Here is a 55,725-nt window from a genome sequence, read left to right as displayed (position 1 = left end):
GCTCGGCTTCGACTTCCTGCACGCCTCGGCCAGCGCCAAGCTGCTGAACACCGCCACCAACGGCGCGGCGCTGCTGCTGCTGGCGCTCAAGGGGCATGTGTGGTGGCATGTCGCGGCGGTCCTGGCGGTGGCCAACGTGGCCGGCAGCCTGGTCGGCACGCGGCTGGCCCTGCGCCACGGCGCGGGCTTCGTGCGCGGCGCGTTCATCCTGGTCGTCGCGGCGCTGATCGCCAAGACCGGCTGGGACGCGCTGCGGCTGTGAACTGCACCGCGAACGCGCTGTTTCTCCTCGGTTCGCCGCAACGCCGCCGGCCTACGATGCCCCGGCGACCCCACGACTGCCGAAAGGCGTGCACCATGCCCGTCGACAAGGAACTGCGTTCACTCAACATCGACATCCCCGCCCAGCCCGATTCGCTGGTCAAGCTCTCGCTGCTGCTGGCCGAGGAGGAGGTCAACCTGCAGTCGGTCAGCGCCCTGGTCAGCGGCGACATGGCGCTCGCCTCGGCGGTGCTGAAGGCGGTCAACTCCTCGCTGTACGGCCTGTCCGGCCGCGTGCAGAGCGTGCAGCAGGCCATCACCTACCTCGGCACGCGCGAGGTCGCGGCGGTGACCTTCGAGATGGGCCTGCGTGCCGTCTTCCCGCCCGCGCCCGAGCTCGACCCGCTGTGGGAGCGCGCCGCGGTGCGCGGCCTGCTGATGGGCCGCATCGGCCAGGCGCTGGGCGTCGACCCCTGGGCGGCACATTCCGCCGGCCTGTTCGAGGAATGCGGCAAGGCGGTGCTGTTCCGCCACGCGCCGGAGCGCTACAAGCCGCTGCTGAAGGCGGCCGCGAACGACGAGGACCTGCTGCTGCTCGAGCACGACGAGTTCGGCGTCAGCCACGATGCGCTCGGCGCCGCGCTGTGCGAGACCTGGGGCCTGTCGGGGCCGGCCGTGTCGAGCGTGCGCTTCCACGTGATCGTCAATGCCACGCTGCAGCTGCCGATGCAGCTGCCGCGGCGCGCCATCTGCGCCCTGTCGGCGCTGGCGCATGCGCTGATGACCAACCCGGACACGCTCGACGTGGTGGCCGGGAAGGTTGCGCCGCAGGCCGACCTGGACCCGCAGCTCGTGCTGCGCGGCGCGCGCAAGGTGCAGGAGCAGATCGAGAACGCGGTGGAGCGTCAGCGGGCAGCGTAGTCACTCGCCGGCGTCCACCATGCCCTGGTGGTGGCTGAGGTAGACCCGGCCGCGGAACCAGTCCTCGAAGCCGCCGGCGCGCAGCCGGTCCATCACCGGGCCCTTCACCTCCGACAGGTCGAGCCGGATGCCGCGCTCGGCCAGCATCGCGTGCAGCGTGCGCAGCGCCTCGTAGGCGCTGAAGTCGATCGAGTTCACCGGCGACATCTGCAGCAGCACGCGCCGGGTGTCCGGCAGCGCGGCCAGGTGGTGGTCCACCACGCCGGTCAGGCGCCGCGCGTTGGTGAACAGCAGGCTCTCGTCGATGCGCAGCGCCAGCACGCCGGGGGTGCACTGCACCGCATGGCGGTCGACGTTGCGATAGTGCTCGGTGTCGCCGACCCGGCCGATGCGCGCCACGTGCGGGTTGGCGCTGCGCTGCAGCAGCAGCCCGATCGACAGCGCCACGCCGGCGCCCAGCGCCCACTGTGCGCCGCCGAGCAGGGTCAGCAGCGCGACGACCAGCATCACCCCGAACTCGGCCGGGGCGTAGCGCCAGGCCTCGGCGAAGGCGCGCCACTCGACCACGCCCAGCACCGCGACGACGATGGTCGCCGCCAGCACCGCTTCGGGCAGCCAGGCCAGCGGTGCCGCCAGCAGCAGCACCGCCAGCGCCATGAACAGGGCCGACCAGGCACCGGCGGCGCGGGTGCGCGCGCCCGCCTCGGCATTGACCGCGCCGCGCGAGAAGCTGCCGCCCACCGGCATCGCCTGCGCGCAGGCGGCCGCCAGGTTGGCCGCGGCCAGCCCGGCGAGTTCGCGGCGGGCATCGACCTGCTCGCGCCGGCGCAGCGCCAGGCCTTCCGAGACCGCCAGGCTGCTGACGAAGGTGACCAGCGCGAGCGGCAGCGCGGCCGGCAGCAGGGCGGCCCACAGCGCGGCGTCCAGGGGCGGCCAGCCCAGCGGCAGGTGGAAGTCCGGCAGGCGACCGACCAGCGCGACGCCGCGCGCGTCGGCGCCGACCGCCGCGGCCAGCGCGATCGCCAGTGCGATCACCAGCAGCGGCGCGCAGCGCGCCGCCAATGCCGCCGTCGGCGCGGCGAGCAGGCGGCGCAGCAGCGCCTGCGCATGGCGCCGCGCGAGCAGCAGCAGCAGCAGTGCGGCCACGCCGAAGGCGGCGGTGGCGAGGTGGCCGTGGCGCGGCGCCTGCCACCACGACTGCAGCAGCTGCGGCACGGTGGAGCCCTGTGCCGCACCGCCCAGCAGCGCGGGCAGCTGCGAGCAGGTGATGGCCAGCGCGGCGCCCGTGGAAAAGCCATGCAGCACCGGGGTCGACAGCAGGGCTGCCAGCGCGTCGAGCTTGAACAGGGCCGCGGCGGCCAGCAACAGCCCGGATTCGGCCGCCAGCACCAGGGCGGCGTGCTGCACCGGCACCCCCTGCGCGGCCAGCGGCTGCACGGCCTGGATCGTCATCAGCGCCACCACCGCCACCGGCCCGACCGAATTGACCGGAGAGGATCCGAGCGCGGCGTAGGCGAGCATCGGCAGCAGGCTGGCATACACGCCCACCTCGGGCGGCAGGCCGGCGAGCAGGGCGTAGGCCAGGCTCTGGGGGATCAGCAGGATCGCGACGATGAAACCGGCGACGAGGTCGTCGCGCAGCGCGCTGCGGCAGTAGTCGCGGAGGCGTTCGGCGGGCATGCGCGCCGAGTATTCACCGAGTCACCGTCGGGAGCCGACACCGGAAAAAAGAAAGGGAAGCGGGACAGTGGCCCGGGGCTCGCTCTCAACCTCCCCGGATTGCCCGCTTCCCTGGTGGACAGGTGTCAGTCCGCAAAAACCTTTCAGCGTGCGCCGCTCGGGCGCAGGAACAAGGACAGCTGCTCGGGCGCACGGCCGGTCTGCAGCACCTTCGACGGCCGCGAGGCGTCGGTCGGCTTCAGCACGGGCGCCTTGGGCGCGATCCGCGTAACCACACGCGGCGTGTTCGGCAGGGTGCGTGGCGGCATGGTGGCCTCGCTGCGTTCGGTGGTCGTCTCAGCTGCTCAGTTCGCTGGCAGCAAAGGCCGGGAAGCGCGGCTCGCCCACGCCCAGCATGCCGGCCGCCTTGCTGATCCAGCCCGACAGGTCCGGCGCCTTGGGCAGGCGCGGCGTGGCGGGCTGCGCAAGGCGCAGCAGCGACGACGCGCCGCCGCGGCAATGCGGGCCGGCGGGGCGGAGGCGGCGGACGGGCGCGGGGGTGGAGCGGCTCAGCGGCATGGTTTCAACGACGTCCTGGTCAGTTGGCCATGCCAGCGCAATCGGCGTGCCATGCCGTTGGCGACCGCTCACGGCCGTGCGAGTGTGGCAAACCGCACATGGCCGGACGCATTTCGGCCGGCCCGCCGGGCCGCAGCGGCCGAATCGTGACCGAAATGTAAGTGCTTCGATACAAGCCCGACACGAATCGTCGCGTCGGCGTGGCCGCGCGGGTCAGGCGCGGGCGCGGTAGCCGCGCGGCACGGCGCCGAGCAGCCGCCGGGTGTAGTCCTGCTGCGGCGCTTCGAGGATCTGCGCCACCGGCGCCTGCTCGACCACCGCGCCGTCCTTCATGACCAGCACCTCGTCGGCCATGAAGCGCACCACCGCCAGGTCGTGGCTGATGAAGATGTAGGTCAGGCCGAGCGCGTCCTGCAGGTCCTTCAGCAGGTTGAGCACCTGCGCCTGCACCGACACGTCCAGCGCGCTGACCGCCTCGTCGAGCACCAGCAGCTCGGGCTCGAGCGTCAGGCAGCGGGCGATCGCGATGCGCTGCCGCTGGCCGCCGGAGAACTCGTGCGGGTACTTGTTGAGCGCGGTGTCGTCGAGCCCGACCTGCGCCAGCAGCCGGCTCGCGCGCTCGCGCCGCTCGGCCTCGTCGGCGCCGATGCCGTGGATCGTCAGCGGCTCGAGCAGCGTCTGCGCCACCGTGAAGCGCGGGTTCAGCGAGGCATACGGGTTCTGGAACACCACCTGGATGCGCCGGCGCATCGGCAGCATCTGCTCGCGCGAGAGCGACAGCAAGTCCTGGCCGTGGAACAGCGCCTGGCCGCCCACCGGGCCGCCGGCCGGCTCGTGCAGGCGCAGCAGCGCCAGGCCCATCGTGGTCTTGCCCGAGCCGGATTCGCCCACCACGCCGAGCGTGTGGCCGCGCCGCAGCCGGAAGCTGGCACCCTTGACGGCCTGGAACTCGCGCCGGCCGAACACGCCGCGGCGGATCCAGAAGCCCTTGGTCAGCGCCTTCACCTCGAGGATGACGGGGGCCTGCGGGTCCTTGGGCCGGGCCTCGTGCCGGGCGGTGCGGCCGTCGAGGTGGTCGTCGATCACCATCAGCCGCGCGTCGTGCTGCTGCAGCGTCGGCCGGCAGGCCAGCAGCGCCTTCGTGTAGGCGTCGCGCGGGTGCTCGAAGATCTCGGCCACCGGCCCCTGCTCGCGCACCGTGCCCTGGCGCATCACCACCACGCGGTCGGCGATCTCGCCCACCAGCGCCAGATCATGGCTGATGAACAGCATGCTCATGCGGTGCTTGTCCTTCAGCCGCGCGAGCAGCTCCAGGATCTGGCGCTGGATGGTCACGTCCAGCGCGGTGGTCGGCTCGTCGGCGATCAGCAGCTTGGGCTCGCAGGCCAGCGCCATCGCGATCATCACGCGCTGCTGCTGGCCGCCGGAGAGCTCGTGCGGGTGCGCCGCCAGGCGCCGGCGCGGCTCCGGCAGGCCCACCTCGGCGAGCAGCTCCTCGGCGCGCGCCATCGCCTGGCGGCGCGTCAGCCCGAGGTGGCGCAGCAGCGGTTCGCACAGCTGGTGGGCGATGCTGAACACCGGGTTCAGCGAGCTCATCGGGTCCTGGAACACGCAGGCGATCTCGCGCCCGCGCAGCGCCTGCAGCTCGGCCAGCGAGGCCTGCAGCAGGTCGCGCCCCTGGAAGCGGATGCGGCCCTCGCGCTGCGCGTTCTCCGGCAGCAGGTTGAGGATGGACATCGCCGTGACGCTCTTGCCCGAGCCCGACTCGCCCACCAGCGCGACGGTGCCGTTGTCCGGGATGTCGAAGCTCACGCCGGTGTCGCCGCGCCCCACCGCCTCGCTCCAGGTGGCGCGCGCGCCGCGCCCGAGGCGAAAGCGCACGCGCAGGTCGTCGATCGCGAGCAGCGGATTCGCGGCGTTCATTCGGCCCCCCGCAGCTTCGGATCGAGCGCATCGCGCAGCGCATCGGTCATCAGCGAGAACGCGGTGACGAACACCGCCATGAAGAGCGTGGCCGCGGCGAGCTGCCACCAGTGGCCGAGGATCAGTTCGGTCTGCGCCTCGGCGAGCATGGTGCCCCAGGAGACCTGGTCGACCCGCACGCCGAGCCCGAGGTAGGACAGGATCACCTCCGCCTTGATGAAGCCGACCACCAGGATCGACAGCTGCACCAGCACCACGTGGCTCACGTTGGGCAGGATGTGGCGGAAGATGCGCGCCCCCGGGCCCGCGCCGATCGCCTCGGCGGCGCGCACGTAGTCGCGCACCGAGTGCTTCAGGAACTCGGCGCGCACCAGGCGGTAGATGCCGGTCCAGCCGGTCAGGCCGAGGATCAGCACGACCGACTCGACGCCGCGCCCGACCACCGCGGCGAAGGCGAAGATCAGCAGGATGTCGGGCACCGAGGTGAACACGTTGTAGAGCCACTCGAGGAAATCGCCCACCTTGCCGCCGAAGAAGCCGGCCAGCGCGCCCAGCACGGTGCCGATCAGGGTGGCCAGCAGCGCCGCGGCGACGCCGACGAACAGCGAGATCTCGGTGCCCTTGATGGCCTTGGCCAGCACGTCGCGGCCGAGCCGGTCGCCGCCGAAGGGCAGGGTCTCCTGGCGCTCGAGCTCGGCGGTGCGCAGCTTGGCGGCGCGCTCGGCCCATTCGGCGTAACGCGGGGCGAGCGGGTCGACGTCGGAGATGTCCACGTTCGGCCCGCTGGGCACCGGGATGGCCTCGACCGCCTGCTTGTCGGCCGGGCCGATGAACGTGGGCGGTGCGTTCGGGACGCCGCGTTCGGCCTGCCAGTCGCCGGCCACCAGGCCGAGCGCGGTGGACAGCATCAGCAGCGCGAACGCGGCCACGATGGCCAGCGACACCATGCCGACGCGGTCGCCGCGGAAGCGCCGCCAGGCGGCGGCCCAGACGCCTTCCGAGCGGGACGCCGGCGTCGTGCCGGCGGAGGAGGACAGGACGGCACTCATTTCAGCACGACGCGCGGGTCGACCAGCTTGTACAGCACGTCGGTGGCCAGGTTCACCACCATCGTGATCACCGCGAGGTAGATCGTCACCGCCTGGATCACCGGGTAGTCGCCCCGGTTGACGGCCAGCAGCACCTCGCGGCCCAGGCCCGGGATCGAGAAGAACACCTCGATCAGGAACGAGCCGACGAAGATGCCCGGCAGCGACACCGCGACGTTGGTCAGGATCGGGATCATCGCGTTGCGCATCACGTGGGTGAGCAGGATGCGCGGCTCGGTCAGCCCCTTGGCGCGCGCCGTGCGCACGTAGTCCTGCCCGATCTCGTCGAGGAAGAAGGTGCGGTACAGCCGGGTGCGCGGCGCCAGGCCCACCATCACCGCCAGCAGCACCGGCAGCGGCGTGTACACCGCCAGGTTGGTGGCCAGGCTGTCGGTCCAGCCCTGCACCGGGAACCAGCCGAGCCGGAACGCGAACAGGTACTGGCCGACGATCACGTAGACCAGGAAGGAGATCGACAGCGCGACGGTGGTCGCCACCATGATCGCGCGGTCGGTCAGCGAGCCGCGCACGTAGGCCACCAGCAGCGCGATCGGCACCGCCAGCAGGGTGTCCAGCACCAGGATCGGCAGCATCACCGTCAGCGTGGCCTGCACGCGCGAGGCGAACAGGCTGGAGATCGCCTCGTTGGTGGCCCAGCTGCGGCCCCAGTCGAAGGTGACGATCTGCTTCAGGAAGATGCCCAGCTGCACCCACCAGGGCTCGTTCAGGCCGAGCTGGGTGCGGATGGCCTGGATCTGCTCGGGCGAGGCGCCCAGGCCGCCGATCACTTCGGCCGGGTCGCTGCCGAACCACTTGAACAGGAAGAACACCAGCAGCACGACGCCGAACAGCGTCGGCACCATCTGCCACAGGCGCCGTATCAGGTATGCGGCCATGCGCTCCGGGTCGTTCGTGAGACTGCGCGAGTCTAGGGGCAGCGCGGGAAGCCCCTGCCCCGCGTTTGCCCTCGGCGCCCGGATGCAATCCGCGTGCCGCGAACGAATAGACTTTGCGGCCTCTGCCCAGGAGTTGCCGTGAGGATCATCCGTGCGCTGGTTCTGATGCTCGGCTGCGGCGCCGCGCTCGCGCAGGCGCCGGCCGACCCGCCGCCCGACGGGCCGCGGGTGCTGCGCTACGCCTTCCCGATCGCCGAGACCGGTTTCGACCCGGTGCAGCTGTCCGACCTGTACTCGCGCACCGTCACCGCCGGCATCTTCGAGGCGCCGCTGCGCTTCGACTTCCTGGCCCGGCCGTTCCGCATCGAGCCGCTGACGGCCGAGGCCCTGCCGGTGATCGAAGACGACTACCGCAGCTTCACCTTCCGCATCCGGCCGGGCATCCACTTCGCCGACGACCCGGCGTTCCAGGGCAGGAAGCGCGAGCTGGTCGCGGCCGACTACGTGTACTCGATCAAGCGCCACTACGACCCGCGCTGGAACAGCCCCAACCTGTACCTGCTGGAGAACGCCAAGCTGCTCGGCCTGTCGGAGCTGCGCAAGCAGGTGCTGGCGAGCAAGCAGCCCTTCCCCTACGACACCGAGGTCGAGGGTGCCAAGGTGCTGGACCGCTACACCTTCCGCGTCCGCCTGGCCGAGCCCTCGCCGCGCTTCCACCGCGCACTGATGACCGACAGCTCGGTGTTCGGCGCGATGGCGCGCGAGGTGGTCGAGTTCTACGGCGACAAGATCATGGAGCACCCGGTGGGCACCGGGCCGTTCCGCCTGGCCGAGTGGCGGCGCAGCTCGAAGATCGTGCTGGAGCGCAACCCCGGCTTCCGCGAGCTGCGCTACGACGAGCAGGCACCCGACGACGATCCGCGCGCGCAGGCCATCGCCAAGCGCCTGGCGGGGCGCCGCCTGCCGCTGCTGGACCGGGTGGAGATCGCGATCATCGAGGAGGTGCAGCCGCGCTGGCTGTCGTTCCTGAACGGCCAGGCAGACCTGATCGAGCGCCTGCCCAACGAGTTCGCGCCGCAGGCGATCCCGAACAACCAGCTCGCCCCCAACCTGGCCAAGCGCGGCATCGGCATGGACCAGTCGCCGCTGGTCGACATCACGCTGGCGGCGCTGTTCAACCAGGACAACCCGGTGGTGGGCGGCTACACGCCGGAGAAGGTGGCGTTGCGGCGCGCCATCGCGCTGGCCTACGACAGCGACGAGGAGATCCGCCTGGTGCGCATGAACCAGGCCATTCCTGCGCAGACCGCGATCGCGCCGCTGGCCTACGGCTACAACCCGGCGCTCAAGACCTCGATGAGCGACCACGACCCGGCGCGCGCGAAGGCGCTGCTGGACCTCTACGGCTACGTCGACCGCGACGGCGACGGCTGGCGCGAGCAGCCCGACGGCACGCCGCTGACGCTCGAGTACGCCACCCAGCCCGACCAGGTCAGCCGCAAGCTGGCCGAGCTGTGGCAGAAGAACATGAAGGCGGTCGGCCTGCGCATCGTCTTCAAGATGGCCAAGTGGCCGGAGAACCTGAAGGCCTCGCGTGCCGGCAAGCTGATGATGTGGGGCGTGGGCTGGTCGGCCGCCAGCCCGGACGGCGACACCTTCCTCGCGCTCGCCTACGGGCCGAACAAGGGCGGCGCGAACCACGCGCGCTTCGACCTGCCGGCCTTCAACGACTTGTACCTCAAGCAGAACCGCATGCCCGACGGGCCGGAGCGCCAGAAGGTGATGGAGGAGGCGAGCAAGCTGATGGTGGCCTACGTGCCCTACAAGCTGAGCGCGCACCGCATCGCCACCGACCTGACGCAGCCCTGGGTGGTCGGCTTCAAGCGCAACCCCTTCGTGCGCGAGTTCTACAAGTTCGTCGACGTCGACCCGGCGTTGCAGCGCCAGCTTCAGCGATGAGCTGGTGGCGTGTCGCGCTGCTCGCGCTGGCGCTGGCCCTGGCGCTGCCGGCGCGCGCCGAGCCGCCCAAGGTGCTGCGCTACAGCTTCCCGGCCGCCGAGACCGGGTTCGACCCGGCCCAGGTCAGCGATCTGTACTCGCGCACCGTCACCGCGCATGTGTTCGACGGGCTGTACCAGTACGACTACCTGAACCGCCCGTTCCTCGTGCGGCCCAACGTGGCGGCGGGCATGCCCGAGGTCTCGGCCGACTTCCGGACCTGGACCGTGCGCATCCGGCCGGGCCTCTACTTCGCCGACGACCCGGCCTTCAAGGGCGTGCGGCGCGAACTGGTGGCGCAGGACTTCGTCTACGCGATGAAGCGCTACTTCGACCCGGTGAACAAGAGCCCGAACTACGCCGGCCTGGCCGAGGAGGGCATGCTCGGCCTGGAGGAGCTGCGCGAGCAGGCGCTGAAGAACAAGACCGCCTTCGACTACGACCGCGAGGTCGAGGGCCTGCGCGCGCTGGACCGCTACACGATCCAGTTCAAGCTCGCCAAGCCGCGCCCGCGCCTGCTCTACACGCTGGCGCAGGGCGACCTGTTCGGCGCGGTGGCGCGCGAGGTCGTCGAGGCCTACGGCGCGGCCATCATGGAACACCCGGTGGGCACCGGCCCGTACCGGCTGGTCCAGTGGCGACGCAGCTCGCTGATCGTGCTGGAGCGCAACCCGAACTACCGGCGCGAGCGCTACGAGGAGGTCACGCGCCCCGCCGACGACGATGCCGAGGGGCGTGCGCTGGCGGAGCGTTTCCGCGGCCGCCTGCTGCCGATGGTCGACCGGGTCGAGATCAGCATCGTCAATGAGAGCCAGCCGCGCTGGCTGTCCTTCCTGACCGAGCGCTTCGACCTGCTCTCGGTGCCGCTGGAGTACGCCCAGCTCGCCGCGCCGAACGGCAAGCTCGCGCCCAACCTGGCGCGCAAGGGCATCGGGCTGCAGCGCATCGTCAACCCGGACCGCACGCTGTACTACTTCAACATGGAGGACCCGGTGGTCGGCGGCTACGCGCCGGAGAAGGTGGCGCTGCGCCGCGCGATCTCGCTGGGCTCGGACGTCTGGCGCGAGATCCGGCTGATCCGGCGCGGCCAGGCGATCCCGGCGCAGACCATCGTCGCACCGGGCACCTGGGGCTACGACGCCCAGCTCAAGACGGAGAACAGCGACTACGACCCGGCGCGCGCCCGCGCGCTGCTGGACATGTACGGCTACCTCGACCGCGACGGCGACGGCTGGCGCGAGATGCCCGACGGGGCGCCGCTGCTGCTCGAATACGGCTCGCAGTCCGACCCGATCTCGCGCCAGTTCGACGAGCTGTGGCAGAAGAACATGAAGGACCTCGGGCTGAAGCTGAAGATCGACGTCGGCCAGTGGCCCGAGCAGCTGAAGAAGGCGCGCGCCGGCCAGATGATGATCTGGCAGCTCGGTTATTCGGCCGCCGACCCCGACCTGCAGACCGCGCTGCAGGTGCTGTACGGCCCGGCGTCCGGCGGGCAGAACCTGGCGCGCTTCCGCAACGAGCGCTTCGACACCCTGTACCGCGAGATCCAGGCCCTGCCGGACGGCCCCGAGCGCCTGGCCAAGGTGCGCGAGGCGCAGCGCATCGTCGCCGCGCTGGCGCCGCACCGCTACAACGTGCACCGCGTGCTGACCGACCTCACCCAGCCCTGGCTCGCCGGCTTCCGGCGCCCGCTGTTCGGCAACCGCTTCTGGCACTACGTCGACATCGACGTGGCGCGCCAGCCGCAGCAGCCCTGAGGCCTGCATGCTGCGGCGGCGCACCCTGCTTGCCGGGCCGCTGGCGCTGGCGGGGGGCGCTGCGGCAGAGGCGGCGCCGCGGCGCGCGCCCGGCACCCTGCGCGTCGCGCTGCGCGTGCCCGAGACCGGCTTCGACCCGCTGGCCATCGGCGACCTCGGCTCCTCGCGCATCGCCTCGTGCATCTTCGAGGCGCCGCTGACCTACGACTACCTGGCGCGGCCGGTGCGGCTGATCCCGCAGACCGCCGCGGCGCTGCCGGACATCTCGGCCGACGCAAGCACCTTCACCTTCCGCATCCGCCCCGGCATCTTCTTCGCCGACGACCCGGCCTTCGGCGGCCGGCCGCGCGAGCTGGTGGCGCAGGACTACGTCTACAGCGTCAAGCGCTACTACGACCCGCGCAACAACAGCGAGAACCTCTACATCTTCGCCAACGCCGGGCTGCTCGGGCTCGACGCGCTGCGCCACCGGGCGCTGAACGAGCGCCGTCCGTTCGAATACGACCGCGAGGTCGAGGGCATCCGCGCGCTCGACCGCTACACCTTCCGCGTGCGCCTGGCGCGGCCCGACCCGCGCTTCCACCTGCAGTTCGCGCGCCAGGACGTGCTCGGCGCCATGGCGCGCGAGGTGGTCGAGCGTTACGGCGCCGACATCGCCGCGCATCCGGTGGGCACCGGGCCATTCCGGCTGGCCGCCTGGCGGCGCGCCTCGCGCATCGAGCTGGAGCGCAACCCGCGCTACCGCGGCCGCACGATCGCCGCGCCGCCGGACCTGCCCGACGATGCGGCCGGCCGCGCCGCGGTCGAGCAGCTCGTCGGGGCGCGCCTGCCGCGGGCCGAGCGCATCGAGCTCGACGTGATCGAGGAGGCGCAGCCGCGCTGGCTGGCCTTCCTCGAAGGCGCGCACGACCTGCTCGAGGTGCCGTCCGAGTACGGCGCGCTCGCGGTGCCCGACGGCCGGCTCGCGCCGCACCTGGCGCGGCGCGGCATCCGGCTGCAGCGCACGCCGCAGGCCGACCTGGCGATGACCTACTTCAACATGCGCGACCCGATGGTCGGCGGCTACGCGCCCGAGCAGGTGGCGCTGCGCCGCGCCGTCGCGCTGGCCTACGACAGCGCCGCCGAGCTGCGCCTGGTGCGCCATGGCCACGGCGTGCCGGCACAGTCGGTGGTGGCGCCCTTCACCTCGGGCTACGACGCTGGCTACCGCAGCGAGATGAGCCAGCACGACCCGGCGCGGGCCGCCGCGCTGCTCGACCTGTTCGGCTTCGTCGACCGCGACGGCGACGGCTGGCGCGAGCGGCCCGACGGCACGCCGCTCGTGCTGCGCCTGGCCGGCACCGCCGATCAGACCCAGCGCCGCCTCAACGAGCTGTGGCGCAAGCACCTCGCGGCGGTGGGCGTGCGCATCGAGTTCGAGACCTCGACCTGGGGCGAGCTGCTCAAGCGCAGCCGCACCGCGAGCCTGATGATGTGGGGCTTCAGCTGGGTCTCGCAGACACCCGACGGCGGCTTCTTCCTCGGCATCGGCTACGGCCCGAACGACAACGAATCGAACGACGCGCATTTCGCGCTGCCGGCGTTCGACCGCCTGTACGAGCGCCAGAAGGTGCTGCCCGACGGCCCCGAGCGCGATGCGCTGATGCGCGAGGCCAAGAACCTGCTGGTGGCCTACATGCCGTACAAGGCGCGCTTCCACACGGTGATGAACGAACTCGCGCAGCCCTGGGTGCGCGGCTTCTGGCGCCACCCGTTCATGGGCGATGTGTGGTGCTACGTCGGCACCGATGGGGAGACGTCAACATGACCCTGCCCGAGCCGCGCATCCAGCGCTATCTGCGTTTCCTCGCAGACACCCGCAGGCTGCGCTTCGACGCCACCACGCCCGCAGGCTACGACGCGCTGTGGCGCTGGTCCACGAGCGAGCTGCCCGCCTTCTGGGCCTCGCTGTGGGCGTTCTTCGAGATCGCCTCGCCGACGCCGTACACGACCGTGCTCGAGCGCGAGACGATACCCGGCGCACGCTGGTTCCCCGGCGCGCGGCTGAACTACGCACAGCAGGTGTTCCGCCACGCCGACGCGGCGCACGCCTCGGGCCAGCCGGCGATCGTGTTCCGCAACGAGGTGATGGGCGCGGCGCTGCAGCAGCTCGCCTGGCCCGAGCTGCGCCGCCAGGTCGGCGCGCTTGCCGCCGCGCTGCGCGGCCTGGGCGTGCGGCCGGGCGACCGGGTCTGCGCCATCCTGCCCAACACGCCGCAGGCGGTGGTCGCCTTCCTCGCCGCGGCCAGCCTGGGTGCGATCTGGTCGGTCTGCTCGCCGGACATGGGGCCGCTGGCCATCCTCGACCGCTTCCGCCAGATCGAGCCGGCGGTGCTGATCGGCTGCGACGGCTGCACCTGGGGCGGCGTCGCGCAGGACCGGCGCGCCGTGCTGCGCGAGGTGGCCGACGCGCTGCCCGGCCTGCGCCACCTGGTGCTGCTGCGCTACCTCGACGCGGCCGCCGACCCGGCCGACTTCGCCGCCCCCGGCCGCGCCGCGCACGACTTCGACGCGCTGACACGCGGCGACGCCCCGCTCGTGCCCGAGGCGCTGCCGTTCGACCACCCGCTCTGGGTGGTCTACTCCAGCGGCACCACCGGGCTGCCCAAGCCGATCGTGCACGGCCACGGCGGCATCGTGCTCGAGGCGCTGAAGATGGGCGTGCTGCACAACGACATCGCGCCCAGCGCCGAGTGCGGCGAGCGCTACCACTGGTTCAGCACCACCGGCTGGATCATGTGGAACGCGCAGGTGGCCGGGCTGCTCGGCGGCACCACGATCTGCCTGTACGACGGAAACCCCGGCGGAGCGCAGGGCGCGCCGGACTGGTCCACCCTGTGGCGCTTCGCGGCCGACGCCGGCGTCACCTGGTTCGGTGCCGGCGCGGCGTTCTACGCCAGCTGCCTGAAGGCGGGTGTCGAGCCGCAGGGCGCGGGCACGTTGCTGCTGCGCGCCGTGGGCTCCACCGGCTCGCCGCTGGCGCCCGAGTGCTACCGCTGGATCTGGGAGCGCTTGCCGCAGGTCGAGGGCCGGCCGATCTGGCTCACGCCGATCAGCGGCGGCACCGACTTCGCCGGCGCCTTCGTCGCCGGCCTGCGCACGCTGCCGGTGGTCGCGGGCGAGATGCAGTGCCGCTGCCTGGGCGCGGCGATCGAAGCCTGGAGCGAGGACGGCCGGCCGCTCGTCGACGAGGTCGGCGAACTGGTCTGCACGAAGCCGCTGCCGTCGATGCCGCTGCGCTTCTGGAACGACCCGGGCGACGCGCGCTACCGGGAGTCGTACTTCGAGATGTTCCCGAAGGTCTGGCGCCACGGGGACTGGATCCGCATCACGCCGCGCGGCGGCGCGGTCATCTACGGCCGCAGCGACGCCACCATCAACCGCCACGGCGTGCGCATGGGCACGGCCGAGCTGTACCGCGCGGTGGAGGCGCTGCCCGAGGTGCTGGACAGCCTGGTGGTGGACCTGGAGTACCTCGGCCGCGAGAGCTGGATGCCGCTGTTCGTCGTGCTGCGCGAGGGCCTGGTGCTGGACGCGGCCCTCGTGCAGCGGCTGAAGGACACGATCCGCCAGGCGCTGTCGCCGCGCCACGTGCCCAGCGAGGTGTTCCAGGTCGCGGCCATCCCGCGCACGCTGTCGGGCAAGAAGATGGAGCTGCCGGTCAAGAAGCTGCTGCTGGGCATGCCGGCCGAGCAGCTGTTCCGGCGCGACGCGATGGCCAACGCCGGCTGCGTGGACTGGTTCGTGGACCTGGCGGCGCGCCGCGCGGCCGCTCAGGCGCGCGCCTGAGCCTGCGCGATCCAGGCTGCGATCTGCGGCGCCTGCAGCGCGCCGGCGGTGCGCTGCACCTCGCGCCCGCCCTGCAGCAGCACCATCGTCGGGATGCTGCGGATGGCGAAGCGCTGCGCCACCTGCGGGTTGGCATCGGTGTCGACCTTGGCGAACAGCACGCGGCCCTTGAGCTGCCGGGCGGCCTGCGCGAACTGCGGCGCCATCATCTGGCACGGGCCGCACCAGGCGGCCCAGAAGTCCACCACCACCGGCAGCTCGGTGCGCGCGGTGACCGCGTCGAAGTTGGCGTCGGTCAGCTCGACCGGCTGGCCGGGGAGCAGCGCCTGGCCGCAGCGGCCGCAGACCGGGTCGTCGGCCAGGCGTTCGTCGGGCACGCGGTTGGTGCTGCCGCAGTGGGCGCAGGCGATGTGCATGGGGCTTCTCCTGAATACCCGGGGGAGTTTGCGGCCACCCGGCCGGATATCAAGCCGGGCCGAGCGGCAGCTCCGTGTAGTAGCGCCCGCCGTGGTAGAGCAGCGGGGCTGCGCCGGCCACGTGGCTGCAGCGCTCGACCTCGCCGACGAAGATCACGTGGTCGCCCTCGTCGTAGCGGCTGCGGTTGAAGCACTCGAACACCGCGACGCAGCCGTCCAGCACCGGCGCGCCGGCGGTGCCCGGGTGCCAGGCCACGCCGCTGAAGCGATGTGCGGCCGGGCCGGCGAAGCGCTCGGCCAGCGCGCGCTGGTCGGCGCCGAGGATGTTGATCGCGTAATGCGAGCCGGCACGGAAGGCCGGGAGCGTGCCGGCGCGCCGGGCCAGGCTCCACAGCACCAGCGGCGGTTCGAGCGAGACCGAATTGAACGAGTTGGCGGTCAGCCCGACCAGGCGGCCGTCGCCGGCGCGCGCCGTGACCACCGTCACGCCGGTGGCGAACATGCCCAGCGCGGCGCGGAACTCGGCCGGCGAAAAACTCGGTGCGCGGGCGGCCGCGGGGGCGGGCGGGGTCGACATGCGCGACATTGTCCGGCAAGGCCCGCGCCCGGCCGGGAGGTGCGGGGAATAATCGCGCGACACCGGCCGTAAGCGGGAACATGCCGCACCTGGACGCCCCCGACGCCTTCCGCCAGCAGCTGCTGGGCACCATCCCGCGCCTGCGGCGGTACGCGCGTTCGCTCGCCTTCGACGCCGGCACGGCCGACGACCTGGTGCAGACCGCGCTGGAACGCGCGCTGGCGCACTGGCACCAGTTCGACCAGCGGCGCGACATCCTGGTGTGGACGCTCTCGATCGCGCACAACGCCTTCATGGACGAACGCCGGCGCGAGCGCCGCATGAGCGTGGTCGACCCGCAGGAGGCGCATGGCGCGCTCGACGCCCTGGCCGCGCCCGGCCACGACGTCGGCCTGCGGCTGGACCTGCTGGCCGCGCTGGCGCAGCTCTCGCCCGAGCAGCGCGAGCCGCTGCTGCTGGTGACGCTCGAGCAGTTCAGCTACGCCGAGTGCGCCGAGGTGCTGCAGATCCCGGTGGGCACGGTGATGTCGCGCATCTCGCGCGCCCGTGCCGCGTTGCGCGAACTGCTGGATGGCCGGGCCGCGCCGGGCGCGCGTGGGCTGCGGCGGGTGATCTGACCATGAACCAGAAACCCATCGACGACGACCTGCTGAGCGCCTGGCTGGACGGCGAGCTGGACGAGGCGCAGCGTGCCCAGGTGGAGGCCTGGCTGCGCGAGCACCCCGAGGACGCGGCGCGCGTGCGCCTGTGGGCGGCGGATGCGCAGGCGCTGCGCGCCCGGCTCGAGCCCGTGCTGGCCGAGCCGGTGCCGGCGCGGCTGGAGCAGCGTGTCTGGCGGCGCACGCCGGCCGGTGCGCCGTGGCTGCGCTGGGCGGCCGCGGTGGCGCTGCTGGTGGGCGGCGGGCTGGTCGGCTCGGCGCTCACCTGGCAGCTGCAGCGCCAGCAGGCCGGGCGCCTGGCCGCCGTGCCGGCCGCACAGGGCTGGGTGCAGCGCGCCGCCGTGGCGCACAGCGTCTACGTGCCGGAGGTGCGCCACCCGGTCGAGGTCAAGGCGCAGGAGGAGCACCTGGCGCGCTGGCTGACGCGCCGGCTCGACCGCCCGGTCAAGCTGTTCGACCTGCGCGCGCAGGGCTTCGAGCTGGTCGGCGGTCGCCTGCTGCCCGACGCCGCCGGCCCCAGCGCGCAGCTGATGTACCAGGCCGTCGGCCCGGTGGCCGAGGGCCTGCAGCCGCAGCGCGTGACCGTCTACCTGCGCAAGCCCGAGGACGACACGCCGGCCGCCTTCCGCTACGAACAGCGCGGCGAGCTGGGCATGTTCTACTGGGTCGAAGGCGCACGCGGCGCGCGGCCGGCCTGCGGCTACGCGATCGTCGGCGCGCTGCCGCGCGAGCGCCTGCTCGCGCTGGCCGAGGCGATCGAGCGCCAGATGCCGGAGGACACAACCCCGGCCCGGTAGCCCGCGGCGGGCTTTCTAGAATGGGTCGATGCCCACGAGCCGTGCCGCCGCGCCCGCCCCGACCGTTGCGCAGCGCGCCGCCGCCGCGCACCGCCTGGCCGCCGTCACGCTGCTGGGCTTTGCCAGCGGCCTGCCGCTCGCGCTCACCGGCCAGGCCATGCAGGCCTGGCTCAGCATGGAGGGGCTGGACGTCGCGACCATCGGCTTCCTGAGCCTGGTCGGCATCCCCTACACCTTCAAGTTCCTGTGGGCGCCGCTGATGGACCGCTTCGAGCTGCCGCTGCTCGGGCGGCGGCGCGGCTGGCTGGTGCTGACCCAGCTCGCCCTGGCCGGGCTGCTGCTGCTGCTGGCCGGCACCTCGCCGACCGGCGCGACACGCGCCTTCGCGCTGCTGGCCGTGGCGGTGGCCTTCGTCTCGGCCTCGCAGGACGTGGTGATCGACGCCTACCGCACCGATCTGCTGAGCGCCGGCGAACGCGGCCTCGGCTCCTCGCTGAACGTGCTGGGCTACCGCCTGGCGATGATCCTCTCGGGCGGCGTGGCGCTGATCTGGACCGACCCGGCCAACGCGGCGCACGGCGGCGCCTGGAGCTGGCCGGCGGTGTACCGCCTGATGGCCGCACTGATGGTCGGCGCAGCGCTGGTCTCGGCCTTGCTGCTGCCGCGCCTGGCGGCCGCGGCCCGGCCGCAGACCGTGGCGCGGCACGACCTGCTCGGCTTCGCCGCGGTGCTGGCCGCGGTGGCGGCGGGTTACCTCGTCACCGACCGCGCGCTCGCGCCGCTGCTGCGTGGCCTGATCGCCGGGCCGGGGGCCGGCGCGCTGGCGGCCAAGTGGGCCGACCTGGCGGCGCTGCTGGCCGGCATCGCGGTCACGCTGCCGCTGGCCGCCTGGGCGGCGCGCCGGGCGCGCTTCGAGACCCTGCTGTCGGGGCTGGCGAGTTACTTCGCGCAGCCGGGCGCGGCGGCCTTCCTGGCCTTCATCGTGTTCTACAAGCTCGGCGACGCCTTCGCCGGCTCGCTGATGACGCCCTTCCTGCTCAAGAGCATGGCCTTCGGGCCGGCCGAGGTGGGCGTGGTCAACAAGGTGCTCGGGCTGTGGCTGACGATCGCCGGCGCCCTGGTCGGCGGGCTGCTGATGCTGCGCCTGGGCCTGTGGCTCGCGCTGCTGCTGTTCGGCGTGCTGCAGATGGCCAGCAACCTCGGCTTCTGGTGGCTTGCCGTGGCCGGCAAGGGCCAGCTGGCGGGGCTGACGATCCCGGCCTTCGACTGGGGCTTCGTGCAGCTCGCGCAGCCCACGCCGGTGGATGGCGGGCTGCTGCTGGTGATCGCGGCCGAGAACCTCTCCGGCGGCATGGGCACGGCGGCCTTCGTCGCCTTCCTGATGAGCCTGTGCAACCAGCGCTTCACGGCCACGCAGTTCGCGCTGCTGTCGGCCTTCGCGTCGGTCGGGCGGGTGTGGGTCGGTCCGCTGGCCGGCGTGCTGGCCGAGGCGATCGGCTGGCCGGCGTTCTTCGTCGTGTCCACCGTGGCGGCGCTGCCGGCGTTGGCGATGCTGTGGTGGCTGCGCCGGCCGGTGCGCGCGCTGGAGGTCGACCCGAAGACCGCGGGCGCGACCGACGATTGAACGCTGCCTAGAATGGACCTGCCATGACGCCGACCTTCCGCACCGATGCCGACGTGCCCCTGCCCGCACTGGTGCACGCGCGCGGCTGCCGCTGCGCGCTGCACGGGCGGCGCCTGTTCACCGGCGGGCTGCTGGCCGTGGCTGCCTTGCCCGCGCTGGCGCGCGAGGGCGTCGACGTGGGCCCGCGCTCGAGCTTCTCGAAGCTGGTCTCGGCCGACCAGATCGAGCAGGCCGCCGCGGCGCAGTACCAGCAGATGCGCCAGCAGGCCTCGTCCAAGCGCGCGCTGGCCGGCGACGACCATCCGCAGCTGGTGCGCCTGCGCGCGATCGCGCAGCGCATCATCCCGCACACCTACGAGTGGAACGAGCGGGCGCGCAGCTGGAAGTGGGAGGTCAACCTGATCGGCAGCAAGGAGTTGAACGCCTTCTGCATGCCGGGCGGCAAGATCGCCTTCTACCACGGCATCCTGCAGCAGCTGCAGCTCGACGACGACGAGGTGGCGATGATCATGGGCCACGAGGCGGCCCACGCGCTGCGCGAGCATGCACGCGAGCGCATGGGCAAGACCGCCGCCACCCGCATCGGCGTGGGCCTGGTCTCCTCGCTGCTCGGCCTGGGCAACACCGGCGACGCGCTGCTGAACATGGGCGGCCAGCTGCTGACGCTGAAGTTCAGCCGCGAGGACGAGTCCGAGGCCGACCTGATCGGCATCGAGCTCGCCGCGCGCGCCGGCTACAACCCGCACGCCGGCGTCACGCTGTGGCAGAAGATGGCCGAGGCCAGCAAGGGCGCCCCGCCGCAGTTCATGAGCACCCACCCCTCGGGCCCGACGCGCATCCGCGACATCGAGGACAACCTGCCCAAGGTGGAGCCGCTGTATGCGCGGGCGGAGAAGCCGGCGCGGCGGTATTCGCCGCCGGCGGTGAACGCGATCTCGGGCCGGGGCTGATCACCATCGGCTGGGCAGCGGCCGCAGCAGCACCAGGCCGTCCTTGCCGGCGCTCAGGTAGCCGCCCAACTCGAGGTCCTTCATCAGCCGGGTAACCATGCTCGGCGAGGCGCCGACCAGGTTGCCGAGGCTGCGGTGCGTCAGCCGCTGCGCGATGCGGCCGTCCGGCGCGGCCATCGACTCGAGCTGGCCCTTCAGTCGGCCGTAGGCGTCGTTCAGCGCGAGCTGCTTGGCGCTCAGCGTGGCGGCACGTGCGCGGCCGATCACCTTGGCCAGCAGTTCGAAGGCGAACTCCGGATCCGCGGCGATGTGCCGCTTGAGCGTCACGCGCGTGACCATCGCGCACAGCGTGGGCTCGAGCGCCTCGACGCTGGCCGAACGCGGGCCGCCGTCTAGGCTCATCTCGCCGACGTACTCGCCGGGCCCGTAGGTGCCCAGCGTGATCTCGCGACCGCGCTCGCTGCCGCAGAACGCGCGCACCCGGCCGCTGACGACGATGTAGAGGGTGTCCCCGCGGGTGCCCTCCTCGATCAGGTGCTCGCCGCGCCGGAAATGCGTCAGTGCGCCATGCCGGGCCAGCTGGCGCAGGCTCGCGGGCAGGGCCGAACAAGGGTCCTCGCCGGCGGAGGCTGAGCGATCGACGACCACGAACAGACCTCCCCCTGTCCCTCACCTGGCCCTTGTGGAGCCCCATCGGCATCCACCAGAATCAGGATGTAACCAGATTCTAGGCAGTCCACCATGCATCCGGCCGGAGCGAGGGAGGAAGGTGCACCGGGAATCCATCGGCTGCGCCGCGCCGTGGTCGTGGTCGACCTGGTGGATTCGGTCCGGCTGATCGACGGGGACGAAGCGGGTGTCATCGACCGGTGGCGCCGCTTCGTCAACGAGGTGCGCACCGAGGTCCTGACGGGCGACGGCGCGCGGATGGTCAAGAGCCTGGGAGACGGGATGCTGCTGGAGTTTCGCCATGCGCCACCGGCGGTCGCAGCGGCCCTGGACATGCAGCGCCGCATCGGCCGCTACAACGAAGGCCGTGGCAGCGATGCCCAGATGTGGCTGCGCATCGGGGCCCACACCTGCGAGGTCGTGGCCGACGAACTCGACATCTACGGCAGCGGCGTCAACCTGGCCGCGCGGCTGTCGCGCATCGCCGGGCCGGGCGAGATCGTCATCTCGCCGGACCTGCGTGACGAGCTGATCCCCGGCATCGACGTGCACACCGAGGACCTGGGCGAATGCGAGGTGCGCGGCCTGCACGGCACCGTGCGGGCGCACCGCGTCGTGCCCGTCGACGGGCTGCCCGCCGTGCACTGGCCGGACAGCCTGGTGGACGCCCGCGCCAGCATTGCGGTGCTGCCGCTGCGCATGCTGGCAGCGGGCGACGAGGCGCAGGCGGTGGCCGAGCTGATCGTCGACGACATCATCCAGGGTCTGTCCGTCACGCCGCACTGGCGGGTCGTCTCGCGCCTGAGCACCGTGGTCTTCCGCGGCCGCGATGTCACGCTCGCCGAGTTGCACGAGCGGGTCGGCGCGACCTACGTGCTCTCCGGGTCGGCCGTCGTGAACGGCGGCCGCGTGACGCTCCGGGTCGAACTCGCCGACGCGCAGCACGCGGACGTGGTCTGGGCCGACTCGCTCGGTTTCGAGTTCGCCGCGCTGCTGCTGCCCGACCACGTGGCGACCCGGCCGGTGATCGACGGTGTGGCCTCGGCGATCTTCCGCTATGAAATGCGGCGCAGCCGCTCGCAGCCGCTTCCCACCTTGCGCAGCTACACGGTGCTGTTCGCCGCCGTCGGGCTGATGCACCGGCTGTCGCTGCACGATTTCGAGCGTGCCTGGGAACTGCTGGAGCAACTGGCCGAGCGGCACCCGCATGCGCCGGAGCCGCTGGCCTGGATGGCCAAGTGGCACGTGATGAAGGTGGCGCAGGGCTGGAGCCACGAGCCGCTGGCGCAGGCCGGGAAGGCGAGCACGATGACCGAGCGGGCGCTGGAGCGGCAATCCGACCACGCCCTGGCGCTGGCCATCGACGGGCTGTCGGCGGCCTTCCTGCGCGGCGATCTCGACACCGCCGAGCGGCGCTATGGCGCGGCCATCGAGGCCAACCCGAACGAGGCCCTGGCCTGGCTGTTCCTGTCGGCGCTGCATGTCTACCGCGATCGGGGCGCGCAAGCCGCCGAGGCGGCGGGCCGGGCCTTGAGCCTGTCTCCGCTGGACCCGATGCGCTACTTCTTCGACAGCTTCGCGGCGACGGCGATGCTGGCGGCCGGACGGTACGACGAGGCGATCGCGCTCGGCCGGCGCTCGATCCGCGCCAACTGCACGCATCTGCCGACCTACCGCTCGCTGGCGATCGCCCAGGCGCTGTCCGGCGACGAGGCCGGCGCGCGCGAGTCGGTGCGGGGACTGCTGCGCGTCGACCCGGCCTACTCGATCGCCGTGTTCCGCGAGCGCTACGCGGGGCGGGCGTCGGCCCACGTGCAGCGTTATGCCGATGCATTGCGCAGCGCCGGCCTGCCCGAAGGTTGAACGCCCCCAAGAACCCGTTCCAGAGGAGGAACTGCCATGGCTACATCGACCAGCGCCGGACTGATGTCGCTGCTTGCGCACCGCACTGCGCACGGCGACGCCCACCGCACCTCGGCTCCGGCCGGCGCGGTGGCGCTCGAAGACTACGGCTTCGCCGGCTTCCCCGGCAATCCCTTGCTGGCCAGCGCGCTGAACGAGGCCCGCGAGGCCGTCCTCCTCGAGCACCGCCCGGCCGAGCTCGGCGGTGCCGGCGACATCGGCTCACACATCGCGGACCTGCCCGTACCGGAGGACGCGACGCGCCTGGCGGAATGGGGCCCGGGGCCGAGGGCCGCGCTGGCGGAGTTCGAACTGCTGACCCGGGTGTCCTTCGTGCCGCCCGCAGATGGCGGTTCGCCTGCCATCCTGAACGATGCGGACGGTGGCGAGATCGTCCGCATCACGCGGCCGCCGATCGGACTCTTCCGCGCCCAGCTGGGCGACGTCGATGCGCAGGCCGGCGGCCGTGACGGGCGTTCCGCCGAGGTGCTGACCCAGGTCGCGCCGCCGATCGCGTTCTACGCCTCGGTCGTCAATCTGCGCGCGCACCGGCACCGGCGCACGATGGACCTGGTGAACGCGGCGATCGTATTCGCCAACACGACGGTGATGCGGTTCAAACACAGCTTCGCTTGCCCGCGCCCGAGCGACTTCTCGGCGGCCATCCAGCCGCTCGTCGAGGTGCCGCCGCACGCGAGCTTCCCGGCCGGGCATGCCTGCGAGGGACAGGTCATCGCCACGGTGCTGGCCGCGCTGATCCCGAATGCGGCCGGCAGCAACCTGGGCGACATCCTGCGCAGCGTGGCCTTCCGCATCGCCGAGAACCGCATCGTTGCGGGCCTGCACTTTCCGGTCGACAACCTCGCCGGGCGCCTGCTGGGCGATGCGCTGGCGAGCTACTTCATCTCGCGCTGCACCCCGAGGATCTGGCATGCGGGCCGCTTCAACACGGTCGCCGCGGGGGACGCGGCGCTGGCCAAGGCGGTCGATGGCGAGGCACCCTTCGGCGGCTACCGCTGCGAATCCGCGGAGCGTCCGCTGTCGAGCCCCAATCGCCTCCTCGCGCAGCTGTGGGCCGACGCCCTGACGGAGTGGTGAATCGAGCGCAGGAGCCCACCATGCCGTGGAACATCGTGAACGGGCCGGCACAGGCGGCCGAGCCCTACCTGGCCTGGAGCGAGGCCACTGGCTTCGCCGGCCATGCCGCAGCAGGCCTGCCCGGTGCCCGCGTGCCGGTGCTGCTGCGCCTGCGTCCGGGAGACACCATCGACCGGCTCGAGCAGGACGGCCTGCTGAACGCGCCCGGGCTCTACCGGCGGGCGCCGACGGACTTCTGCGTCGGCCACGCACCGATCGCCGGGCTGGGCCGGCTCGCCGAGGAGGTCGAGGCCATGGAGTTCGGCTGGCCCATCGCGGCCGGGGCCGTGGACGGCACCTTGTCCGCGGTGCCCGAGGAGCGGCGGCGGCTCGTGGTCGGTGTCGTCGACCGGGACTTCGCGTTCCTGAATCGCGTGTTCCGCAAGTCCGCCTCCGGCGTGGAGAGCGGTCAGACGCGCATCCTCAGCCTGTGGGACCAGTCGCGCCGGCCGAGCGGCCCGTGGCAGCGCCCGCGCGACGTCGGCTATGGCCGCGAACTGGACCGCGGCGCGATCGACACGTTGATCGCCAGGTTGGCGGCGGGCGAGTCCGAGCGCGAGCTCTATGCCGAGCTCGGCTACACCGGCAGCGCACCCGGCGCAAGGCCCGACGCGTGGCACGGCACCTTCGTCGCCGACGTGGCGGCGGGGCTGGTCGGCAGCGAGCCGGCCACGGCGGACTCGGCCAAGCCGGCCTTCGATGATGCCGCCACCACCGCCGAGCTGATCCTGGTCAGCCTGCCGACCCTCGAGCGCGGCGACACCACCGGCGCCACGCCAGCACCGTTCTGGCTCGACGCGGTGCGCTTCATCGTCGAGCGTGCCGGGCCGGGAGCGCAGGTCGTCGTCAACCTGAGCGTCGGCATGTTCGGCGGCCCGCACGACGGCACGTCGCTCATCTCCGGAGCGCTGCAGGAGCTTCTCGCGCTGCGCAGCAGCAACCTGGTGCTGGTCATCTCGGCAGGCAATGCGCAGGCGCAGCGCTGGAGCGCCAGCGGCACGCTGCCTGCCGCACCGGATGGCAGCGCCCGCCTCGCGTGGCGGCTGCAGCCGAACGACATCACCGACAGCTTCCTCGAGCTGTGGATGCACTCGGAGGATGGCGAGCCGGTCGACGTCGAACTGAGCGTCACCCCGCCCGGCGGCGACCGGCTCGAGGCTGGCTGCCTGGTGGGCCAGGCCTGGGAGCTGCGCCGTGGCGACGGGCGGCTCGTGGCGCGCGTGGCGCTGCGGGCGATGGCTGGTGGCCGGGCGATGGCGCTGCTGTCGCTGGCACCGGTGGCCGGCCGACGGGCCGCAGCGTCGCCGGGGCGCTGGCAGGTCGAGATGCGCAATCGCGATGCCGGGCGTGCGGTGCACCTTCACGCCTGGATCCAGCGCGACGAGCCGCCGCTCGGTTTCGACCAGCCGCTGCAGTCGGCCTTCGACGAAGTGGTTGGTGCGCGGGTGCCGGGCGACACGACAGTCAGTGACCTGGCCTGCGAGCCCGGGCCGTTGGTGGTCGGCGCGGTCGGCCTGCGGGGTGGGGACGAGCGCTCGTACTCGTCGCGCTGCAACCCCGACGCGGTGCGGCCGCGCCTGCGCGGCATCGACCTGGCAGCTCCGGCCGACGCTGGCGCCGCCGACACCGGGCTGGTGGCTGCCGGCGCCCGCAGCGGCAGCCGCGTCCGCATGAGCGGCACCAGCGTGGCCGCGCCGATCGTCACGCGGCGCGTGGCCTGCCAGATGTGGGAGCAGGGGCTCTACGACGCCGCCGGCATCAAGGCTGCATTGGAAGCGTCCACTCAGGAGCGTAGCCTCCCATCGAACGTGCCGATCATTCGCCCGCCGCGTTGAACCGGCTGCCGACCAGCACCCCCATCAACGGCGGCAGCGCCGCCACCTGGCGCAGCAGGCCACGGATGCTCGGCGCGCCGGTCTTCTGGCGGATGCTGCCGATCTGGGTGCGCACGGTGCTGATCGCCACGCCGTGCGCGCGGGCGATCTCGGCCGGCGGGTCGCCAAGGCTGAGGGCGAGCAGCACGCGCGTCTCGCCGCCGGTCAGGCCGTGGATGCGCGCGAAGCTCTCCACCGCCAGTTCGGCGCCCACGCGGCGACGGCCGAGGATCACCAGCGTCGCGCCGCGTTCGTCGCAGCCCAGCGCCGGCAGCGGCACCACCGAGACGCCCACCGGGTGGAAGTGCTTCTGGCCGAGCGTCAGCAGGCGGCGCAGGCCGCGTCGGCTGGCCTGGCGCAGGGCATCGCCGAGCGGCGCCACGTCCTCGGACTCGCGCGCCCGCAGCTCGCGCCCGAGCAGCTGCAGCGGGTGCGATTCGTCCAGCTCGTCGCGGGCCATCCGGTTGACGTGCAGCACCTGGCCGTCCTCGTCGAGCAGCAGCACGCCGTAGTCGATCTCGTTGAGCGCCGCGGCCAGCCAGCGCCAGCCGATCGAGGACGCGGTACGCCGTTCCGGCCCCCGGTAGGCCAACCAGGCGGTCGACGCGCCGTCGAGCAGGGCACGGTCCGCGGTCGAACGATTCAGCAGTTCCAGCATCTTGTCCTCCTGGGGCGGCGTCGGACGGCGCCGTTGGAGAACAGCTTAGGTAAGCGAACGTGTCGAAGGTGGTGAATATTCACCGCGCCGGCGTGGCCGCGGCGCAGGCCCTCAGGTGCCGCCGACGAACGGGTTGCTGCGCCGCTCGCGGCCGAAGCTGCTCTCCGGTCCGTGCCCGGGCGTGAAGCTGACGTCGTCGCCGAGCGGCCACAGCCGCGTGGTGATCGAGCGCACCAGGGTGTCGAAGTCGCCCTGCGGGAAGTCGGTGCGGCCGACGCTGTCGGCGAACAGCACGTCGCCGACGAAGGCGTGCCGCGTGCTCGGCTCGAAGAACACCACGTGCCCCGGCGTGTGGCCCGGGCAGTGGCGCACCTCGAGCGTGCAGCCGCCGACGCTCACCGTGTCGCCGTCGGCCAGCCAGCGTGTCGGCGCGAAGGCCTCGGCCGGCGGGAAGCCGAACATGCGGCTCTGCTGCGGCAGCGCGTCGATCCAGAACTGGTCGCCCGGGTGCGGGCCGACGATCGGCAGCCCGCGCGTGCGCGCCAGGGTGCCGGTGGCGCCGGCGTGGTCGATGTGCGCGTGGGTCAGCCAGATCTGCTCGAGCTCGAGCCCGAGTTCCTCGACGGTGGCCAGCAGCAGCGGCAGGTCGCCGCCGGGGTCGATCACGGCGGCGTGCATCGTCGCGTCGTCCCAGACGAGCGAGCAGTTCTGCTGGAAGGCGGTGACCGGCACGGTGCGGCGGCAAAAACCCAAGGCTCAGTACTCCCAGAAGATGCGCTGCAGGTCGGCCGACGACACGCCGCGCGCCAGCGCCACCATCGCCAGGATGCGCGCCTTCTGCGGGTTCAGGTCGTGCGCGGCGACCCAGTCGTACTTGTCGTCCGGCTGCTCGGCATTGCGCAGCACGAAGCCGCCGCCGACCACGCGTGCCGAGCGGATGATCTGCACGCCCTGGCTGCGCAGTTCGCGCAGCGCCGGCACCACCTGCGCGGCCACCGAGCCGTTGCCGGTGCCCGCGTGCACCAGCGCCTTGAGGCCCTTGGCGGCGAAGGCGCGCGGCGCGGTGTCCGAGGCGTTGCCGTAGCCGTAGGCGATCTCCACCGCCGGCAGCGCCTCGAGGCGCTCGATGTCGAACTCGGAGGCGTTGGTGTGGCGCTTGACCGGCGCGCGGAACCAGTAGGCCTTGCCCTCGACCACCATGCCCAGCGGCCCCCACGGGCTCTTGAAGGCCTCGGTCTTGATGTTGATGCTCTTGGAGACGTCGCGCGCGGTGTGGATCTCGTCGTTCATCACCACCAGCACGCCCTTGGCGCGGCTGTCCTTCGCCGCAGCCACCGTCACCGCACCCAGCAGGTTCAGCACGCCGTCGGCCGAGAGCGCGGTGCTCGGGCGCATCGAGCCGACCACGACGATCGGCTTGTCGGTGCGCACGGTCAGGTGCAGGAAGTAGGCGGTCTCCTCGAGCGTGTCGGTGCCGTGCGTGATGACGATGCCGTCGACGTCGGGCTGCTTGACGAGCGTGGCCACGCGCTGGCCGAGCTTGAGCAGGTGCTCGTTGGTGAAGCTCTCTGAGGCGATCTGGAACACCTGCTCGCCGCGCACCGCCGCCACCTCGGCGAGCTCGGGCACGCCGGCGATCAGCTTGTCCACCGGCACCTTGGCGGCCTGGTAGGTGGCGCTGTTGGCGGCCGAGGCGCCGGCACCGGCGATCGTGCCGCCGGTGGCCAGCAGCACCACCTGCGGCTTGCCCTGGGCCCAGGCGGCGGCGGCGAGCAGCAGGCCGGCCAGCAGGGCGGCGGTCGAGCGGGGCAGGTTCTTCATGGCTTCTCCTTCGGGGATCGGGGGTGGTTCCGTGCAAGCGCCGTGCCGGTGGCGCTGCAGCTCAGGGGCCGGCCTCTCGCACCACGCAGGTGGCGCGTGGCTTCGTGGCGGCGATGCGGCGTGCGTTCGGCTCGTCGGTCGTCTCGACCCAGTCGCGCGCCTCGTCCTCGCTGCGGCCGAAGCGCATGTGGCGCGCCACCAGGCGCTGCCGGCGCAGCGCATCGTCCACCTCGACGTACCAGCATTCGTCCAGCAGGCCGGCCACGGCCGACCAGGGGGCCTCGTCGAGCAGCAGGTAGTTGCCCTCGGTGATGATCAGCGGCGTGCGCGCCAGCACGGGAATGGCGCCGGCGATCGGCTCCTCGATCTCGCGCCGGAACTCGGGCGCGTAGACGATCTCGCCCGGCCCCTGCGTGCGCAGGCGCTGCAGCAGCGCCACGTAGCCGGCGGCGTCGAAGGTGTCGGGCGCGCCCTTGCGCCCGGCGCGCCCGAGCCGCGCCAGCTCGACGTTGGCGAGGTGGTAACCGTCCATCGGCACGACCATCGCCCGTTCGCCCAGGTGCTGCGCCAGCGCCGCGGCCAGGGTCGACTTGCCGGCGCCGGGCGGGCCGACCAGGCCGAGCAGGCGCCGGCCGCCGCGGGCCAGCAGGGCATCGACGCGGTCGATCTGTTCGCGGGTGAGCTGCATGGGCGCGACTCTACCGAGGCGGAGCGACAATCCGCCCATGACGACCCCGCTCGAGACCCTGGAAGGCCAGACCGGCCCCGACCCGAGCGCCTGCATCGTCGTGCTGCACGGCCTGGGCGCGGACGGCAACGACTTCGTGCCCGTTGCCGAGGCGCTCGACCTGTCGGCCATCGGTCCGGTGCGCTTCGTCTTCCCGCACGCGCCGGTGCGGCCGGTGACGATCAACGGCGGCTACCGCATGCGCGCCTGGTACGACGTGCTGGGCACGGAGATCCAGCGCCGCGAGGACGATGCCGGGCTGCGAGAGTCGCTGGTCGCGGTCACCGCGCTGCTCGACCGCGAGGTGGCGCGTGGCATGCCGGCGTCGCGCATCGTGCTGATGGGCTTCTCGCAGGGCTGCGCGATGACCTTGCTGGCCGGCCTGCGCTACCCGCAGCGGCTGGCCGCTCTGGTGGGCCTGTCGGGTTACCTGCCGCTGGCTGCGACGACCGCCGCCGAACGCAGTTCGGCCAATGCCGGCACGCCGCTGTTCCTGGCGCACGGCACGCACGACCCGGTGGTGGTGTTCGAACGCGGCGTGCGCTCGCGCGACGAACTGCGCGCACTCGGTCAGCCGGTCGAGTGGCACGAGTACCCGATCGAGCACTCGGTGTCGCCCGAGGAGATCGCCGACCTGAACGGCTTCCTGCTGAAGGTGCTGGCGGACGACCAGCGCAGCTAGCGCAGCGCCTTGCCGGCCATCTGCAGGATGTCGTCCAGCGGGTTGCCGTCGCCGTCCAGGTCGAGCATCGACGCCAGGCCGCCGCCGCGACCCGCCGCTGCGCCGCCGCCGAGCAGGCCGCCCAGCAGGTCGCCGAGCCCGCCGCCCGGGCCGCCCGCCTGGGGCGCCGCCGCGCCGCCCTGGCGCGCCATCACGCCGGCCACCAGCATCGCCAGCATCGGCAGCATCTGTTTCAGCACGCCGGCGTCCAGGCCGGTCTGCGCGGCCGCGTTGCCGGCCACGGTGCGGCTCACGTCCTTGGAGCCGAAGATCTGGCCCAGCACGTCGTTGCCGCGGCCGAGGTCGGTGGGTTGCGGCGCGAGCACCTCGTCGGCCAGGCCGGCGCCGCCGAGCTGGCCAAGCAGGCCGCCGAGGCCCTCCAGGCCGACCGCCGGCGCCTGCGCCTGCTTCTTGAAGCCGCCGAGGATGGCCGGCAGCAGCGCCTCGGCGCCGCGCGCAGCCTGCGCCTCGTCGATGCCGAGTTCGCGCGCCACCGAGCGCAGGCCGCCCATCTGGCCCAGGATGTCCGTGATCTGCATGGCGTGCTCCTCGCGGTCGAAGTGTCAGAGGGTGAAGTCGTAGTCGATCACCAGCGGGGCATGGTCGGAGAAGCGTTGCTCGAGGTAGATGTGCTCGCGCGCCGCCTTCTTCGCGATGCCGGGCGTCGCCAGGTGGTAATCCAGCCGCCAGCCGACGTTCTTGGCCCAGGCCTGGCCGCGGTTGCTCCACCAGGTGTACTGCTCGGGGTGCGGGTTGAGCGTGCGGAACACGTCGACCAGGCCGATGTCCTCCAGCAGCCCGGTCATCCAGGCGCGTTCCTCGGGCAGGAAGCCGCTGTTCTTCTGGTTGCCCTTCCAGTTCTTCAGGTCGATCTCCTTGTGGGCGATGTTCACGTCGCCCACCAGGATGAACTCGCGCTGCGCCTTCAGCCTGGCCAGGTGCGGCGCGATCAGCGCCAGGAAGCGGTACTTGGCCGCCTGGCGCTCCTCGCCGCTGCTGCCGCTGGGGAAGTAGCAGCTGATGATGGAGAGCTTGCGGCGCGCGTTGTCGAAGCGCGCCTCGACGTAGCGGCCCTCGGCGTCGAACTCGGGGTTGCCGATGCCGCTGATCACCGCGCTCGGCTTCTTGCGCGTGTACAGGCCCACGCCCGAGTAGCCCTTCTTCTCGGCGAAGTGGAAATGCCCGGTCATGCCGGCCACGGTGTCGAAGCGCCCGGCCACGTCGGCGTGCTGGGCCTTGACTTCCTGCACCCCCATACAATCGGCCGCCGTGCCTTCGGCCCAGGCTTCGAAGCCCTTGCTGGCCGCCGAGCGGATGCCGTTCAGGTTCAGCGTGACGAGACGGAACAAGGAAGCCCCCGGATGACCACCGACGCCCTCGCCCAGGACTTCGTCCGCTTCGCCGTGCAGGCGGGCGTGCTGCGATTCGGTGAGTTCAAGACCAAGGCCGGGCGGCTGTCGCCCTATTTCTTCAACGCCGGCCTGTTCGACGACGGCGCCAAGCTGGGCCGCCTGGCGGAATTCTATGCGCGGCGCCTGGTGGCTTCCGGCCTCGCGTTCGACATGCTGTTCGGCCCGGCCTACAAGGGCATCACCCTGGCGGCCGCGGTGGCCATCGAGCTGGCACGGCTCGGCCGCAACGTGCCCTTCGCCTACAACCGCAAGGAAGCCAAGGATCACGGCGAAGGCGGCACGCTGGTCGGCGCAAAGGTGGTCGGGCGCGTTCTGGTCATCGACGACGTGATCTCGGCCGGCACGTCGGTGCGCGAGTCGATCGCGATGATCCAGGCGGCGGGGGCCACCCCCTGCGGCGTGGCCATCGCGCTGGACCGGCAGGAGAAGGCGGCCGAGAACGGTGTCGACCAACCCTGGTCGGCCGTGCAGTATGTCCAGCAACGACTGGGATTGACCGTGGTTTCGATTGCGACGCTTTCCGACTTGCTGCAATACTTGTCGTCCAATGACGACCCGGCGCTGAGCGCTCACTTCGCGAGCGTCGCGACGTACCGGGAGCGGTACGGAGTCTGAATGCGTCCAACCCAGCTCGCTGTCCCGGCCGCCTTCGCAGCGCTCGTGCTGCTGGGCGGCGGCGCGCCGGTCCGGGCCCAGGGCCCGGGCATCTATAGCTGCGAGGTCAACGGCAAGCGCATCACCTCCGACCGGCCGATCGCCGAATGCCTGACGCGCGAGCAGCGCCTGCTGAACTCCGACGGCTCGGTGCGCCGCATCGTGCCGCCGACCATGACCGCCGACGAGCGCGCCGCGGCCGAGGAGCGGGAGGCGCAGGCCGCGCTGGAGCGTGCCAACCGGCGCGAATGGGTGCGGCGCGACCGCAACCTGCTGCAGCGCTTCCCGACCCAGGCGGCGCACGACAAGGCGCGCGAGGCGGCGCTGGAAGACGTGCGCAAGGGCCTGAAGGTGTCGGAGGCGCGCCTGGAGCGACTGCAGAAGGAGCGCAAGCCGCTGAACGACGAGACCGAGTTCTACGTCGGCAAGCCGCTGCCGGTGAAGCTCAAGCAGCAGATCGAGGGCAACGAGGCGGCCACGGAGGCGCAGCGCACGCTGATTGCCAACCAGCAGACCGAGCTGGTGCGCATCAACGCGCTGTACGACGCCGAGCTCGAGCGCCTGCGCAAGCTCTGGGCCGGTGCCCTGCCCGGCACGCTCGGGCCGCTGCCGACGGCGCTGCCGGCCAGCGCGCCGGCCGCCTCCGCGCCGGCCTCGGCACCCAAGTCACCCGCCTAGCTTCTTCCGCAGCAGCTCGTTGACCTGGGCCGGGTTGGCCTTGCCCTTGGTCGCCTTCATGGCCTGGCCGACCAGCGCGTTGAAGGCCTTTTCCTTGCCGGCGCGGAACTCCTCGACGGACTTCGCGTTGGCCGCCAGCACGTCGTCGACGATGCGCTCCAGCTCGCCGCTGTCGGACATCTGCTTCAGGCCGCGCGCCTCGATCACCGCGTCGACCTCGTGGCCCGCGCCGCTCCACAGGGCATCGAACACCTGCCGGGCGCCGTTGTTGGAGATCGTGCCGTCGGCGATGCGGCCGATCAGCGCGGCCAGCTGCGCCGCCGAGACCGGGCTCGCCTCGATGGACTGGTCCTCGGCATTGAGCCGGCGCGAGACCTCGCCCATCAGCCAGTTGGCCGCCAGCTTGGGCTGGCCGCAGGCCCTGGCGGTCGCCTCGTAGAAGGCGCCGAAGGCCTTGGACTGCGTCATCATCGTCGCGTCGTAGGCCGGCAGGCCGTACTCGCGCTGGAAGCGCTCGCCCATCGCGCGCGGCAGCTCGGGCATCTGGCCCTTCACGCGCTCGACCCACTCGGGGGCGATCACCAGCGGCGGCAGGTCGGGGTCGGGGAAGTAGCGGTAGTCGTGCGCGTCTTCCTTGGTGCGCATCGCCCGTGTCTCGCCGCTGGCCGGGTCGAACAGCACGGTGGCCTGCTGGACGCTGCCGCCGTCCTCGATCAGGTCGATCTGCCACTGCACCTCGAAGTCGATCGCCTGCTGCAGGAACTTGAAGCTGTTCAGGTTCTTGATCTCGCGCCGCGTGCCGAACGGCGCGCCGGGCCGGCGCACCGAGACGTTGGCGTCGCAGCGGAACGAGCCTTCCTGCATGTTGCCGTCGCAGATGTCGAGCCAGACGACGAGCGCGTGCAGGGCCTTCGCATAGGCCGCGGCCTCGGCCGAACTGCGCATGTCGGGCTCGGTGACGATCTCCAGCAGCGGCGTGCCGGCGCGGTTCAGGTCGATGCCGGTCAGGCCGTGGTAGTCCTCGTGCAGCGACTTGCCGGCATCCTCCTCGAGGTGGGCGCGGGTCAGGTGCACCACGTGGCGCGCCTCGCCGACGTAGAACTCGACCTCGCCGCCCTGCACCACCGGCGTCTCGTACTGGCTGATCTGGTAGCCCTTGGGCAGGTCGGGGTAGAAGTAGTTCTTGCGCGCGAAGATCGACAGCGGCGCGACCGTCGCGCCGACCGCCAGGCCGAAGCGGATTGCGCGCTCGACCGCGCCGCGGTTGAGCACCGGCAGCGTGCCGGGCAGCGCGAGGTCCACCGCGCAGGCCTGGGTGTTGGGCGCCGCGCCGAAGCGCGTGCTGGCGCCGCTGAAGGCCTTGGACTGCGTCGAGAGCTGGGCATGCGTCTCGAGGCCGATGACGACCTCGTAGCCGCGGATCAACGTCGGTTGGCTCATGGTGCTGAGGCAATCAGTAGCCGGCGGGCACGCGGCGGTGCCAGTCGGTGGCCTGCTGGAAGGCGTGCGCCGCATGCAGCAGCGTCCCCTCCTGGAAATAGTTGCCGATCAGCTGCAGGCCCACCGGCATGCCCGCTTCGCCGAATCCCGCCGGCACGCTCATGCCGGGCAGGCCGGCCAGGCTGGCGGGCAGGGTGAAGATGTCGGCGAGGTACGCGGCGACCGGGTCGTTCTCCTGCGCGCCGAGCTTCCAGGCCACCGACGGCGCCACCGGGCCGGCGATCAGGTCGCACTGCGTGAAGCAGCGCTGGAAGTCGTCCGCGATCATGCGGCGTAGCTTCTGCGCCTGCAGGTAGTAGGCGTCGTAGTAGCCGTGGCTCAGCACGTAGGTGCCGATCATGATGCGGCGCTTGACCTCCGGGCCGAAGCCTTCGCTGCGGCTCTTCTTGTACATGTCCAGCAGGTCCTTGTACTGCGCCGCGCGGTGGCCGTAGCGCACCCCGTCGAAGCGCGACAGGTTCGAGCTGGCCTCGGCCGGCGCGATGATGTAGTAGACCGGGATCGAGAGCTCGGTGCGCGGCAGGCTCACGTCCACCAGCGTGGCGCCGAGCTTCTCGAGTTCGGCCAGCGCCGCGCGCACCGCGCCGTCCACGTCGGCCGCCAGCGCGGCGGGGAAGAACTCGCTCGGCAGCCCGATGCGCAGGCCTTCGAGCGGGCGCACCGCACCCGCACCCGGGCGCGGCGCGAGCATCTGCGCGTGGAAGTCCTGCGCCGGGCGCTCGGCGCTGGTGGCGTCGCGCGGGTCGAAGCCGCTCATCGCCGACAGCAGCAGCGCGCAGTCGGCCGCCGAGCGGGCCATCGGGCCGGCCTGGTCGAGGCTGGAGGCGAAGGCCACCATGCCGTAGCGCGAGCAGGTACCGTAGGTCGGCTTGATGCCGGTGATGCCGGAAAAGCTGGCCGGCTGGCGGATCGAGCCGCCGGTGTCGGTGCCGGTGGCCGCGGGCACCAGGCGCGCCGCCACTGCGGCCGCCGAGCCGCCCGAGGAGCCGCCGGGCACGCGGCTCGTGTCCCAGGGGTTGCGCACCGCGCCCCAGGCCGAGTTCTCGTTGGACGAGCCCATCGCGAACTCGTCGCAGTTCAGCTTGGCCAGCGTCACCGTGCCGGCCTCGGCCAGGCGCTGCACGACGGTGGCGTCGAACGGACTGCGGTAGCCCTCGAGCATCCTCGAGCCGGCGCTGGTGGGCAGGCCCTCGGTGACGAAGATGTCCTTGTGCGCGATCGGCACGCCCAGCAGCGCGCCGGTCTCGCCGCGGGCGCGCCGCGCGTCGGCGGCGCGGGCCTGCGCGAGCGCGGCCTCGGGGTCGCTGGCGAGCACGGCGCCGAGGCCGCGGTGTGCTTCGAGGCGGGCAAGGAAGTGCGTCGCCAGCTCGACGCCGGAGACCTCGCGCGCGGCCAGCGCGGCACCGAGTTCGGCCACGCCGCGCTCGTGCAGGGCCGCACTCATTCGATCACCTTCGGCACGAGGAACAGCCCGTCCTCGACGGCCGGGGCGCTGCGCTGGTTGGCCTCGCGCCGGTCGGCCTCGGTGACCGCATCCTCGCGCAGCCGCAGCGCGACCTGCTGCAGCGCCGACAGCGGCGTGTACAGCGGCTCGACGCCGCCGGTGTCGACCGCGCTCATCTGCTCGACGATCGAGAAGAAGCCGTTGAGTTGCGCCAGCAGCGCCGCCTGCTCGGCGGGCGTGAGCTCCAGCCGGGCGAGGTGGGCGATGCGGCTGACGTCCTGCGGTGTCAGGGCCATGGAGGGTGACTCGGGAGGGCTCGGAAACAGGGTGAAAGCGGCCCTGTTCGAGGTCAATGACCGAGGGCCGATGGGGTATTATCCCCGGTTATCCACAAGCCCCACGGCTGCGCGCTGCAACGCTTTGCAGCAGGTGCAGCCCCTCTCATGTTCGGATCCTTTCGTCGCTACTTCTCGACGGACCTGGCCATCGACCTCGGCACGGCGAACACGCTGATCTACGTGCGCGGCAAGGGCATCGTCCTGGACGAACCGTCGGTCGTCGCGATCCGCCACGAAGGCGGCCCCAACGGCAAGAAGACCATCCAGGCGGTCGGCGCCGAGGCCAAGGCGATGCTCGGCAAGGTGCCCGGCAACATCGAGGCGATCCGCCCGATGAAGGACGGCGTGATCGCCGACTTCACCGTCACCGAGCAGATGCTCAAGCAGTTCATCAAGATGGTCCACCCGCGCTCGGTGCTGCGCCCGAGCCCGCGGATCATCATCTGCGTGCCGTGCGGCTCGACCCAGGTCGAGCGGCGCGCGATCCGCGAGTCGGCGCTGGGCGCCGGCGCCAGCGAGGTCTACCTGATCGAGGAGCCGATGGCCGCGGCGATCGGCGCCGGGCTGCCGGTGTCCGAGGCCTCGGGCTCGATGGTGGTCGACATCGGCGGCGGCACCACCGAGGTCGGCGTCATCAGCCTCGGCGGCATGGTGTGGAAGGGCTCGGTGCGTGTCGGCGGCGACAAGTTCGACGAAGCCATCATCAACTACATCCGCCGCAACTACGGCATGCTGATCGGCGAGCCCACCGCCGAGGCCATCAAGAAAAGCATCGGCTCGGCCTTCCCCGGCTCCGAGGTCAAGGAGATGGAGGTCAAGGGCCGCAACCTGAGCGAAGGCGTGCCGCGCTCGTTCACGATCTCGTCCAACGAGATCCTGGAAGCGCTGACCGACCCGCTCAACCAGATCGTCTCCAGCGTCAAGAACGCGCTGGAGCAGACCCCGCCCGAACTCGGCGCCGACATCGCCGAGCGCGGCATGATGCTCACCGGCGGTGGCGCGCTGCTGCGCGACCTGGACCGCCTGCTGGCCGAGGAGACCGGCCTGCCCGTGCTGGTGGCCGAAGACCCGCTGACCTGCGTGGTGCGCGGCTGCGGCATGGCGCTCGAGCGCATGGAACGGCTGGGGTCGATCTTCACCTCCGAGTGACCGGGTCCGGGGCCTGAGGCCATGCCGCTCGGCACCCTCGACCGGACGCCGCCGCCCTTCTTCCGCCAGGGCCCCTCGGCACTGACGAAGCTGACCTTCTTCGCGGCGCTGGCGCTGTTCCTGATGGTGGCCGACACGCGCTTCAAGCTCACCGTGCCGCTGCGCGCCGGCCTCGCGACCGTGCTGCACCCGGTCGAGCGGGCGTTGCTGGTGCCGGTGGAGATGGTGCGCGGCGGCGGCACCTACCTGCTCGGCCTGCGCCAGGCGCTGGCCAGCGAGGAGCAGGCCCGGCTCGACCTGGCACGCCAGTCGGAGCGGGCGCTGCGCGTGGAACAGCTGCAGGCCGAGAACGGCCGGCTGCGTGCACTGCTGGAGCTGCGCCCGGCACTGACCGTCAAGTCACTCGCCGCCGAGGTGCTGTACGACGCACCCGACCCGTTCTCGCGCAAGGTGATCATCGACCGCGGCGCGACCCATGGCGTGGCGCAGGCCGCCCCGGTGATCAACGAGGCCGGGGTGCTTGGCCAGGTGACGCGGGTCTACCCGCTGTTCTCCGAGGTGACGCTGCTGACCGACAAGGACGCGGCCATCCCGGTGCTGAACAGCCGCAACCTGCTGCGCGGCGCGGCCTTCGGCGCACGCACCGGCATGGAGCTGCGCTTCATGGCCGGCAACGCCGACGTGCAGGTCGGCGACCTGCTCACCACCTCCGGTGTCGACGGCGTCTACCCGCCGGGGCTGCCGGTGGCCCGGGTGACGCTGGTCGACCGCAAGGTCGACTCCGGCTTCGCCCGCATCCTGCTCGAGCCGGTGGCCGCCTCCGACGCGGTGCGCCACGTGCTGGTGCTCGAGCCGATGGGCCTGCAGATGCCGCGCCCGCCCGCGCCGGTCGAGGAGACGCCGGTGCCGCCGCGGCGGGGAGGGCGCAAGTGATCCTTCCCCGTGGCGACGCCCTGCTGCTGCCGGCGAACCCGCTGTTCGTCTGGTTCACGCTGCTGCTGGCCTTCCTGCTCAACCTGGTGCCGCTGGGCCGGGTGCCGGCGATGCCGGACTTCCTGGCCGTGGTGCTGGTGTTCTGGAACGTGCACCAGGCGCGTCGGGTCGGCGTTGGCGCGGCCTTCCTGTTCGGGCTGATGATGGACGTGCACGACGGCGCCGTGCTCGGCCAGCACGCGCTCGCCTACACGCTGCTGAGCTTCTTCGCGATCACCATCCACCGCCGGCTGCTGTGGTTCACGGTGCCCTCGCAGGCCGTGCAGATCCTGCCGCTGTTCTTCGCCGCGCACCTGGTGTCGCTGGTGGTGCGCATGCTGGCCGGTGGCATGTTCCCGGGCTGGAACATGCTGGTGGCCCCGGTGATCGAGGCGCTGCTGTGGCCGATTGCCACCTGGCTGCTGCTCGCCCCGCAGCGCCGGCCGCCGGACCCGGACGAGAATAGACCTCTATGAAGGTTCGGGTCGCCACCGAGGCTCTACGGGCCGAGCGCCGGGCCGCTCCCAAGCCGGCCCGCATCCCCGCGGGGGATCGACCGACGTACCCGTCGGGCGAGGGGTCGTCATGACCGAGATCCGGAACGTCGAGCAGGAACTGTCGCGTTTCAACACGCGGCTGGTCGCTGCGGCGCTGTTCGTGCTCTTCGCCTTCGGGCTGCTCGCCGCGCGGCTCGTGCACCTGCAGATCTACAAGCACGACGAGCTCTCGACCCAGGCCGAGAACAACCGCATCGCCGTGGTGCCGATCGTGCCCAACCGCGGGCTGATCGTCGACCGCAACGGCGTCATCCTGGCCAACAACTACTCCGCCTACACGCTGGAGATCACGCCGGCCAAGGCCGGCGAGCTCGAGCCGCTGATCGACCGTCTGGCCGAGATCGTCGACATCCAGACGCGCGACCGCAAGCGCTTCAGGCGTCTGCTGGAGGAGAGCAAGAGCATCGAGTCGCTGCCGATCCGCACCAAGCTCACCGACGAGGAGGTGGCGCGGTTCACCGCGCAGCGCTTCCGCTTTCCGGGCGTGGAGATCAAGGCGCGGCTGTTCCGCAACTACCCGCTGGGCGAGACCGGCAGCCACCTGCTCGGCTACATCGGGCGCATCAACCAGGCCGAGAAGGAGAAGATCGACGAGTCGGAGGAGGCGGCCAACTACCGCGGCACCGAGTACATCGGCAAGCTCGGCATCGAGCAGAGCTACGAGGCCGAGCTGCACGGCACCACCGGCTTCGAGGAGGTCGAGACCAGCGCCGGCGGGCGCCCGGTGCGGCGCCTGAAGAGCAACCCGGCCACGCCCGGCAACATGGTGATCCTGTCGGTGGACATCCGGCTGCAGGCGCTGGTCGAGCAGATGTTCGGCGACCGGCGCGGGGCGCTGGTGGCGCTGGACCCGCGCAACGGCGAGGTGCTGGCCTTCGTCAGCAAGCCGACCTTCGACCCGAACCTGTTCGTCGACGGCATCGACTCGGACTCCTGGAAGGAACTCAACGAGTCGATCGACAAGCCGCTGCTGAACCGCGCGCTGCGCGGCACCTACCCGCCGGGCTCGACCTTCAAGCCCTTCATGGCGATGGCCGCGCTGAACACCGGCAAGCGCGGCCCGAGCGTCGTCATCCAGGACAACGGCAGCTTCGTGTTCGGCAACCACACCTTCCGCAGCCACGGCGACCACGGGCTCGGGCCGGTCGACATGGTGCGCAGCATCGTCAAGTCGAGCAACGTCTACTACTACTCGCTGGCCAACGAGATGGGCGTGGACCTGATGCACGAGCAGCTCGAGCCCTTCGGCTTCGGCCGCAAGACCGGCATCGACGTGGAGGGCGAGGTCACCGGGCTGCTGCCCTCCACCGAGTGGAAGCGCCGCGCCTACAAGAAGCCGGAGCTGCAGAAGTGGTACGCCGGCGAGACCATCTCGCTGGGCATCGGCCAGGGCTACAACAACTTCACGATGCTGCAGATGGCCGCCGCGACGGCCACGCTGGTGTCCGGCGGGCAGCGCTACAAGCCGCGCCTGGTGCGCGAGATCGAGGACGTGGTGACGCGCGAGCGCCGGCGCATGGCCAGCGACGCGCTGGAGCCGCTGCCGTTCAAGCCCGAACACGTGGAGCTGATCAACCGCGCGCTGCACGGCGTCACGCAGGAGGGCACCTCGGTGCGCTCGTACCTCGGCGCGAACTACAAGACCGGCGGCAAGACCGGCACCGCGCAGGCGGTCGGCATCCGGCAGAACGAGAAGTACAACGCCGCCAAGCTCGAGGAGCACCAGCGCGACCACTCGCTCTACATGGCCTTCGGACCGGTGGAGGCGCCGACGGTGGCGCTGGCCATCATCGTCGAGAACGCGGGCTTCGGCTCCGAGGCGGCCGCGCCGATCAGCCGGCGCGTGTTCGACTACCTGTTCAACGGCAGCGTGCCCAGCGAGGAGGACCTGGCGCTGACACGCGAGGGCAAGTCCACCACGCCGGTGGGCAAGCCGCGTCCGGCTGCCGAGGTGCTGCTGCCCGGCGCGGCGACCATCGACCTGTCGACCGGCGCCCGTCTGGCCCAGCAGGAGGGCGCGAAGTGAACACCCGGCCGGCCGGCATCGGCGTCGCGTTCGAGAAGCCCTCGCTGCTGCAGCGCATCCTGCCGGTGTTCAGCGGCTTCGACGCGCCGCTGCTGCTGCTGATCCTGCTGCTGGCCGGGGTCGGGCTGGTGACGATGTACTCGGCCGGCTTCGATCACGGCGCGCGCTTCGTCGACCACGGCCGCAACATGCTGATCGCGCTGGCCATCCTGTTCCTCGTCGCGCAGGTGCCGCCTCAGAAGCTGATGGCGCTGGCCCTGCCGCTCTACACGATCGGCGTGGCGCTGCTGATCGCCACCGCCGTGTTCGGCATCACGAAGAAGGGCGCGACGCGCTGGCTCAACGTCGGCATCGTCATCCAGCCCAGCGAGATGCTGAAGATCGCCACGCCGCTGATGCTGGCCTGGTGGTTCCAGCGCCGCGAGGGGCAGCTGCGTGTGCCCGACTTCCTGATCGCCACCGTCATCCTCGCGATCCCGGTCGGCCTGATCGCCAAGCAGCCCGACCTGGGCACCGCGATCCTGGTGTTTGCCGCGGGGTTGTTCGTGATCTTCTTCGCCGGGCTGTCGTGGAAGCTGATCATCCCGGTGATGCTGGCCGGCGCGCTGTCCATCACCGCGCTGGTGCTGTCGGGCGATCGCATCTGCGAGCCCGATGTCAAGTGGCCGGTGCTGCGCGAGTACCAGAAGCACCGCGTCTGCACGCTGCTCGACCCGACCAAGGACCCGCTGGGCAAGGGCTTCCACACCATCCAGGGCATGATCGCGATCGGCTCGGGCGGCGTGGAGGGCAAGGGTTTCATGAAGGGCACTCAGACGCACCTGGAGTTCATCCCCGAGCGCACCACCGACTTCGTGTTCGCGGCCTTCGCCGAGGAGTTCGGCCTGGTCGGCGGCGGCGTGCTGCTGCTGCTGTTCACCTTCCTGCTGTTCCGCGGGCTGATGATCGCGGCCGAGGCGCCGACGGTCTTCACCCGGCTGCTGGCCGGGGCGATCACGCTCAGCCTGTTCACCTACATCTTCGTCAACATGGGCATGGTCAGCGGCATCCTGCCCGTGGTGGGCGTGCCGCTGCCGTTCATCAGCTACGGCGGCACGGCGATGGTGACGCTCGGGCTCGGGCTCGGCATCCTGATGTCGATCGCGCGGCACCGGCGCCTGGTGCAGACCTGATGTGAAACCCCCAAGCTCGCCCTGGCTCGCGGCCCCCCGAGGGGTCGCTCAGTGGCTTCGGGCGGCCGGGCGCCACTGAGATGCGGCGCATCGGCATCGCCGGCATCGGCAACATGGGCTGGGGCATGGCCCGGCGGCTGCAGGCCTGCGGCTTCGAGGTGGCGGTGCGCGACATCGACCCGGCGCGCGAGGCGCTGGCACGCGACGCCGGCCTGGCGGTGCTGCCGAGTGCCGCCGCGCTCGCGGCATGCAGCCAGGCGCTGATCGTCGCCGTGGTCGATGCGGCGCAGACCGAGGCGGTGCTGTTCGACGACGAGGGTGCTGCTGTCGCGTTGCCGGCCGGCGCGCCGGTGCTGCTGTGCCCGACGATCGCGCCCGACGACGTCGAGCGCTGCGCCGCGCGCCTGGCCGCACGCGGGCTGGCGCCGATCGATGCGCCGATGTCCGGCGGACCGCAGCGCGCGCTGGACGGCACCATGAGCCTGATGGTGGCGTGTGCGCCGTCGGCCTTCGAGCGCGCCCGCGGCGTGATCGAGGCACTCTCGAACCAGGTGTTCCGGCTCGGTGATCGGCCGGGCGACGGCGCCCGCGCCAAGCTCGTCAACAACCTGCTGGCGGCCATCAACCTGGCCGGCGCCGCCGAGGCGCTGGCGCTGGCCGACCGCGTCGGGCTCGACCCGGCGGCCGCGCTGGCAGTGATCGAGCGCTCCTCGGGCCAGAGCTGGATCGGCTCGGACCGCATGCGCCGCGCCCTGGCCGGCGACCTGGCACCGCGCGCCCACACCACGCTGCTGGCCAAGGACAGCCGGTTGGCGCTGGCGATGGCGCGCGCCGCCGGCGTCGAGCCGGCGCTCGGGGCCGTGGCCGCTGGGTTGTTCGCACGGGCCTGCCGCGAGGGCTGCGCTGCGCTGGACGACGCCAGCCTGTACGACTGGCTACGGCGCCACGGGTAGCGGGCCAGTCGCCGCCGGCGGCAGCGCCGGGAAGCGCAGCGTGAAGCGCGCGCCCGGGCCGAACGGCGCGCCGGCGTGGTCCGACAGGCCGTGGCGCGGGCGCAGGTTGGCGTCCTCGAGCTGGATCTGCGCACCGTGCTGGGTGGCGATCTCGCTGACGATCGCCAGGCCCAGCCCGCTGCCGTCCACGTTCGTGCCCAGCGTGCGGTAGAACGGCCGGAACACCGCGTCGCGCTCGGCCGGCGGGATGCCGGGGCCGGAGTCCTCGACCTGCAGCACCACCACCTGCCCGAACGGATCCTCGATCAGTCGCACCGTCACCGTACCGCCCTCGGGCGTGTACTGCAGCGCGTTGTCGACCAGGTTGCGGATCAGCTCGCGCAGCAGCAGCGGGTTGCCGTTGACCAGCGCGCGCGGCCCGTGGCTGGCCTGTCGGCCCGTCTCGGGCCCCTCGTAGCCGAGGTCGATGCGCTTCTCCATCGCGCGCGGCACGAAGTCGCGCACCGTCTCGGTGGCCAGCCGGGCCAGGTTGACCGGCTGGCGCTGCGCCTGCTGCTCCTGGTTCTCGGCACGTGCCATCGCCAGCAGCTGGTTGACCATGTGCGCCGCGCTCTGGCTCGAGTGAGCGATCTGCTGCAGCGACTTCTTCAGCGCCAGCGGTTCGCGCTGGCCGGCGTCGATCTCGCGCTGCGCCAGCTCGGCCTGCGTGCGCAGGCCGGCCAGCGGCGTCTTCAGCTGGTGCGCCGCGTCGGCGAGGAAGTGCTTCTGCGTGGCGATCGACTGGTCCAGCCGCGCCAGCAGGTCGTTGATCGCGCGAACCAGCGGCGAGACCTCCTCGGGCGCCTCGCGCTCGTCGATCGGCGACAGGTCGTTGCTGTCGCGCCGGCGGATGCGCTGCTGCAGCTCGTTGAGCGGCGCGATGCCGCGCGCCAGCGCGAACCACACCAGCAGCACCGCCACCGGCAGGATGACGAACTGCGGCAGGATCACGCCCTTGATGATCTCGGTGGCCAGGCGCGAGCGCTTGCCCAGCGTCTCGGCCACCTGCACCAGCGCCACCCCGTCGGCGGCGCCGGCGGGCTGCACCCAGACGTAGGCGACGCGCACGTCGTCGCGGTCCATCGTCGCGTCTCGGAAGCGCAGGTCGCCGACCGGCGGGCGCTCCTCGTCCAGCGGCAGCGGCAGCTGGCGGTCGCCGCTGAGCAGTTCGCCGCGCAGGCCCAGCACCTGGTAGTAGACGTCGTCCTCGTCGGTGTGCAGCACTTCGGCGGCCCGGGCCGGCAGGGTGAATTCGGCCACCGCCGCGCCGGTGTCGGTGCGCCGCACCGCCACCTGCTTGGCCAGCACGCGCGCCATCGACGCGAGTTCGCGGTCGTAGGGCTTGTGGGCGATGTTCTGCGCCACCAGCCAGGTCAGCGCGACGCTCATCGGCCACAGCAGCAGCAGCGGCGCGAGCATCCAGTCGAGGATCTCGCCGAAGAGCGAGCGCTGCTCCTTCGGGCTGGTCGGCACGAATCGTTCAGGCCGCGATCTTCTCGAGGCAGTAGCCGAGGCCGCGCACCGTGGCGATCCGCACCGGCCCCTGCTCGATCTTCTTGCGCAGGCGGTGGATGTAGACCTCGATGGCGTTGTTGCTCACCTCTTCGCCCCACTCGCACAGGCGCTCGACCAGCTGGTCCTTGCTGACCAGGCGCCCGGCACGCTGCAGCAGCACCTCGAGCAGCGAGAGTTCGCGCGCCGAGAGCTCGATCATCTGGTCGTTGATGTAGGCCACGCGGCCGGTGGCGTCGAAGGTCAGCGGCCCGTGCTTGATCACCGTCGAGGCGGTGCCCAGGCCGCGGCGCGTGAGCGCACGCACGCGCGCCTCCAGCTCCTGGAGCGAGAACGGCTTGGCCATGTAGTCGTCGGCGCCCAGGTCCAGGCCCTTGACGCGCTGCTCGACGCTGTCGGCCGCGGTGAGGATCAGCACCGGCACCGACGAGCCGCGGGCGCGCAGCTTGCGCAGGACCTCCAGCCCGTGCATCTTGGGCAGGCCGAGGTCGAGGATCAGCAGGTCGAACTCGTGCGAGGCGAGCGCTGCATCGGCCTCGCTGCCGCTGGCGACGCGGTCGACGGCGTAACCGGCGTTGCGCAACGAGCGCAGCAGGCCGTCGGCCAGGACTTGATCGTCTTCGGCTACCAGGATGCGCATGCTCGTCTCCATCGGGCCGCCGGTCTGTACGCCTGCCAGCGGTGTGGCGCCATTTTAGGCAGCGAGGCACCGGCGGCACGCTTGCGCGATGTCAAGCGCCGGAGCGCTCCCACGAGCGAAGGTGCAGGCTACTGTACAAACATCCAGCTTTTGCCATAATCGCGCCGAACACCGGAGAACCGCATGGACGCACCCGTCAAAGCCCTCAACACCGAAAAAGCCAAGGCCCTGCAGGCCGCGCTGGCGCAGATCGAGAAGCAGTTCGGCAAGGGCTCGATCATGCGGCTCGGCGAGGGCGAGAAGATCGAGGACGTGCAGGTCGTCTCGACCGGCTCTCTCGGCCTGGACATCGCGCTCGGTGTGGGTGGCCTGCCGCGCGGCCGGGTGGTCGAGATCTACGGCCCGGAGTCCTCCGGCAAGACCACGCTGACGCTGCAGGTCATCGCCGAGATGCAGAAGCAGGGCGGCACCTGTGCCTTCATCGACGCCGAGCACGCGCTCGACGTGCAGTACGCACAGAAGCTCGGCGTCAACCTGCAGGAGCTGCTGATCTCCCAGCCCGACACCGGCGAGCAGGCGCTCGAGATCGTCGACGCGCTGGTGCGCTCCGGCTCGGTCGACCTGGTGGTGGTCGACTCGGTCGCCGCGCTCACGCCCAAGGCGGAAATCGAAGGCGAGATGGGCGACTCCCTGCCCGGCCTGCAGGCCCGCCTGATGAGCCAGGCGCTGCGCAAGCTGACCGCCACGATCAAGAAGACCAACACCATGGTCATCTTCATCAACCAGATCCGCATGAAGATCGGCGTGATGTTCGGCAACCCCGAGACCACCACCGGCGGCAACGCGCTCAAGTTCTACGCCTCGGTGCGCCTGGACATCCGCCGCACCGGCAGCATCAAGAAGGGCGAGGAGGTCATCGGCAACGAGACCAAGGTCAAGGTCGTCAAGAACAAGGTCTCGCCGCCCTTCAAGACCGCCGAGTTCGACATCCTCTACGGCCAGGGCATCAGCCGCGAAGGCGAGGTGATCGACATGGGCGTCAACAACAAGGTGGTCGAGAAGAGCGGCGCCTGGTACGCCTACAACGGCGAGAAGATCGGCCAGGGCAAGGACAACGCGCGCGAATTCCTGCGCGAGAACCCCGACCTGGCGCGCGAGATCGAGAACAAGGTGCGCGAGGCCGTGGGCATTCCGCTGCTGCCCGCCGGCGAGGCCGCAGCGGAGTAAGGCTTCCGTGGCTGCGGACGAGCGCCCCGCGCCGCCGTTGCGCAGCGTGCGCGGCGGCCCGCTTGCCGGGCCGGCGCCGCAGCGCTCGCTGAAGGCCCGTGCGCTGCAGTGGCTCGCACAGCGCGAGCACAGCCGGTCCGAGCTGCGCCGCAAGCTGCTGCCGCATGCCCGGGCGCTGGCCGCGCTGGGCGAGGCCGCCGGCGAGGGCGACGACGACCCGGCGGCCCGTGTCGACGCCCTGCTCGACTGGCTGCAGGCCCAGCGCCACCTGAGCGAGGAGCGTTTCGTCGAGTCGCGCGTCCATGCCCGCGCGGCGCGCTACGGCAACCGCCGCATCGCCCAGGAGCTGGCGCAGCACGGGCTGGCGCTGGATGCGCCGTCGGCCGAGCAGCTGCGCCAGAACGAGCGCGAGCGCGCGCGCGAGGTGTGGGCCCGGAAGTTCGGCCGGCCGGCGGCCGATGCCGCCGAGCGGGCCCGTCAGGCCCGCTTCCTGACCGGCCGCGGTTTCACCGCCGAGGTCGTCCGCCAGGTGCTGCGCGAAGCCGGCTCCGGCAACGACGACGAGCTGCCTGACTGAGCGCGTCGCGCCGGCGCGGCGCCAGTTTCCCGTCAGGCTTGATGCAGCGCAGCATGCTACATTGCGCGCCGATTGCGCGGGTTCCAGCGAGGTTACGGCCGGCCGGATGACGCGTCTGCCCCAGCCTCCACTGCCTCGCCATGGCCCTGCCGCCCGCCGCGCCCGAGCGCCAGCTCAAGCACCGTCGCCGCATCGACGTGCAGGTGCATTCCCGCGGCAATGGGCTGTGGGAGGTCGACGCCGAGATAACCGACGTCAAGACTCGCGACGTGATGCTCGCGGGCGGCACGCGCCGCGCCGGCGATCCGATCCACGACATGCTGCTGCGTGTCGTCGTGGACGAATCCTTCAACATCGTCGCAGCGGGTTCCGAGACCCGCGCCATGCCGTATCCCGGCCAGTGCGACGACCATGAGGACGCGTACGCCCGGCTGGTCGGCCTGAACCTGATGCGCGGGTTCCGCCGCGCCGTGCGCGAGCGGCTCGGCGGCGTCGCCGGCTGCACCCACCTGACCGAGCTGACGCAGGTGCTGCCCACGGCGGTCGTGCAGGCCTTCGCCGGCGAGGTGCTGAACACCCGCGAAGGCGGCGAGTCCGACGACCAGCCGTTCCAGATCGACCGCTGCCATGCGCTGCGCAGCGACGGGCCGGTCGTCCAGCAGTTCTACCCGCGCTGGTACCGGGGCATGCCAGACCCCGCGGCCGCGCCTTCCCTCTCGAAACCTGAGCAAGCGAGACAGCCATGAAGATTCATGAGTACCAGGGCAAGGAAATCCTGCGCCAGTTCGGCGTGCCCGTGCCGCGCGGCTACCCGGCCTTCAGCGTGCGCGAGGCGACCGAGGCCGCGCAGAAGCTCGGCGGCCCGGTCTGGGTCGTCAAGGCGCAGATCCACGCCGGCGGCCGCGGCAAGGGCGGCGGGGTCAAGTTGGCCAAGACGCTCGAGGACGTCGGCACCCTGTCCGGGCAGATCCTCGGGATGCAGCTGAAGACGCACCAGACCGGCCCCGAAGGCCAGAAGGTGCGGCGCCTCTACATCGAGGAAGGCGCGGACATCAAGAAGGAGTACTACGTTTCGCTGGTGACCGACCGCGCCTCGCAGAAGGTGGCGTTCATCGCCTCCAGCGAAGGCGGCATGGACATCGAGGAGGTTGCGCACAAGACCCCCGAGAAGATCATCACCGAGCTGATCGACCCGCTCGCCGGCCTGGGCGAGGCGCAGGCGAAGAAGATTGCCGCCGCCGTGGGCCTGCCGGAGGCCTCGCACGCGCAGGCCGCGACGCTGTTCCAGAACCTGTACCGCTGCTACATGGAGACGGACGCCTCGCTGGTCGAGATCAACCCGCTGAACTGCGACTCCAAGGGCAACCTGATCGCGCTGGACGCGAAGTTCAACTTCGACTCGAACGCGCTGTTCCGCCACCCCGAGATCGTCGCCTACCGCGATCTCGACGAGGAGGACCCGGCCGAGATCGAGGCGAGCAAGTTCGACCTCGCCTACATCCAGCTCGACGGCAACATCGGCTGCCTGGTCAACGGCGCCGGTCTCGCGATGGCGACCATGGACACCATCAAGCTGTTCGGCGGCGAGCCGGCCAACTTCCTCGACGTCGGCGGCGGCGCCACGGCCGAGAAGGTGACCGAGGCCTTCAAGATCATGCTGTCATCGCCCAAGGTGAAGGCCATCCTCGTCAACATCTTCGGCGGCATCATGCGTTGCGACACCATCGCCGAGGGCGTGATCGCCGCGTGCAAGGCGGTCAACCTGAAGGTGCCGCTCGTGGTGCGCATGAAGGGCACGAACGAGGAACTGGGCAAGAAGATGCTGGCCGAGTCCGGCCTGCCGATCATCAGCGCCGACACGATGGCCGAAGCCGCGACGAAGATCGTCGCCGCCGTGAAGTAAGGGAGACGAGCATGAGCATCCTGATCAACAAGGACACCAAGGTCATCACCCAGGGCATCACGGGCAAGACCGGCCAGTTCCACACCAAGGGCTGCCAGGCCTACGCGAACGGCAAGAACTGCTTCGTCGCCGGCGTGAACCCGAAGAAGGCGGGCGAGAGCTTCGAGGGCATCCCGATCCACGCCAGCGTCAAGGACGCCAAGGCCGCCACCGGCGCCACCGTCAGCGTGATCTACGTGCCGCCGGCCGGCGCCGCCGCGGCGATCTGGGAGGCGGTCGAGGCCGACCTCGACCTCGTGGTCTGCATCACCGAAGGCATTCCGATCAAGGACATGCTGGTCGTGCGCAACAAGATGAAGCAGAAGGAGGCCGCCGGCGGCAAGAAGACCCTGCTGCTCGGGCCGAACTGCCCCGGCCTGATCACGCCCGACGAGATCAAGATCGGCATCATGCCGGGCCACATCCACAAGAAGGGCCGCATCGGTGTGGTCTCGCGCTCCGGCACGCTGACCTACGAGGCCGTGGCGCAGCTCACCGAGATCGGCCTCGGCCAGTCGAGCGCGGTCGGCATCGGCGGCGACCCGATCAACGGCCTGAAGCACATCGACGTGATGAAGGCCTTCAACGACGACCCGGACACCGACGCCGTGATCATGATCGGCGAGATCGGCGGCCCGGACGAGGCCGACGCCGCGCGCTGGTGCAAGGCGAACATGAAGAAGCCCATCGTCGGCTTCATCGCCGGCGTCACCGCGCCCCCGGGCAAGCGCATGGGCCATGCCGGCGCGCTGATCTCCGGCGGCGCCGACACGGCCGACGCCAAGCTGGCCATCATGGAGGAGTGCGGCTTCAAGGTGACACGCAACCCGTCGGAAATGGGCCGGCTGCTCAAGGGCCTGCTGTAAGCCGATCCGCCCGCGCCGAGGGCCGCCTGCGGGCGGCCCTCGGCGCTTGCGTAGTTCCACGCACGAAGCATGGCGGCGCGCCGCCTACACTGCGCACCGACACCGCCGTACCACCTTCACGAGAAGCCCATGGAACAGTTCATGACCGCCGACTTCTGGGTCGCCGTCGGCCAGATCATCATGATCGACATCCTGCTGGGCGGCGACAACGCGGTGGTCATCGCGCTGGCCTGCCGCAAGCTGCCGGACTCGCAGCGCACGCAGGGCATCCTGTGGGGCACGGCCGGGGCCATCGTGCTGCGCGTCATCCTGATCTTCTTCGCGCTGACGCTGCTGGCGATCCCCTACCTGAAGCTCGTCGGTGCGGCGCTGCTGGTCTGGATCGGCGTCAAGCTGCTGCTGCCCGAGGAGGAAGACGGGCACGGCAACATCCAGGCGAGCGACAAGCTGTGGGCGGCGGTGAAGACCGTCATCGTGGCCGACCTGGTGATGAGCGTCGACAACGTGATCGCGATCGCCGGTGCCGCCGAGGGGGCGGGCGGCGACCACAAGATGCCGCTGGTGATCTTCGGCCTGCTGGTCAGCATCCCCATCATCGTCTGGGGCAGCCAGATGGTGATCAAGCTGATGGACCGCTTCCCGATGATCATCACCGTCGGCGGCATGCTGCTGGGCTGGATCGCCGGCACGATGGCGGTCACCGACCCCGCCGCGATCAGCCACCTGCCGCACACGCTGCCGGCCAAGCCGGGCGGCCTGCCCGAAGTCGCCGACCTGATGCGCTACGGCGCCGGGGCGGCCGGGGCGTTGCTGGTGCTGGCGGTCGGCAAGTGGCTCTCGGCGCGCCGCCCGGCCGCGCAGGCCGGGGCCTGAGCGGCCTGTGCTAACGTGCCTGCCGGATGAGCAGGCACCCACTCGACGTCGGCGGGCTGCAGAGGCGGGCGGGATGAACCCGACCGCTGCGTCGCTGCCCGCCCTGCTCGGCGCGCTGGCCACCTGCCTCGGCGTGGCAGCCTATCTTGCCTGGGGTCTGCCGCGCCTGTCCCGACCGGCCGGCCGCCTGCTCAGCGCGGTGCTCGCGGCGGCCGGCCTGGTGGCCTCGCTGGCCTGGCCGGCGCTGCATGCCCTGCTCCTGCCGCCGGTCGTGGCCCTGCTGTTCGGCCACCTCGGGCGAGAACTCGGCCCCTGGGCGACGCGTCCCGCGCTGCGTGCCGACGGTCCGGTCGGCGCCAGCCACCCGAGCCGCCCCGGCCCCCCGACCCTGCCGGGCCAGCCCTCGCGGCAGCAGGCGCCGGCCACGCTCGGCCGCTACCGCGTCGACTCGGAGATCGGCCGCGGCTCGATGGGTGCGGTCTACCTGGGCCACGATCCGCAGATCGGCCGGCGCGTCGCGATCAAGACGCTGGCGCTGAGCCGCGAGTTCCACGGCGACCAGCTGGTCGAGGCGCGGGCCCGCTTCTTCCGCGAGGCCGAGACGGCCGGGCGGCTGCAGCACCCGGACATCGTCACCATCTTCGACGCCGGCGAAAGCGGTGAGCTGGCCTGGATCGCGATGGAGTACATCCAGGGCCACGACCTGCAGCGCTACACCGTGCTGCGCCGGCTGCTGCCGCTGGCCCAGCTGCTGCCGATCGTCGCCCGCGTGGCCGACGCGCTGGCCTACGCGCACCGGCAGGGCATCGTGCACCGCGACATCAAGCCGGCCAACGTGATGATCGACCCGGACACCGACCTGGTGAAGGTGATGGACTTCGGCGTCGCCCGCATGGCGGACGCGACCAGCACCCGTACCGGCCTGGTCATCGGCACGCCTTCGTTCATGTCGCCCGAGCAGATGGCCGGGCGGCCCGCCGACCGGCGCAGCGACCTGTACTCGCTGGGCGTGATGCTGTTCCAGCTGCTGACCGGCCGGCTGCCGCACGAGGGCGAGACCATGGCCCGGCTGATGCACCAGATCGCCCACGAGGCGGCGCCCGACGTGCGCACCCTGCGACCGGACGTGCCCGAGGCGCTGGCCGACATCGTCGCCCTCGCGCTGGAAAAGCGCATCGAGGTGCGCTACGCGGACGGGCAGCAGCTCGCCGCCGACCTGCGCGCGGTGCATGCGTCGCTGGCGGTCGAGCAGCCGGACCCCTTCGAGCGAACCGTGACGTTTTCACGCGACGAACCGAGGCACAATTCCGCGACATGAGACGGTAACCGTCCCGACACGACGGCCCACTGCCCGATGACCGAGCAACCACCGACGATGAGCCTGGAGTTCCACAGCGCGACCGACACCGGCCGGGCGCGCAACAACAACGAGGACTCGGTGGCGCTGGACGAGGCCTGCGGGCTGATCGTGCTGGCCGACGGCATGGGCGGGTACAACGCCGGCGAGGTGGCCAGCAGCATGGCCACCTCGTTCATCAAGACCGAGCTCGGCCGCTGGCTCACCGAGGCTTCCGACAACGCCTCGGACACCGACGTCCGGCGCGCGATGGACATCTGCGTGGACAACGCCAACCGGGCGATCTTCAACGCCGCCAACTCCAATCCGCAGTACGCAGGGATGGGCACGACGCTGGTGGTGGGCGTGTTCCGCGACGGCCGGCTGCTGATGGGCCATGTGGGCGACTCGCGCGGCTACCGCCTGCGCGGCGGGCGCCTGACGCAGATCACGCACGACCACTCGCTGCTGCAGGAGCAGATCGACTCCGGCCTGATCACCGCCGAGCAGGCCGCGTTCTCGGCCAACAAGAACCTGGTGACGCGGGCGGTCGGGGTGGAAGACACCGTGCTGCTCGAAACCCACCTGCACGACGTGCTGCCCGGCGACCTGTACCTGCTGTGCTCGGACGGCCTGTCCGACATGCTGGACGACGATTCCATCGCGCAGCTGTTGCAGGGCCACGACGCCTTGCCTGACGTGGCATCTGCCCTGGTGGACGCCGCCAACGACGCAGGCGGAAAGGATAATATCTCGGTGGTCCTTGCCAGGGTGCGTGGGCCGGCCGGGCCATCCCGTTCATGGTGGCCGTTCCGGCGCTGAGGTCGAAGAGCACAGGCGCCCCGCAGACGACAACGAGACACGAGGACGCAGAGCATGGGCAAGCTGGTCGTATCGCTGGACGGAGTGGTGATCAAGGAGGTGCAGATCACCAAGGACAAGACCACGCTCGGTCGGCGGCCCTACAACGACATCGTGATCGACAACCTCGCCGTCAGCGGCGAGCACGCGGTGCTGCAGATGGTCGGCGCGGACGTCTTCATCGAGGACCTGAACAGCACCAACGGCACCTACATCAACGGCAAGGCGATCAAGAAGCAGCTGCTGAGCCACAACGACACGGTCGAGATCGGCAAGTACAAGATCAAGTACCTGGTCGAGGACGGCACCGACTACGAGAAGACGATGATCATGAAGCCCGGCGCCTCGGCCAGCGCCGCGGCGGCGGCCTATTCGCCGACGGTCGGCTTCGGCGCCTCGGGCTTCGGCTCGCTCGGTTCGGGCAACGGCCCGGCCTCGATCAAGGTGCTCAACGGTGCCGCGGCCGGCCGCGAGGTGCAGTTGACCAAGGTCGTCACCACGGTCGGCAAGCCCGGCGTGCAGGTGGCCTCCATCACCAAGCGGCCGGGCGGCTACGTGCTGGCCCATGTCGAGGGCGCGCTGCGCCCGACCGTCAACGGCAACCCCGTGATGGGCGAGACCGTGCATCTGAAGAACGGCGACGTGGTCGAACTCGCCGGCACGCAGATGCAGTTCGTGCAGAACTGAGCGTTCGGCGCGCGCTCGCATGGGCGCCCGCGGCTGGCGGTTCGTGCGTGCCGCGCTGGTGGCGGCCCTCTTCCTGCTGCTGCTCGGCCATGCCGCCGACGTGCTGCCCTGGCGGGCACTGACCCAGCTGGACCAGGCCATCGACGACGCCCGGCTACGGGCCGCGATGCCGCTCGTGCCGCACAAACACATCGTGATCGTCGATGTCGACGAGGCCAGCCTCGCCCGGCTCGGCCGCTGGCCCTGGCCGCGTGCGCGCATGGCCACCCTGGCCGACGAGCTGTTCGAGCGCCAGCGCGCCGCGGTGGTGGGGTTCGACATCGTGTTCACCGAGCCCGACGCCGACGATGCGCGGTTCGCCGACGCGCTGTCGGGACGGCGCGTGGTGCTGGGCTTCTACCTGAGCAACGCGGCCGAGTCGGGGCGGGTCGGCCGCCTGCCCGAGCCGGCCTTCGACGCCGCGCTGCTGCGCGGTCAGCCGGGCTCGTTCACCCGTTGGCGAGCCTACGCCGGCAACGTCGCCGCCGTTGCGCAGGCAGCGCCGCAGGCCGGATTCATCAACACGCTGCCCGATGCCGACGGCAACCTGCGCCGCATGCCGCTGATCGCCGCGCTCGACGGCCGCCACTACGAGACGCTGGCGCTGGCCATGTACCGCAGCTACACGGGCGGGCCGGCGGTGGAGCCGGTGTTCCCGCCACCGCGCCCGCTGCGCTCGCCCTACCCGGGCCTGTCGGCGCTGATGCTGGTGCAGGGCGAGACGCGCGATGCGATCCCGGTGGATGCGCAGACCATGCTGCGCGTGCCGTACCGCAGCCCCGGCGGGCCGCGCGCTGGCGGCTTCGCCTACCTGTCCGCGGCCGATCTGGTCGAGGGGCGCGTCGCCCCCGGATCGCTGGCCGGCAAGCTGGTGCTGGTCGGGACGACCGCCCCGGGCCTGTACGACCTGCGCAGCACGCCGGTGTCCCAGGTTTTTCCCGGCGTCGAGGTACACGCGAACCTGCTCGCCCGCCTGCTGGACGGCCGCGGCCCGCTCGTGCCCGACTGGGCCGCCGGCTTCGAGGAGGCCCAGCTGCTCGTCGTGCTCGCGCTGCTGGTGCTGCTGCTGCCGCGCCTGTCGGCGCTGCGCGGCATCGTCGCCACGGCGCTGCTGCTCGCCGCGCTGGTGGGGCTGAACGTCTGGGCCTACCAGGCCCGCCAATGGCTGCTGCCGCTCGCCTCGGGGCTGACGCTCGCGCTGCTGCTGTCGGTGCTGCACATCGGCTGGGGCTACGTCACCGAGGCCCGCACCCGCCGCTCCCTGACCCGCCTGTTCGGCACCTACGTGCCACCCGAGCTGGTCGAGCAGATGGCGCGCGACCCGCAGCGCTACACCATGCAGGCCGAGAACCGCGTGCTGACCATCATGTTCTGCGACATGCGCAACTTCACTCGCGTGTCCGAAGCGCTGCCCCCCGAGGAGCTGCGCGCGCTGATCAACCGCTTCTTCTCGGCCATGACGATGGCCATCCGCGCGCGCCGCGGCACGCTGGACAAGTACATCGGCGACGCGATCATGGCCTTCTGGGGCGCACCGGTGGCCGACGAGCGGCATGCCGCCAACGCGGTGGCCGCGGCGCTGGCGATGGTCGAGGTCCTCGGCGAACTGAACCAGTCGCTGCACGCGCGCGGCCTGCCGGAGATCGGCGTGGGCATCGGGCTGAACACCGGCCTGGTGTGCGTCGGCGACATGGGCTCGGACATCCGGCGCAGCTACACCGTGATGGGCGACGCGGTGAACCTGGCCTCGCGCATCGAGGCGCTGACGCGCCACTACGGCGTCGACATCCTGGTCGGCGAAGCCACCGCCGCGGCGGCCGGTGCGGAACTCGGGTTCGTCGAGGTCGACCGCGTGCGCGTCAAGGGCAAGGAGGCCGCCGTGACGCTTTTCACGCCGGTGCCCGAGGCCCTGGCACGCAACGCCTCCTTTGACGAGGAAATGCGACTTTGGCGCCTTGCACTGGCCGCCTACCGAGCCCAAGATGCTCCGCAGGCGCAGGCTGCGCTGCAGGAATTGCGCACCCGCTTCGCGGCGTCGCCCTGGCGCGGCCTGCACGAGCGGCTCGGCGAGCGTGTGGTTCGCTGGGCCCACGAGCCCCCGCCGCCCGGTTGGGACGGCACCCACACCTTCGACAGCAAGTGACTGCAGGATGATCGTTCAGGTTCTCGGCTGCTCGGGCGCGATCGCTGCCGGCTGCAGGACGACGGCCTTCCTGCTCGACGACGACGTGCTGATCGACGCGGGCACGGGGGTCGGCGACCTGGCGCTCGACGCGCTGGCGCGCATCGACCACATCCTGATCAGCCATTCGCACCTCGACCACGTGCTCGCCATCGGCCTGCTGGCCGACAGCGTGATGCGGCAGCGCCGCGCCGACGGGCGTGGCCCGATCCGCGTGCACGCGCTGCCCGAGACGCTGGCCGCGCTGCGGGCGCATGTCTTCAACGGCGTGATCTGGCCCGACTTCACCCGCCTGCCCAGCGCCGAGCACCCGGTGCTCGAGTTCGTGCCCTTCGCCGTCGGCGAGGTGCTCAGGCTGGGCACGCGCCGCATCGAGGTGCTGCCGGCGCAGCACACCGTGCCGGCCTGCGGCTTCGCCGTCGACGGCGGCGAGGCGGGTGCCTGGGTCTACACCGGCGACACCGGGCCGAACCCGGCGCTGTGGATGCGCCTGCGCGGCATGAAGGTGGCGCACCTGGTCATCGAGACGGCGTTCTCCGACGAGGAGCGCCAGCTCGCCTACATCAGCCGCCACCTGTGCCCGGCGGCGCTCGGCCACGAGCTGGCGCAGCTCGGCGGCAGCGTGGACGTGCACATCACCCACGTCA

The 55,725-nt window shown here is 71.6% G+C and carries 53 protein-coding genes (2 of these 53 running past the window's edge); 33 read left to right on the top strand and 20 right to left on the bottom strand.

The features are described from left to right. Positions 1-262, top strand: the end of a protein-coding gene (locus tag D9C15_RS03765) for a sulfite exporter TauE/SafE family protein (RefSeq protein ID WP_127996069.1). Its footprint begins 503 nt before the window's first position; the window shows 262 of its 765 coding nt (coding positions 504-765); the start codon falls outside the window, past its left edge; the stop codon is at positions 260-262. Between the two features lie 95 nt (positions 263-357). Next, on the top strand, positions 358-1,182 hold the full coding sequence (locus D9C15_RS03760) for an HDOD domain-containing protein (RefSeq protein WP_127996068.1): 825 nt from the start codon (positions 358-360) through the stop codon (positions 1,180-1,182). Here D9C15_RS03760 and D9C15_RS03755 read toward each other — a convergent pair whose 3' ends face one another. The 6 genes from D9C15_RS03755 to D9C15_RS03735 form a co-directional block, all read right to left on the bottom strand. Then, entirely contained in the window at positions 1,183-2,862 is a 1,680-nt protein-coding gene (locus tag D9C15_RS03755; RefSeq protein WP_127996067.1) for a SulP family inorganic anion transporter, read from the bottom strand. A 143-nt stretch (positions 2,863-3,005) separates the two neighbouring features. Next, on the bottom strand, positions 3,006-3,170 hold the full coding sequence (locus tag D9C15_RS33310; RefSeq protein ID WP_164886632.1) for a hypothetical protein: 165 nt from the start codon (positions 3,168-3,170) through the stop codon (positions 3,006-3,008). A 28-nt stretch (positions 3,171-3,198) separates the two neighbouring features. Beyond that, positions 3,199-3,420, bottom strand: a complete 222-nt coding sequence (locus tag D9C15_RS03750; RefSeq protein WP_205854709.1) for a hypothetical protein — start codon at positions 3,418-3,420, stop codon at positions 3,199-3,201. Between the two features lie 213 nt (positions 3,421-3,633). Beyond that, positions 3,634-5,343, bottom strand: coding sequence for an ABC transporter ATP-binding protein (locus D9C15_RS03745; protein WP_127996065.1), 1,710 nt, complete (start codon positions 5,341-5,343; stop codon positions 3,634-3,636). Beyond that, positions 5,340-6,392 (bottom strand): ABC transporter permease, encoded by a 1,053-nt coding sequence (locus D9C15_RS03740; RefSeq protein WP_127996064.1) that lies wholly within the window; start codon positions 6,390-6,392, stop codon positions 5,340-5,342. Before D9C15_RS03740 ends, D9C15_RS03745 begins: the two co-directional genes overlap by 4 nt. Further along, the gene (locus D9C15_RS03735; protein ID WP_127996063.1) at positions 6,389-7,327 is read right to left on the bottom strand and encodes an ABC transporter permease; all 939 of its coding nucleotides are present in this window, start codon (positions 7,325-7,327) and stop codon (positions 6,389-6,391) included. Before D9C15_RS03735 ends, D9C15_RS03740 begins: the two co-directional genes overlap by 4 nt. Before the next feature lie 138 nt (positions 7,328-7,465). Between D9C15_RS03735 and D9C15_RS03730 the strand changes: the two genes are divergently transcribed. Genes D9C15_RS03730 through D9C15_RS03715 form a run of 4 tightly spaced genes read left to right on the top strand, consistent with a single transcriptional unit; the run spans position 7,466 to position 14,910 of the window. Further along, positions 7,466-9,286 carry an ABC transporter substrate-binding protein gene (locus D9C15_RS03730; protein ID WP_310734455.1) on the top strand — a complete coding sequence of 607 codons (1,821 nt, stop codon included), beginning with the start codon at positions 7,466-7,468 and terminating at the stop codon, positions 9,284-9,286. Further along, entirely contained in the window at positions 9,283-11,082 is a 1,800-nt protein-coding gene (locus D9C15_RS03725; RefSeq protein WP_127996062.1) for an ABC transporter substrate-binding protein, read from the top strand. Before D9C15_RS03730 ends, D9C15_RS03725 begins: the two co-directional genes overlap by 4 nt. Before the next feature lie 7 nt (positions 11,083-11,089). Continuing rightward, positions 11,090-12,889 carry an ABC transporter substrate-binding protein gene (locus D9C15_RS03720; protein WP_127996061.1) on the top strand — a complete coding sequence of 600 codons (1,800 nt, stop codon included), beginning with the start codon at positions 11,090-11,092 and terminating at the stop codon, positions 12,887-12,889. Continuing rightward, a complete protein-coding gene (locus D9C15_RS03715) occupies positions 12,886-14,910 on the top strand; it encodes an acetoacetate--CoA ligase (RefSeq protein ID WP_127996060.1) in 2,025 nt (674 codons plus the stop codon). Before D9C15_RS03720 ends, D9C15_RS03715 begins: the two co-directional genes overlap by 4 nt. On the opposite strand, the gene trxC is transcribed toward D9C15_RS03715, so the two are convergent. Continuing rightward, the gene (gene trxC, locus D9C15_RS03710) at positions 14,895-15,326 is read right to left on the bottom strand and encodes a thioredoxin TrxC (RefSeq protein WP_127996059.1); all 432 of its coding nucleotides are present in this window, start codon (positions 15,324-15,326) and stop codon (positions 14,895-14,897) included. The genes D9C15_RS03715 and trxC overlap by 16 nt on opposite strands. 49 nt (positions 15,327-15,375) lie before the next feature. After that, on the bottom strand, positions 15,376-15,903 hold the full coding sequence (locus D9C15_RS03705; protein ID WP_127996058.1) for a flavin reductase family protein: 528 nt from the start codon (positions 15,901-15,903) through the stop codon (positions 15,376-15,378). 80 nt (positions 15,904-15,983) lie between these two features. Here D9C15_RS03705 and D9C15_RS03700 point away from each other — a divergent pair, with 80 nt between their 5' ends. The 4 genes from D9C15_RS03700 to D9C15_RS03685 are packed head-to-tail and all read left to right on the top strand — an operon-like array spanning position 15,984 to position 19,933. Beyond that, positions 15,984-16,520: a sigma-70 family RNA polymerase sigma factor gene (locus tag D9C15_RS03700; protein ID WP_127996057.1), complete on the top strand. Its 537-nt coding sequence runs from the start codon at positions 15,984-15,986 to the stop codon at positions 16,518-16,520. A gap of 2 nt (positions 16,521-16,522) precedes the next feature. Then, positions 16,523-17,359: an anti-sigma factor family protein gene (locus D9C15_RS03695; RefSeq protein WP_127996056.1), complete on the top strand. Its 837-nt coding sequence runs from the start codon at positions 16,523-16,525 to the stop codon at positions 17,357-17,359. A 28-nt stretch (positions 17,360-17,387) separates the two neighbouring features. After that, a complete protein-coding gene (locus D9C15_RS03690) occupies positions 17,388-18,983 on the top strand; it encodes an AmpG family muropeptide MFS transporter (RefSeq protein WP_127996055.1) in 1,596 nt (531 codons plus the stop codon). A 23-nt stretch (positions 18,984-19,006) separates the two neighbouring features. Further along, complete coding sequence (locus D9C15_RS03685; protein ID WP_127996054.1) at positions 19,007-19,933, top strand: M48 family metallopeptidase; 927 nt, start codon at positions 19,007-19,009, stop codon at positions 19,931-19,933. Here D9C15_RS03685 and D9C15_RS03680 read toward each other — a convergent pair whose 3' ends face one another. Next, positions 19,934-20,581 carry a Crp/Fnr family transcriptional regulator gene (locus D9C15_RS03680; protein ID WP_240668273.1) on the bottom strand — a complete coding sequence of 216 codons (648 nt, stop codon included), beginning with the start codon at positions 20,579-20,581 and terminating at the stop codon, positions 19,934-19,936. 93 nt (positions 20,582-20,674) lie between these two features. On the opposite strand from D9C15_RS03680, the gene D9C15_RS03675 reads away from it, so the two are divergent. Genes D9C15_RS03675 through D9C15_RS03665 form a run of 3 tightly spaced genes read left to right on the top strand, consistent with a single transcriptional unit; the run spans position 20,675 to position 25,476 of the window. After that, positions 20,675-22,465 (top strand): adenylate/guanylate cyclase domain-containing protein, encoded by a 1,791-nt coding sequence (locus D9C15_RS03675; RefSeq protein WP_127996052.1) that lies wholly within the window; start codon positions 20,675-20,677, stop codon positions 22,463-22,465. 36 nt (positions 22,466-22,501) lie between these two features. After that, positions 22,502-23,602 carry a phosphatase PAP2 family protein gene (locus D9C15_RS03670; RefSeq protein ID WP_127996051.1) on the top strand — a complete coding sequence of 367 codons (1,101 nt, stop codon included), beginning with the start codon at positions 22,502-22,504 and terminating at the stop codon, positions 23,600-23,602. Between the two features lie 20 nt (positions 23,603-23,622). Next, positions 23,623-25,476 carry a S8 family serine peptidase gene (locus D9C15_RS03665; RefSeq protein ID WP_127996050.1) on the top strand — a complete coding sequence of 618 codons (1,854 nt, stop codon included), beginning with the start codon at positions 23,623-23,625 and terminating at the stop codon, positions 25,474-25,476. Here D9C15_RS03665 and D9C15_RS03660 read toward each other — a convergent pair. From D9C15_RS03660 to D9C15_RS03645, 4 genes are all read right to left on the bottom strand, one after another. After that, on the bottom strand, positions 25,457-26,173 hold the full coding sequence (locus D9C15_RS03660) for a helix-turn-helix transcriptional regulator (RefSeq protein ID WP_127996049.1): 717 nt from the start codon (positions 26,171-26,173) through the stop codon (positions 25,457-25,459). The genes D9C15_RS03665 and D9C15_RS03660 overlap by 20 nt on opposite strands. 111 nt (positions 26,174-26,284) lie before the next feature. Further along, entirely contained in the window at positions 26,285-26,926 is a 642-nt protein-coding gene (locus D9C15_RS03655; protein WP_240668272.1) for an MBL fold metallo-hydrolase, read from the bottom strand. Positions 26,927-26,929: 3 nt separating this feature from the next. Then, complete coding sequence (locus D9C15_RS03650) at positions 26,930-27,994, bottom strand: asparaginase (RefSeq protein ID WP_127996048.1); 1,065 nt, start codon at positions 27,992-27,994, stop codon at positions 26,930-26,932. Positions 27,995-28,055: 61 nt separating this feature from the next. Then, the gene (locus D9C15_RS03645) at positions 28,056-28,682 is read right to left on the bottom strand and encodes a nucleoside/nucleotide kinase family protein (protein WP_127996047.1); all 627 of its coding nucleotides are present in this window, start codon (positions 28,680-28,682) and stop codon (positions 28,056-28,058) included. Between the two features lie 37 nt (positions 28,683-28,719). Here D9C15_RS03645 and D9C15_RS03640 point away from each other — a divergent pair, with 37 nt between their 5' ends. Continuing rightward, on the top strand, positions 28,720-29,403 hold the full coding sequence (locus tag D9C15_RS03640) for an alpha/beta hydrolase (protein WP_127996046.1): 684 nt from the start codon (positions 28,720-28,722) through the stop codon (positions 29,401-29,403). Here the strand turns inward: D9C15_RS03640 and D9C15_RS03635 are convergent. Together D9C15_RS03635 and D9C15_RS03630 are read right to left on the bottom strand one after the other, a co-directional pair. Next, positions 29,400-29,981 carry a DUF937 domain-containing protein gene (locus D9C15_RS03635; RefSeq protein ID WP_127996045.1) on the bottom strand — a complete coding sequence of 194 codons (582 nt, stop codon included), beginning with the start codon at positions 29,979-29,981 and terminating at the stop codon, positions 29,400-29,402. The genes D9C15_RS03640 and D9C15_RS03635 overlap by 4 nt on opposite strands. A 24-nt stretch (positions 29,982-30,005) precedes the next feature. Beyond that, positions 30,006-30,791 (bottom strand): exodeoxyribonuclease III, encoded by a 786-nt coding sequence (locus D9C15_RS03630; protein ID WP_127996044.1) that lies wholly within the window; start codon positions 30,789-30,791, stop codon positions 30,006-30,008. Between the two features lie 12 nt (positions 30,792-30,803). Here D9C15_RS03630 and pyrE point away from each other — a divergent pair, with 12 nt between their 5' ends. Both pyrE and D9C15_RS03620 read left to right on the top strand, forming a co-directional pair. Continuing rightward, positions 30,804-31,469 (top strand): orotate phosphoribosyltransferase, encoded by a 666-nt coding sequence (gene pyrE, locus D9C15_RS03625; protein ID WP_127996043.1) that lies wholly within the window; start codon positions 30,804-30,806, stop codon positions 31,467-31,469. Continuing rightward, the gene (locus tag D9C15_RS03620; RefSeq protein ID WP_127996042.1) at positions 31,470-32,186 is read left to right on the top strand and encodes a hypothetical protein; all 717 of its coding nucleotides are present in this window, start codon (positions 31,470-31,472) and stop codon (positions 32,184-32,186) included. Here D9C15_RS03620 and gatB read toward each other — a convergent pair. The 3 genes from gatB to gatC are packed head-to-tail and all read right to left on the bottom strand — an operon-like array spanning position 32,175 to position 35,426. Further along, the gene (gatB, locus tag D9C15_RS03615) at positions 32,175-33,626 is read right to left on the bottom strand and encodes an Asp-tRNA(Asn)/Glu-tRNA(Gln) amidotransferase subunit GatB (RefSeq protein WP_127996041.1); all 1,452 of its coding nucleotides are present in this window, start codon (positions 33,624-33,626) and stop codon (positions 32,175-32,177) included. The genes D9C15_RS03620 and gatB overlap by 12 nt on opposite strands. A gap of 13 nt (positions 33,627-33,639) precedes the next feature. Then, complete coding sequence (gene gatA / locus D9C15_RS03610; protein ID WP_127996040.1) at positions 33,640-35,130, bottom strand: Asp-tRNA(Asn)/Glu-tRNA(Gln) amidotransferase subunit GatA; 1,491 nt, start codon at positions 35,128-35,130, stop codon at positions 33,640-33,642. Then, entirely contained in the window at positions 35,127-35,426 is a 300-nt protein-coding gene (gatC, locus tag D9C15_RS03605; protein ID WP_127996039.1) for an Asp-tRNA(Asn)/Glu-tRNA(Gln) amidotransferase subunit GatC, read from the bottom strand. Before gatC ends, gatA begins: the two co-directional genes overlap by 4 nt. A 147-nt stretch (positions 35,427-35,573) precedes the next feature. Here gatC and D9C15_RS03600 point away from each other — a divergent pair, with 147 nt between their 5' ends. The 6 genes from D9C15_RS03600 (at position 35,574) to D9C15_RS03575 (ending at position 42,297) form a co-directional block, all read left to right on the top strand. Further along, a complete protein-coding gene (locus D9C15_RS03600) occupies positions 35,574-36,617 on the top strand; it encodes a rod shape-determining protein (protein ID WP_112185472.1) in 1,044 nt (347 codons plus the stop codon). Between the two features lie 21 nt (positions 36,618-36,638). Beyond that, positions 36,639-37,550: a rod shape-determining protein MreC gene (gene mreC / locus D9C15_RS03595; protein ID WP_127996038.1), complete on the top strand. Its 912-nt coding sequence runs from the start codon at positions 36,639-36,641 to the stop codon at positions 37,548-37,550. Beyond that, positions 37,547-38,065, top strand: coding sequence for a rod shape-determining protein MreD (mreD, locus tag D9C15_RS03590; RefSeq protein WP_127996037.1), 519 nt, complete (start codon positions 37,547-37,549; stop codon positions 38,063-38,065). The genes mreC and mreD overlap by 4 nt, the downstream gene beginning before the upstream one ends. A gap of 109 nt (positions 38,066-38,174) precedes the next feature. Then, positions 38,175-40,172 (top strand): penicillin-binding protein 2, encoded by a 1,998-nt coding sequence (gene mrdA / locus D9C15_RS03585; RefSeq protein WP_127996036.1) that lies wholly within the window; start codon positions 38,175-38,177, stop codon positions 40,170-40,172. A gap of 17 nt (positions 40,173-40,189) precedes the next feature. Next, entirely contained in the window at positions 40,190-41,344 is a 1,155-nt protein-coding gene (gene rodA / locus D9C15_RS03580) for a rod shape-determining protein RodA (RefSeq protein WP_127996124.1), read from the top strand. 80 nt (positions 41,345-41,424) lie between these two features. After that, on the top strand, positions 41,425-42,297 hold the full coding sequence (locus D9C15_RS03575) for an NAD(P)-dependent oxidoreductase (protein ID WP_127996035.1): 873 nt from the start codon (positions 41,425-41,427) through the stop codon (positions 42,295-42,297). Here the strand turns inward: D9C15_RS03575 and D9C15_RS03570 are convergent. Beyond that, positions 42,280-43,809 (bottom strand): sensor histidine kinase, encoded by a 1,530-nt coding sequence (locus tag D9C15_RS03570; protein ID WP_375138742.1) that lies wholly within the window; start codon positions 43,807-43,809, stop codon positions 42,280-42,282. The two genes, D9C15_RS03575 and D9C15_RS03570, sit on opposite strands and share 18 nt — an antisense overlap. A gap of 7 nt (positions 43,810-43,816) precedes the next feature. Next, complete coding sequence (locus tag D9C15_RS03565) at positions 43,817-44,488, bottom strand: response regulator (RefSeq protein WP_127996034.1); 672 nt, start codon at positions 44,486-44,488, stop codon at positions 43,817-43,819. A gap of 183 nt (positions 44,489-44,671) precedes the next feature. Here D9C15_RS03565 and recA point away from each other — a divergent pair, with 183 nt between their 5' ends. The 11 genes from recA to D9C15_RS03510 form a co-directional block, all read left to right on the top strand. Further along, a complete protein-coding gene (gene recA / locus D9C15_RS03560) occupies positions 44,672-45,715 on the top strand; it encodes a recombinase RecA (RefSeq protein WP_127996033.1) in 1,044 nt (347 codons plus the stop codon). Positions 45,716-45,761: 46 nt separating this feature from the next. Beyond that, the gene (gene recX, locus D9C15_RS03555; protein WP_127996122.1) at positions 45,762-46,292 is read left to right on the top strand and encodes a recombination regulator RecX; all 531 of its coding nucleotides are present in this window, start codon (positions 45,762-45,764) and stop codon (positions 46,290-46,292) included. Between the two features lie 140 nt (positions 46,293-46,432). Next, complete coding sequence (locus D9C15_RS03550) at positions 46,433-47,038, top strand: DUF2889 domain-containing protein (RefSeq protein ID WP_127996032.1); 606 nt, start codon at positions 46,433-46,435, stop codon at positions 47,036-47,038. Beyond that, positions 47,035-48,195, top strand: a complete 1,161-nt coding sequence (gene sucC, locus D9C15_RS03545) for an ADP-forming succinate--CoA ligase subunit beta (protein WP_127996031.1) — start codon at positions 47,035-47,037, stop codon at positions 48,193-48,195. The genes D9C15_RS03550 and sucC overlap by 4 nt, the downstream gene beginning before the upstream one ends. Positions 48,196-48,206: 11 nt before the next feature. Next, on the top strand, positions 48,207-49,100 hold the full coding sequence (gene sucD / locus D9C15_RS03540; protein ID WP_127996030.1) for a succinate--CoA ligase subunit alpha: 894 nt from the start codon (positions 48,207-48,209) through the stop codon (positions 49,098-49,100). A gap of 129 nt (positions 49,101-49,229) precedes the next feature. Then, positions 49,230-49,973: a TerC family protein gene (locus tag D9C15_RS03535; protein ID WP_127996029.1), complete on the top strand. Its 744-nt coding sequence runs from the start codon at positions 49,230-49,232 to the stop codon at positions 49,971-49,973. 73 nt (positions 49,974-50,046) lie between these two features. Continuing rightward, the gene (locus D9C15_RS34445; RefSeq protein ID WP_127996028.1) at positions 50,047-51,291 is read left to right on the top strand and encodes a serine/threonine-protein kinase; all 1,245 of its coding nucleotides are present in this window, start codon (positions 50,047-50,049) and stop codon (positions 51,289-51,291) included. 57 nt (positions 51,292-51,348) lie between these two features. Then, entirely contained in the window at positions 51,349-52,131 is a 783-nt protein-coding gene (locus D9C15_RS03525) for a Stp1/IreP family PP2C-type Ser/Thr phosphatase (protein ID WP_127996121.1), read from the top strand. A gap of 54 nt (positions 52,132-52,185) precedes the next feature. Continuing rightward, the gene (locus D9C15_RS03520; protein ID WP_127996027.1) at positions 52,186-52,857 is read left to right on the top strand and encodes an FHA domain-containing protein; all 672 of its coding nucleotides are present in this window, start codon (positions 52,186-52,188) and stop codon (positions 52,855-52,857) included. A gap of 19 nt (positions 52,858-52,876) precedes the next feature. Next, a complete protein-coding gene (locus tag D9C15_RS03515) occupies positions 52,877-55,039 on the top strand; it encodes a CHASE2 domain-containing protein (protein ID WP_127996026.1) in 2,163 nt (720 codons plus the stop codon). A gap of 7 nt (positions 55,040-55,046) precedes the next feature. Beyond that, positions 55,047-55,725: the 5' portion of an MBL fold metallo-hydrolase gene (locus D9C15_RS03510; RefSeq protein ID WP_127996025.1), read on the top strand. It continues 104 nt past the right edge of the window; only the first 679 of its 783 coding nucleotides appear in the window; it begins with the start codon at positions 55,047-55,049; the stop codon falls past the right edge of the window.

The sequence above is a fragment of the Piscinibacter defluvii genome (genome assembly GCF_004011805.1).
In the GTDB taxonomy this organism is placed as follows: Bacteria; Pseudomonadota; Gammaproteobacteria; order Burkholderiales; family Burkholderiaceae_C; genus Piscinibacter; species Piscinibacter defluvii.
Note: the sequence above shows the minus strand (reverse complement) of the source record. Positions and strands in the feature narration are given on the sequence as shown.

Excerpts from the sequence above, each read along its gene's own strand:
- D9C15_RS03760 (WP_127996068.1), top strand. The coding sequence starts at position 358 with ATGCCCGTCGACAAGGAACTGCGTTCACTCAACATCGACATCCCCGCC.
- D9C15_RS03755 (WP_127996067.1), bottom strand. The coding sequence starts at position 2,862 with ATGCCCGCCGAACGCCTCCGCGACTACTGCCGCAGCGCGCTGCGCGAC.
- D9C15_RS33310 (WP_164886632.1), bottom strand. The coding sequence starts at position 3,170 with ATGCCGCCACGCACCCTGCCGAACACGCCGCGTGTGGTTACGCGGATC.
- D9C15_RS03750 (WP_205854709.1), bottom strand. The coding sequence starts at position 3,420 with ATGCCGCTGAGCCGCTCCACCCCCGCGCCCGTCCGCCGCCTCCGCCCC.
- D9C15_RS03745 (WP_127996065.1), bottom strand. The coding sequence starts at position 5,343 with ATGAACGCCGCGAATCCGCTGCTCGCGATCGACGACCTGCGCGTGCGC.
- D9C15_RS03740 (WP_127996064.1), bottom strand. The coding sequence starts at position 6,392 with ATGAGTGCCGTCCTGTCCTCCTCCGCCGGCACGACGCCGGCGTCCCGC.
- D9C15_RS03735 (WP_127996063.1), bottom strand. The coding sequence starts at position 7,327 with ATGGCCGCATACCTGATACGGCGCCTGTGGCAGATGGTGCCGACGCTG.
- D9C15_RS03725 (WP_127996062.1), top strand. The coding sequence starts at position 9,283 with ATGAGCTGGTGGCGTGTCGCGCTGCTCGCGCTGGCGCTGGCCCTGGCG.
- D9C15_RS03720 (WP_127996061.1), top strand. The coding sequence starts at position 11,090 with ATGCTGCGGCGGCGCACCCTGCTTGCCGGGCCGCTGGCGCTGGCGGGG.
- D9C15_RS03715 (WP_127996060.1), top strand. The coding sequence starts at position 12,886 with ATGACCCTGCCCGAGCCGCGCATCCAGCGCTATCTGCGTTTCCTCGCA.
- trxC (WP_127996059.1), bottom strand. The coding sequence starts at position 15,326 with ATGCACATCGCCTGCGCCCACTGCGGCAGCACCAACCGCGTGCCCGAC.
- D9C15_RS03705 (WP_127996058.1), bottom strand. The coding sequence starts at position 15,903 with ATGTCGACCCCGCCCGCCCCCGCGGCCGCCCGCGCACCGAGTTTTTCG.
- D9C15_RS03700 (WP_127996057.1), top strand. The coding sequence starts at position 15,984 with ATGCCGCACCTGGACGCCCCCGACGCCTTCCGCCAGCAGCTGCTGGGC.
- D9C15_RS03695 (WP_127996056.1), top strand. The coding sequence starts at position 16,523 with ATGAACCAGAAACCCATCGACGACGACCTGCTGAGCGCCTGGCTGGAC.
- D9C15_RS03690 (WP_127996055.1), top strand. The coding sequence starts at position 17,388 with ATGCCCACGAGCCGTGCCGCCGCGCCCGCCCCGACCGTTGCGCAGCGC.
- D9C15_RS03685 (WP_127996054.1), top strand. The coding sequence starts at position 19,007 with ATGACGCCGACCTTCCGCACCGATGCCGACGTGCCCCTGCCCGCACTG.
- D9C15_RS03675 (WP_127996052.1), top strand. The coding sequence starts at position 20,675 with ATGCATCCGGCCGGAGCGAGGGAGGAAGGTGCACCGGGAATCCATCGG.
- D9C15_RS03670 (WP_127996051.1), top strand. The coding sequence starts at position 22,502 with ATGGCTACATCGACCAGCGCCGGACTGATGTCGCTGCTTGCGCACCGC.
- D9C15_RS03665 (WP_127996050.1), top strand. The coding sequence starts at position 23,623 with ATGCCGTGGAACATCGTGAACGGGCCGGCACAGGCGGCCGAGCCCTAC.
- D9C15_RS03660 (WP_127996049.1), bottom strand. The coding sequence starts at position 26,173 with ATGCTGGAACTGCTGAATCGTTCGACCGCGGACCGTGCCCTGCTCGAC.
- D9C15_RS03650 (WP_127996048.1), bottom strand. The coding sequence starts at position 27,994 with ATGAAGAACCTGCCCCGCTCGACCGCCGCCCTGCTGGCCGGCCTGCTG.
- D9C15_RS03645 (WP_127996047.1), bottom strand. The coding sequence starts at position 28,682 with ATGCAGCTCACCCGCGAACAGATCGACCGCGTCGATGCCCTGCTGGCC.
- D9C15_RS03640 (WP_127996046.1), top strand. The coding sequence starts at position 28,720 with ATGACGACCCCGCTCGAGACCCTGGAAGGCCAGACCGGCCCCGACCCG.
- D9C15_RS03635 (WP_127996045.1), bottom strand. The coding sequence starts at position 29,981 with ATGCAGATCACGGACATCCTGGGCCAGATGGGCGGCCTGCGCTCGGTG.
- pyrE (WP_127996043.1), top strand. The coding sequence starts at position 30,804 with ATGACCACCGACGCCCTCGCCCAGGACTTCGTCCGCTTCGCCGTGCAG.
- D9C15_RS03620 (WP_127996042.1), top strand. The coding sequence starts at position 31,470 with ATGCGTCCAACCCAGCTCGCTGTCCCGGCCGCCTTCGCAGCGCTCGTG.
- gatB (WP_127996041.1), bottom strand. The coding sequence starts at position 33,626 with ATGAGCCAACCGACGTTGATCCGCGGCTACGAGGTCGTCATCGGCCTC.
- gatA (WP_127996040.1), bottom strand. The coding sequence starts at position 35,130 with ATGAGTGCGGCCCTGCACGAGCGCGGCGTGGCCGAACTCGGTGCCGCG.
- gatC (WP_127996039.1), bottom strand. The coding sequence starts at position 35,426 with ATGGCCCTGACACCGCAGGACGTCAGCCGCATCGCCCACCTCGCCCGG.
- D9C15_RS03600 (WP_112185472.1), top strand. The coding sequence starts at position 35,574 with ATGTTCGGATCCTTTCGTCGCTACTTCTCGACGGACCTGGCCATCGAC.
- mreC (WP_127996038.1), top strand. The coding sequence starts at position 36,639 with ATGCCGCTCGGCACCCTCGACCGGACGCCGCCGCCCTTCTTCCGCCAG.
- mrdA (WP_127996036.1), top strand. The coding sequence starts at position 38,175 with ATGACCGAGATCCGGAACGTCGAGCAGGAACTGTCGCGTTTCAACACG.
- D9C15_RS03575 (WP_127996035.1), top strand. The coding sequence starts at position 41,425 with ATGCGGCGCATCGGCATCGCCGGCATCGGCAACATGGGCTGGGGCATG.
- D9C15_RS03565 (WP_127996034.1), bottom strand. The coding sequence starts at position 44,488 with ATGCGCATCCTGGTAGCCGAAGACGATCAAGTCCTGGCCGACGGCCTG.
- recA (WP_127996033.1), top strand. The coding sequence starts at position 44,672 with ATGGACGCACCCGTCAAAGCCCTCAACACCGAAAAAGCCAAGGCCCTG.
- D9C15_RS03550 (WP_127996032.1), top strand. The coding sequence starts at position 46,433 with ATGGCCCTGCCGCCCGCCGCGCCCGAGCGCCAGCTCAAGCACCGTCGC.
- sucC (WP_127996031.1), top strand. The coding sequence starts at position 47,035 with ATGAAGATTCATGAGTACCAGGGCAAGGAAATCCTGCGCCAGTTCGGC.
- sucD (WP_127996030.1), top strand. The coding sequence starts at position 48,207 with ATGAGCATCCTGATCAACAAGGACACCAAGGTCATCACCCAGGGCATC.
- D9C15_RS03535 (WP_127996029.1), top strand. The coding sequence starts at position 49,230 with ATGGAACAGTTCATGACCGCCGACTTCTGGGTCGCCGTCGGCCAGATC.
- D9C15_RS34445 (WP_127996028.1), top strand. The coding sequence starts at position 50,047 with ATGAACCCGACCGCTGCGTCGCTGCCCGCCCTGCTCGGCGCGCTGGCC.
- D9C15_RS03525 (WP_127996121.1), top strand. The coding sequence starts at position 51,349 with ATGAGCCTGGAGTTCCACAGCGCGACCGACACCGGCCGGGCGCGCAAC.
- D9C15_RS03520 (WP_127996027.1), top strand. The coding sequence starts at position 52,186 with ATGGGCAAGCTGGTCGTATCGCTGGACGGAGTGGTGATCAAGGAGGTG.
- D9C15_RS03515 (WP_127996026.1), top strand. The coding sequence starts at position 52,877 with ATGGGCGCCCGCGGCTGGCGGTTCGTGCGTGCCGCGCTGGTGGCGGCC.